Origin of the sequence: Paeniglutamicibacter psychrophenolicus (assembly GCF_017876575.1) — a bacterium.
GTDB classification, from domain to species: domain Bacteria; phylum Actinomycetota; class Actinomycetes; order Actinomycetales; family Micrococcaceae; genus Paeniglutamicibacter; species Paeniglutamicibacter psychrophenolicus.
Genome location: NZ_JAGIOE010000001.1, coordinates 4,052,985 through 4,110,655 on the forward strand (window position 1 = coordinate 4,052,985; position 57,671 = coordinate 4,110,655).

At 66.7% G+C, this 57,671-nt stretch carries 50 protein-coding genes, 3 pseudogenes and 1 riboswitch (2 of these 54 cut by a window edge); of the genes and pseudogenes, 14 read left to right on the forward strand and 39 right to left on the reverse strand.

The features are described from left to right. Positions 1-1,143: the 5' portion of a tRNA dihydrouridine synthase DusB gene (gene dusB, locus JOF46_RS18355; protein ID WP_209909839.1), read on the reverse strand. The gene continues 54 nt to the left of window position 1, outside the view; 1,143 of the gene's 1,197 nt are visible here — the first part of the coding sequence; its start codon is at positions 1,141-1,143; its stop codon lies off the left edge, out of view. Between the two features lie 129 nt (positions 1,144-1,272). Between dusB and JOF46_RS18360 the strand changes: the two genes are divergently transcribed. Then, positions 1,273-2,292, forward strand: coding sequence for an LLM class flavin-dependent oxidoreductase (locus JOF46_RS18360; RefSeq protein ID WP_209909842.1), 1,020 nt, complete (start codon positions 1,273-1,275; stop codon positions 2,290-2,292). 78 nt (positions 2,293-2,370) lie between these two features. Here JOF46_RS18360 and JOF46_RS18365 read toward each other — a convergent pair whose 3' ends face one another. Further along, positions 2,371-3,615: a hypothetical protein gene (locus tag JOF46_RS18365; RefSeq protein WP_209909845.1), complete on the reverse strand. Its 1,245-nt coding sequence runs from the start codon at positions 3,613-3,615 to the stop codon at positions 2,371-2,373. Positions 3,616-3,740: 125 nt separating this feature from the next. After that, on the reverse strand, positions 3,741-4,175 hold the full coding sequence (locus JOF46_RS18370; RefSeq protein WP_342592501.1) for a GntR family transcriptional regulator: 435 nt from the start codon (positions 4,173-4,175) through the stop codon (positions 3,741-3,743). 494 nt (positions 4,176-4,669) lie between these two features. On the opposite strand from JOF46_RS18370, the gene JOF46_RS18375 reads away from it, so the two are divergent. Next, complete coding sequence (locus tag JOF46_RS18375) at positions 4,670-8,572, forward strand: endo-alpha-N-acetylgalactosaminidase family protein (protein WP_209909848.1); 3,903 nt, start codon at positions 4,670-4,672, stop codon at positions 8,570-8,572. A gap of 259 nt (positions 8,573-8,831) precedes the next feature. Here the strand turns inward: JOF46_RS18375 and JOF46_RS22360 are convergent. From JOF46_RS22360 to JOF46_RS22610, 3 genes and pseudogenes are all read right to left on the reverse strand, one after another. After that, positions 8,832-8,981 (reverse strand): annotated as a pseudogene (locus JOF46_RS22360) (helix-turn-helix domain-containing protein); the annotation flags it as partial. Between the two features lie 15 nt (positions 8,982-8,996). Beyond that, positions 8,997-9,131, reverse strand: coding sequence for a hypothetical protein (locus tag JOF46_RS22605; RefSeq protein WP_281070211.1), 135 nt, complete (start codon positions 9,129-9,131; stop codon positions 8,997-8,999). A gap of 127 nt (positions 9,132-9,258) precedes the next feature. Beyond that, a pseudogene (locus JOF46_RS22610) lies at positions 9,259-9,450 on the reverse strand (type II toxin-antitoxin system RelE/ParE family toxin); the annotation flags it as partial. 444 nt (positions 9,451-9,894) lie between these two features. On the opposite strand from JOF46_RS22610, the gene JOF46_RS18390 reads away from it, so the two are divergent. Then, on the forward strand, positions 9,895-11,010 hold the full coding sequence (locus JOF46_RS18390) for an AAA family ATPase (protein ID WP_209909851.1): 1,116 nt from the start codon (positions 9,895-9,897) through the stop codon (positions 11,008-11,010). Then, positions 11,007-11,570 carry a GNAT family N-acetyltransferase gene (locus JOF46_RS18395; protein WP_209909853.1) on the forward strand — a complete coding sequence of 188 codons (564 nt, stop codon included), beginning with the start codon at positions 11,007-11,009 and terminating at the stop codon, positions 11,568-11,570. The genes JOF46_RS18390 and JOF46_RS18395 overlap by 4 nt, the downstream gene beginning before the upstream one ends. Positions 11,571-11,919: 349 nt before the next feature. On the opposite strand, the gene JOF46_RS18400 is transcribed toward JOF46_RS18395, so the two are convergent. The 7 genes and pseudogenes from JOF46_RS18400 to JOF46_RS18430 form a co-directional block, all read right to left on the reverse strand. Beyond that, complete coding sequence (locus JOF46_RS18400) at positions 11,920-12,837, reverse strand: GNAT family protein (RefSeq protein ID WP_209909856.1); 918 nt, start codon at positions 12,835-12,837, stop codon at positions 11,920-11,922. Between the two features lie 4 nt (positions 12,838-12,841). Continuing rightward, positions 12,842-14,227 carry a glycine--tRNA ligase gene (locus tag JOF46_RS18405; protein WP_209909859.1) on the reverse strand — a complete coding sequence of 462 codons (1,386 nt, stop codon included), beginning with the start codon at positions 14,225-14,227 and terminating at the stop codon, positions 12,842-12,844. Then, positions 14,154-15,617 (reverse strand): annotated as a pseudogene (locus tag JOF46_RS18410) (DNA/RNA non-specific endonuclease); the annotation flags it as partial. The pseudogene JOF46_RS18410 and the gene JOF46_RS18405, both read right to left, overlap by 74 nt. A 60-nt stretch (positions 15,618-15,677) precedes the next feature. After that, complete coding sequence (locus JOF46_RS18415) at positions 15,678-15,839, reverse strand: hypothetical protein (protein WP_209909862.1); 162 nt, start codon at positions 15,837-15,839, stop codon at positions 15,678-15,680. 107 nt (positions 15,840-15,946) lie between these two features. After that, a complete protein-coding gene (locus JOF46_RS18420) occupies positions 15,947-16,138 on the reverse strand; it encodes a hypothetical protein (RefSeq protein ID WP_209909865.1) in 192 nt (63 codons plus the stop codon). A gap of 274 nt (positions 16,139-16,412) precedes the next feature. Further along, positions 16,413-17,027: a hypothetical protein gene (locus JOF46_RS18425; RefSeq protein ID WP_209909868.1), complete on the reverse strand. Its 615-nt coding sequence runs from the start codon at positions 17,025-17,027 to the stop codon at positions 16,413-16,415. Between the two features lie 9 nt (positions 17,028-17,036). Further along, positions 17,037-17,612: a hypothetical protein gene (locus JOF46_RS18430; RefSeq protein ID WP_209909871.1), complete on the reverse strand. Its 576-nt coding sequence runs from the start codon at positions 17,610-17,612 to the stop codon at positions 17,037-17,039. A gap of 678 nt (positions 17,613-18,290) precedes the next feature. Here JOF46_RS18430 and JOF46_RS18435 point away from each other — a divergent pair. Then, positions 18,291-21,221: a helix-turn-helix transcriptional regulator gene (locus tag JOF46_RS18435; RefSeq protein ID WP_209909874.1), complete on the forward strand. Its 2,931-nt coding sequence runs from the start codon at positions 18,291-18,293 to the stop codon at positions 21,219-21,221. A gap of 104 nt (positions 21,222-21,325) precedes the next feature. Here the strand turns inward: JOF46_RS18435 and JOF46_RS18440 are convergent, their stop codons facing one another. Beyond that, the gene (locus JOF46_RS18440; RefSeq protein WP_209909877.1) at positions 21,326-21,580 is read right to left on the reverse strand and encodes a hypothetical protein; all 255 of its coding nucleotides are present in this window, start codon (positions 21,578-21,580) and stop codon (positions 21,326-21,328) included. A gap of 147 nt (positions 21,581-21,727) precedes the next feature. Here JOF46_RS18440 and JOF46_RS22615 point away from each other — a divergent pair, with 147 nt between their 5' ends. After that, the gene (locus JOF46_RS22615; protein WP_209909879.1) at positions 21,728-24,661 is read left to right on the forward strand and encodes a helix-turn-helix transcriptional regulator; all 2,934 of its coding nucleotides are present in this window, start codon (positions 21,728-21,730) and stop codon (positions 24,659-24,661) included. A 24-nt stretch (positions 24,662-24,685) separates the two neighbouring features. Here the strand turns inward: JOF46_RS22615 and JOF46_RS18450 are convergent, their stop codons facing one another. From JOF46_RS18450 to JOF46_RS18460, 3 genes are all read right to left on the reverse strand, one after another. Beyond that, positions 24,686-25,276 carry a carboxymuconolactone decarboxylase family protein gene (locus tag JOF46_RS18450; protein ID WP_209909882.1) on the reverse strand — a complete coding sequence of 197 codons (591 nt, stop codon included), beginning with the start codon at positions 25,274-25,276 and terminating at the stop codon, positions 24,686-24,688. Positions 25,277-25,419: 143 nt separating this feature from the next. Further along, positions 25,420-26,409 (reverse strand): DMT family transporter, encoded by a 990-nt coding sequence (locus JOF46_RS18455; protein ID WP_209909885.1) that lies wholly within the window; start codon positions 26,407-26,409, stop codon positions 25,420-25,422. Then, a complete protein-coding gene (locus JOF46_RS18460) occupies positions 26,406-27,386 on the reverse strand; it encodes a DMT family transporter (RefSeq protein WP_209909888.1) in 981 nt (326 codons plus the stop codon). The genes JOF46_RS18455 and JOF46_RS18460 overlap by 4 nt, the downstream gene beginning before the upstream one ends. A gap of 149 nt (positions 27,387-27,535) precedes the next feature. Between JOF46_RS18460 and JOF46_RS18465 the strand changes: the two genes are divergently transcribed. Further along, positions 27,536-27,763: an RNA-binding S4 domain-containing protein gene (locus JOF46_RS18465; RefSeq protein WP_245348188.1), complete on the forward strand. Its 228-nt coding sequence runs from the start codon at positions 27,536-27,538 to the stop codon at positions 27,761-27,763. Between the two features lie 306 nt (positions 27,764-28,069). On the opposite strand, the gene JOF46_RS18470 is transcribed toward JOF46_RS18465, so the two are convergent. Then, on the reverse strand, positions 28,070-28,726 hold the full coding sequence (locus tag JOF46_RS18470; protein ID WP_209909891.1) for an alpha/beta hydrolase: 657 nt from the start codon (positions 28,724-28,726) through the stop codon (positions 28,070-28,072). Positions 28,727-28,825: 99 nt separating this feature from the next. Between JOF46_RS18470 and JOF46_RS18475 the strand changes: the two genes are divergently transcribed. Both JOF46_RS18475 and JOF46_RS18480 read left to right on the forward strand, forming a co-directional pair. Then, positions 28,826-29,677 (forward strand): SGNH/GDSL hydrolase family protein, encoded by an 852-nt coding sequence (locus tag JOF46_RS18475; RefSeq protein WP_425355085.1) that lies wholly within the window; start codon positions 28,826-28,828, stop codon positions 29,675-29,677. 168 nt (positions 29,678-29,845) lie between these two features. Beyond that, positions 29,846-30,232 carry an SHOCT domain-containing protein gene (locus JOF46_RS18480; protein WP_209909896.1) on the forward strand — a complete coding sequence of 129 codons (387 nt, stop codon included), beginning with the start codon at positions 29,846-29,848 and terminating at the stop codon, positions 30,230-30,232. Positions 30,233-30,322: 90 nt separating this feature from the next. On the opposite strand, the gene metX is transcribed toward JOF46_RS18480, so the two are convergent. Together metX and JOF46_RS18490 are read right to left on the reverse strand one after the other, a co-directional pair. Further along, positions 30,323-31,471: a homoserine O-acetyltransferase MetX gene (gene metX, locus JOF46_RS18485; RefSeq protein ID WP_209909899.1), complete on the reverse strand. Its 1,149-nt coding sequence runs from the start codon at positions 31,469-31,471 to the stop codon at positions 30,323-30,325. Then, on the reverse strand, positions 31,468-32,811 hold the full coding sequence (locus tag JOF46_RS18490; protein WP_209909902.1) for a bifunctional o-acetylhomoserine/o-acetylserine sulfhydrylase: 1,344 nt from the start codon (positions 32,809-32,811) through the stop codon (positions 31,468-31,470). The genes metX and JOF46_RS18490 overlap by 4 nt, the downstream gene beginning before the upstream one ends. 73 nt (positions 32,812-32,884) lie before the next feature. Beyond that, a riboswitch (SAM riboswitch) is annotated at positions 32,885-33,000 on the reverse strand. A 168-nt stretch (positions 33,001-33,168) separates the two neighbouring features. Here JOF46_RS18490 and JOF46_RS18495 point away from each other — a divergent pair. Further along, positions 33,169-33,813 (forward strand): VOC family protein, encoded by a 645-nt coding sequence (locus JOF46_RS18495; RefSeq protein WP_209909905.1) that lies wholly within the window; start codon positions 33,169-33,171, stop codon positions 33,811-33,813. A gap of 71 nt (positions 33,814-33,884) precedes the next feature. Here JOF46_RS18495 and JOF46_RS18500 read toward each other — a convergent pair whose 3' ends face one another. From JOF46_RS18500 to JOF46_RS18510, 3 genes are all read right to left on the reverse strand, one after another. After that, positions 33,885-34,175: a hypothetical protein gene (locus JOF46_RS18500; RefSeq protein ID WP_209909908.1), complete on the reverse strand. Its 291-nt coding sequence runs from the start codon at positions 34,173-34,175 to the stop codon at positions 33,885-33,887. Positions 34,176-34,259: 84 nt separating this feature from the next. After that, complete coding sequence (locus JOF46_RS18505) at positions 34,260-34,553, reverse strand: hypothetical protein (protein WP_209909911.1); 294 nt, start codon at positions 34,551-34,553, stop codon at positions 34,260-34,262. A gap of 149 nt (positions 34,554-34,702) precedes the next feature. Next, on the reverse strand, positions 34,703-35,515 hold the full coding sequence (locus JOF46_RS18510; protein WP_245348189.1) for a CPBP family intramembrane glutamic endopeptidase: 813 nt from the start codon (positions 35,513-35,515) through the stop codon (positions 34,703-34,705). A 63-nt stretch (positions 35,516-35,578) separates the two neighbouring features. Between JOF46_RS18510 and JOF46_RS18515 the strand changes: the two genes are divergently transcribed. Continuing rightward, positions 35,579-36,418 (forward strand): phosphotransferase family protein, encoded by an 840-nt coding sequence (locus tag JOF46_RS18515; RefSeq protein ID WP_209909914.1) that lies wholly within the window; start codon positions 35,579-35,581, stop codon positions 36,416-36,418. Here the strand turns inward: JOF46_RS18515 and JOF46_RS18520 are convergent. From JOF46_RS18520 to JOF46_RS18565, 10 genes are all read right to left on the reverse strand, one after another. Then, positions 36,415-37,218, reverse strand: a complete 804-nt coding sequence (locus tag JOF46_RS18520; RefSeq protein ID WP_209909917.1) for a DeoR/GlpR family DNA-binding transcription regulator — start codon at positions 37,216-37,218, stop codon at positions 36,415-36,417. The two genes, JOF46_RS18515 and JOF46_RS18520, sit on opposite strands and share 4 nt — an antisense overlap. Before the next feature lie 153 nt (positions 37,219-37,371). After that, positions 37,372-38,229, reverse strand: a complete 858-nt coding sequence (locus tag JOF46_RS18525) for a carbohydrate ABC transporter permease (protein ID WP_209909919.1) — start codon at positions 38,227-38,229, stop codon at positions 37,372-37,374. Between the two features lie 4 nt (positions 38,230-38,233). Continuing rightward, positions 38,234-39,157 (reverse strand): carbohydrate ABC transporter permease, encoded by a 924-nt coding sequence (locus JOF46_RS18530; RefSeq protein WP_209909922.1) that lies wholly within the window; start codon positions 39,155-39,157, stop codon positions 38,234-38,236. Between the two features lie 113 nt (positions 39,158-39,270). Further along, a complete protein-coding gene (locus JOF46_RS18535) occupies positions 39,271-40,536 on the reverse strand; it encodes an extracellular solute-binding protein (protein ID WP_209909925.1) in 1,266 nt (421 codons plus the stop codon). A 262-nt stretch (positions 40,537-40,798) separates the two neighbouring features. After that, on the reverse strand, positions 40,799-41,641 hold the full coding sequence (locus JOF46_RS18540) for a class II fructose-bisphosphate aldolase (RefSeq protein WP_209909927.1): 843 nt from the start codon (positions 41,639-41,641) through the stop codon (positions 40,799-40,801). Between the two features lie 35 nt (positions 41,642-41,676). Then, a complete protein-coding gene (locus JOF46_RS18545) occupies positions 41,677-42,612 on the reverse strand; it encodes a 1-phosphofructokinase family hexose kinase (protein ID WP_209909931.1) in 936 nt (311 codons plus the stop codon). Further along, entirely contained in the window at positions 42,609-43,538 is a 930-nt protein-coding gene (locus tag JOF46_RS18550; RefSeq protein WP_209909934.1) for an ROK family protein, read from the reverse strand. The genes JOF46_RS18545 and JOF46_RS18550 overlap by 4 nt, the downstream gene beginning before the upstream one ends. Before the next feature lie 26 nt (positions 43,539-43,564). After that, positions 43,565-44,443 (reverse strand): SIS domain-containing protein, encoded by an 879-nt coding sequence (locus JOF46_RS18555; RefSeq protein ID WP_425355086.1) that lies wholly within the window; start codon positions 44,441-44,443, stop codon positions 43,565-43,567. 395 nt (positions 44,444-44,838) lie between these two features. Further along, positions 44,839-45,336 (reverse strand): thiol peroxidase, encoded by a 498-nt coding sequence (tpx, locus tag JOF46_RS18560; RefSeq protein ID WP_209909940.1) that lies wholly within the window; start codon positions 45,334-45,336, stop codon positions 44,839-44,841. Positions 45,337-45,734: 398 nt separating this feature from the next. Next, entirely contained in the window at positions 45,735-46,427 is a 693-nt protein-coding gene (locus JOF46_RS18565) for a TetR/AcrR family transcriptional regulator (RefSeq protein ID WP_209909943.1), read from the reverse strand. Between the two features lie 105 nt (positions 46,428-46,532). Between JOF46_RS18565 and JOF46_RS18570 the strand changes: the two genes are divergently transcribed. After that, positions 46,533-47,753: a glycosyltransferase gene (locus JOF46_RS18570; protein WP_209909946.1), complete on the forward strand. Its 1,221-nt coding sequence runs from the start codon at positions 46,533-46,535 to the stop codon at positions 47,751-47,753. Between the two features lie 126 nt (positions 47,754-47,879). On the opposite strand, the gene hutI is transcribed toward JOF46_RS18570, so the two are convergent. The 6 genes from hutI to JOF46_RS18600 all read right to left on the reverse strand — a co-directional run bounded on the left by hutI (position 47,880) and on the right by JOF46_RS18600 (position 55,438). After that, complete coding sequence (gene hutI, locus JOF46_RS18575) at positions 47,880-49,085, reverse strand: imidazolonepropionase (protein ID WP_209909949.1); 1,206 nt, start codon at positions 49,083-49,085, stop codon at positions 47,880-47,882. Continuing rightward, a complete protein-coding gene (locus tag JOF46_RS18580; protein ID WP_209909952.1) occupies positions 49,082-50,311 on the reverse strand; it encodes a formimidoylglutamate deiminase in 1,230 nt (409 codons plus the stop codon). Before JOF46_RS18580 ends, hutI begins: the two co-directional genes overlap by 4 nt. Continuing rightward, positions 50,308-51,585: an allantoate amidohydrolase gene (locus JOF46_RS18585; RefSeq protein ID WP_342592502.1), complete on the reverse strand. Its 1,278-nt coding sequence runs from the start codon at positions 51,583-51,585 to the stop codon at positions 50,308-50,310. Before JOF46_RS18585 ends, JOF46_RS18580 begins: the two co-directional genes overlap by 4 nt. Positions 51,586-51,596: 11 nt before the next feature. Continuing rightward, a complete protein-coding gene (locus JOF46_RS18590; protein WP_209909955.1) occupies positions 51,597-52,940 on the reverse strand; it encodes a YjiH family protein in 1,344 nt (447 codons plus the stop codon). 35 nt (positions 52,941-52,975) lie between these two features. Then, entirely contained in the window at positions 52,976-54,655 is a 1,680-nt protein-coding gene (gene hutU / locus JOF46_RS18595; protein WP_209909958.1) for a urocanate hydratase, read from the reverse strand. A gap of 96 nt (positions 54,656-54,751) precedes the next feature. Further along, positions 54,752-55,438, reverse strand: coding sequence for an IclR family transcriptional regulator (locus JOF46_RS18600; RefSeq protein ID WP_209909961.1), 687 nt, complete (start codon positions 55,436-55,438; stop codon positions 54,752-54,754). A 211-nt stretch (positions 55,439-55,649) separates the two neighbouring features. Between JOF46_RS18600 and hutH the strand changes: the two genes are divergently transcribed. Both hutH and JOF46_RS18610 read left to right on the forward strand, forming a co-directional pair. Next, positions 55,650-57,233, forward strand: a complete 1,584-nt coding sequence (gene hutH / locus JOF46_RS18605) for a histidine ammonia-lyase (protein WP_209909963.1) — start codon at positions 55,650-55,652, stop codon at positions 57,231-57,233. Then, a protein-coding gene (locus JOF46_RS18610) for a HutD/Ves family protein (RefSeq protein WP_209909966.1) crosses the window boundary here: on the forward strand, positions 57,233-57,671 show its 5' portion. 212 nt of this gene lie beyond the right edge of the window; the window shows 439 of its 651 coding nt (coding positions 1-439); it begins with the start codon at positions 57,233-57,235; its stop codon lies beyond the right edge, outside the window. The genes hutH and JOF46_RS18610 overlap by 1 nt, the downstream gene beginning before the upstream one ends.

The following is a 57,671-nucleotide window of genomic DNA, read 5'->3' on the forward strand; positions in this document are numbered from 1 at the left end:
GTTCATTTCACGGGTCGAAAGCCAGCCGTCGGGCAGGTGCGTCTTCTTCGGGGAGCCGGCGCGCCCGCGCTGGCCCTCGGCATCCTTGCCCGGGTAGGGCATGTCCAGGTCCAGCTGGGCCAGCAGTTCGCGCAAGACTTCCAGGGTGGGGACCTGGGCCAGGGCGGAGCGGATGTCCCCGCCGACCGGGTAGCCCTTGAAGTACCAGGCCATGTGCTTGCGGATATCGCGCAGGCCCTTGAATTCGTCCTCGAAGTACTCGGTGAGCAGTTCCGCGTGGCGGTAGACGGTCTCGGCGACCTTGGCCAGGCCAGGCGTGTAGCGCTTGTCGGTCCCCTCGAAGGCTGCCTGCAGGTCCCCGAAAAGCCAGGGGCGGCCCATGCAGCCGCGCCCAACGACGATGCCGTCGACACCGGTCTGCTGGACCATGGCCACGGCGTCCTCGGCGCTCCAGATGTCCCCGTTGCCCAGCACCGGCATGTCCGGCAGGGCCTCGCGCAGGCGTGCGATCGAGTCCCAGTCGGCCTTGCCGGAGTAGTACTGGCTGGCGGTGCGCCCGTGCAGGGCGACCGCCGCAACGCCGTGGTCGCGGGCGATCTTGCCCGATTCGATATAGGTGAGGTGGTCCTCGTTGATGCCCTTGCGCATCTTGATGGTCAGGGGCACCTCCCCGCGGGCGGCCTCGGTGGTGGCGGCCTTGATGATGGCGGTGAACAGGTCGGTCTTCCAGGGAAGCGCCGCTCCCCCGCCCTTGCGGGTGACTTTGGGCACCGGGCAGCCGAAGTTCAAGTCGATGTGGTCGGCACGGTCTTCCTCGACGATCAGGCGCACGGCGGCTCCGACGGTCTTGGGATCCACGCCGTAGAGCTGGATCGAGCGCAGTTCCTCGTCCGGGTCGTGGGAGATGATGCGCATCGATTCGGTGTTCCGTTCCACCAATGCCCGGGAGGTGACCATCTCGGTGACGTACACCCCGCCGCCGTATTCGCGGCACAGCCGGCGGAAGGCCTTGTTGGTGATGCCTGCCATGGGGGCAAGGATCACCGGGGTGTCAATGGTGTGCTTGCCCAGTTTCAGCGGGGGCAGCTCAAGCTTCGCCGGGGTGGGCGCGGCGTTTTCGGTTACATCGGCAATTGCAGTCACTAACCCATTCTCTCAAATAGATGCAAATCCGTGTCACCGCGGGGCAGACTTGTGGATCACATCGGGAATATTCACGGGCGTCCCACCGCTGTAGCCGAAGTACATACGTTTGCATGAAAAGGGTGAAGCGTGAAAAAGATAGGTTTCTTGACCTTTGGCCACTCGGGCGGCTCCAGCAATTCACCGGTGCCCACCGGGGCCGACGCAGTGCGCCAGATGGTGGACCTGGCCGTGGCGGCCGAGGAGTCCGGGTTCGACGGCGCCTGGATGAGGGTGCACCACTTCGGCAACTCGCTTTCCACGCCGTTCCCGCTGCTGGCGGCCATGGCGGCGAAGACCACGACGCTCGAGGTCGGCACCGGGGTGATCGACATGAGATATGAAAATCCCCTTTACATGGCGGAGCAGGCGGGCGCCGTGGATGCGATCAGCAGCGGCCGGCTGCAGCTGGGCGTCAGTCGCGGCTCGCCCGAGCCGGCCCGCGACGGGCAGCACCAGTTCGGCTACCACCTGGAACCGGGCAACAGCTGGGCCAACGAGACGCGCGAACGCACGGCCCTGTTCCGCAAGGCGATCTCCGGGGCGGGCATCGCCCACCCGGAACCCGGCGGACACCACCACCACGACCAGGACGAGCTGCTGCCGATCAACCCGATCTCCCCGGGCCTGGAAAACAGGATCTGGTGGGGAGCTGCAACCATCGGCTCGGGGCTTTGGACCGGCGAGGTGGGCATGAACCTGCTCTCCTCCACGCTGCTGCTGGAAGACGACGGGCGGCCCTTCCACGTGCTGCAGGCCGACCAGCTGCGCCGGTACAAGGCTGCGTACGCCGCCAGCGGGCACACCACCGGCGGGATGACCGCGGTGACCCGCAGCGCGTTCCCGATCACCACCGACAAGGACGATATCTACTTCGGGCGCCGCGAACGCGGGGACTCGGTGGGGATCCTGGACGGCTCGGTGGCCCGCTCGGGACCCACCTATTCGGGCTCCCCGGAGGAGGTCGCACAGCAGTTCATGGCCGACGAGGCGATCGGCGAGGCCGACTACGTGCTCTTCGCCCTGCCAAACCAACTGGGTGTGGACTACAACGCGCACGTGATGACGGAGATCGCGAACATCGCCCGCGAAATCGGCTGGAAGAACTAGCTTTCCCTCATGCCGTTGGCGCCCCGTTCCCCCCACTCTTGGGGCCCGGGCGCCAACGGAATTGCTGTTCCTGGGCTCCTACCGGAAATCCGGGCCCGAGCCCTGCCGCTCCTCGTCCAAGGCCACCGCCACGGCAAGCTTTCGCGCCGCGACCAACTCAATGGCCGCGGCAAGGGCCAGCACCAGCATCAAGATGGCCAGGCCAGTGAACAGCAACCCGGCGACGTAGCTGTAGACGCCACTGAGCATCGTTTCGTGGTAGAAGAATTCGGCGTTCTCCCCGGCCACGCGCACGTCGCCAGCGACGGTGAGCATCGCGCCGCCGGTGTGGATGGCCACCGGTGCCAGTGCCGCGAGCATGCCCGCACCGGCAACGCCAGCCACGAATTTGGCTTTCAGCGTCCGGGCCAGGTCGTCGACCCCGAGCAGGCCCGAATCCACGGGTCGCGGCGCCCGGGCCAGCGAGCGCAGCAACAGCACGGCGACCACCAGGGCAAGCAACGCCACCGCGATCATGGGCACGCCGAAAAACCAGCCGTGGATATCGACCGATTGGGTCCCGGGAGTCAGCGGCAGCGCATATCCGACCGCCGGGTCACTCGTGGCCGTGTTGCGCACGACGACAAGCCGGGTGAAGCGCCCGTAAACGTCCTTGCTCGAGGCAAGGCCCGTGGCCACCAGCCATCCGCACAGCAACAAGGCGGCGACCGCGGGAATCACCAGGGCCCAGCGCGGTCCGAAGCTCAGGAATCCCCTGGGCTTCAGCTGCGCCGAAAGCACCGCGGCACCAGACTCCGCGGGGTTTTTCCGCCGGGCAACCAACAGGGCCAGCAAACCCAGGGTCACCGCCACCGCGACCAATGGCACCAGCAGTCCCAGCAAAAGCGGCCACGCGTCGTTGGCCTGCGGCGGTGCCAAGGGCGAATCCCCCAAGGTTTGGTAGCACCTTTCCACGTCTTCCTGGGTGGCCCCCGGGCTCGACTCCGGCAGCAGCTGGCAGGCCATGAATCCCTGGAAGTGCGTGTCTGCTTCCACGTCGTACGGCGCATTCGCCGCCTGAACCACCGCACGGGCCCACCCTTCCATGGCCACGCGGAGCACTAGGTAGACGGCCACGCCGGCCGCCAGCGACCAGCTTGCAGCCGTGCCCCATCCGGCCAGCAACGTTGCCGCGGCACGCCGGGAAGGCGGATCGAGCAATGAGGTTTCAATCCTCAGTTTCCCGCGGGTGCGCGGCACCGCCCGGACCAGGACCCAGACAAGAGCCACCAGCAATATTGTTGCCGCGATCAGTAAAAGAACCGTCGTCGTTGAGAGTTCCATCGTTCAGCCCACCTCGTGCCGGGACCCGCAGGGGTCCGCCATCCGCAGTCCTCGACACGATGTCGATGCCCCCGCCACCTGGCGTGCGGACGCCGGCAGGTGGTGGCGGAGATGATGCGCGACTCTCAGGTACCCGTGCGGTCCCACCCCACGGCCAGCAATCCCTGGGCTTGTTCGAGGTTCAGGCCCGCGGCCTGGGCAGCACGGGCAAAGACCTGGGCCTCGATCAGTGCCGGTTCAGCCAGGCCCCGGCCCGGATTGACCCGGGTCCCGGCGGCCCGGCCGGTGCGGACCAGCCCCGCGGCTTCCAGTTCCCTGTAGGCCTTGGCCACCGTGCCTGCGGCCAGGCGCAGGTCCCCGGCGAGCTGGCGCACGGTGGGCAGCTTGGCATTGGCCGGCAGCACACCGCCGTGTATCAGTGCGGCGAGCTGGCTGCGGACCTGTTCGGCGGGACCCGACGGGTGCACCGGGTCCACGATGATCGATCCGGCGCCCAGGGCTTCCGGTGTCGAGTGCGCGGGTGGGCGGGGAGAACCGCCGGACGCCGTTGATGCGTTCACGAATCCCCCTTCCCCAACTTGTATCAGTGCAACAATACAAGCAGCACCGGAACCTTGTGTCAATACGTTGATACAAGTTTGCGAAGCGCAAGCCGAGGGGCCCATTGGCGCCAATTGGCCAAGGACCATGTCAACCGGGCCGAGCAAGGCGGGCGAATCCGGTCACGGTACTCACAGTCCATGCCACAGGCAGGAGGCCAAACATTCCCCGCGCCAGCGCCCGGCACCAAAACCCATCGGGCGCGCCTGCCGCCGGGCGCGAGCGCGACCCGACCCCAAACGCTTGCGCCACGAGGTCGACCTGATGATATGGATCACAATTCGATGCCGAGTCACGAAGCTGGTGAGAAACATTGATTTCCAAAAAAGCTTTACCAGCGCATGTGAATCGTGCCACACTGTGGTTGTTATCCATAACATGCCGTGCGGTTTGGCAACGCGTTGGGTGGGGACGTCGTGTGGGCTGGGGCCGCTCGCAACTGATGAGGAGCAAGATGCGAAGTTCACCACGCAAGATTCGAAGGGCCGTCGGACTCGGTGCCGTCGGCGCCATCGCGGCCGCCGCGCTGGTCCCGCTGGGGATCACCGGGGCCGCGGCAGTACCCGAGGCCACCGACACATCGGCGAGCACCATTTCCTCGCAAGCACTCAAGGTCACGGTCTCCCGCGACTTCCCGCAGGTTCTCAAGTACACCGAGGCCTCCACCTCCGCGACCCTCGACGGAGCAACCAAGCCCATCGATGCGATCACGATCAACGGCGAGATCCACAAGGTCGAGGTGACCTCGAAGCCGGCCGGCGAATCGGCCATGGACTACCGGATCACCGTTCCGGAAATCCCGGGCGCCGTGATCGAGGCCCGGATCAGCGTCGAGGACTCCGTGATGACGTTCCGTGTCACGGACATCACCGACGGCGACTCCACCAAGATCCGCACGCTGGGCATCCCCGGAAACAACTTGGTCAGCGTGTCCTCGACCAGCTCCGGCGCCCAGGTCTCCACGGCCAACCTCTCGGTGGACCGCGCCAAGAGCGGTGACACCTTCACCCGGGTCACCGACTCCACGCCCCTGGACGCCAAGCCCCAGGAATCGGCCTTCGCCCTGGCAAACACCGATAAACTCGCCGCGGCGCTGGAATCCAATTCCCTGTACGACACATCCTCCGGCTCCGGATACCGGTCCCAGGGCCGCTTCCAGCGCCAGGCAGTGAAGGACGGCGAGCATGTGCGCGTGGGCATCTCCAGCGGCGACTGGCTCTACCGCGCCAAGGAATCCAACGAAACCGAGGAACTGCCCTGGTCCAAGGTGAAGATCACCGCCGATGCCAACGCCGATGAGACCGTCGACTGGCAGGACGCCGCCATCGCGCTGCGCGACATTGCGGTGCTCCCGAACCGGGGCGGCGACGTCAAGGACAAGGTCGTCCAGCGCATCCCGTTCAACTTCGCGTCCCAGGCCACACACCCGTTCCTGCGCACGCTGGACGACACCAAGCGCATCGCGCTGGCCACCGACGGTCTCGGCCAGTCGGCCATCCTCAAGGGGTTCGGCAACGAGGGACACGACTCGGCCAACACCGACTTCGCCGACAACTACAACACCCGCGCCGGCGGACTCGAGGACCTGAACCAGCTCCTGGAAGCCGGCAAGAAATGGAACGCCTCCTACGGCGTGCACATCAACCAGACCGAGGCCTACCCGGAATCCAAGTTCTTCTCCGAGGACCTGGTCGATCCGAAGGCCAAGGGCTGGAGCTGGCTGGACCAGTCGTACTACATCAACCAGCGCAAGGACATCCTCACCGGCAACCTGGCCGAGCGCATCAAGAAGTTCCGCGAGCAGACCGACGAGAACCTGGACATGGTCTACGTCGACGTCTACTACCAGTACGGCTGGCTCGCCGAGCGCCTGCAGAAGGAACTGGTCAAGAACGGCTTCCGGGTCAGCTCCGAGTGGGCGCATTCGCTGGATAGGAACAACACCTGGTCCCACTGGGCCACCGACGAGAATTACGGCGGCTCCAACAACAAGGGTATCAACTCGGACATCATCCGCTTCGCCCTGAACTCGCAGAAGGACACCTGGAACCCGCACCCGCTGCTCGGAAACGCCAACATCGTCGAGTGGGAGGGCTGGACCGGGCAGAACGACTACAACGCCTTCTACCAGAACATCTGGAAGAAGAACCTGCCGGCGAAGTACCTGCAACAGCAGGAAATCGTCAGCTGGGAGAAGGAACGGATCGACCTCACCGGCGGCGTCTCCGTCACCGGAACCTCGGCCGAGGACCGGGTCATCACCGAGTCGGGCGCCGAGGTGCTGCGCGGGGACAGCTACCTGCTGCCCTGGGCAGCGGACGGCACCTTCGACGCCAGCGGCGAGGAGCCCACCAAGCTGTACCACTACAGCGCCAAGGGAGGCACCAGCACCTGGACGCTGCCCGAGCGCTTCCGCCAGAACGGCGAGTACAAGCTCTACAAGCTCACCGACACCGGCCGCGAACTGGTCGACCAGCCCAAGGCCAGCCAGGGCAAGATCACGCTGAGTGCCGAGGCCGGGCAGCCCTACGTGCTGGCGCACGACGCCCGTCCCGCGCTGCCGCAGCAGGCGGACTTCGGCCAGGGAACCGGCGTCACCGACCCCGGCTTCAATTCCGGCACCCTGGAATCCTGGAACCCGACCGGCTCGGCCGCCATCGAACGCAACGCCAAGGGCCACAGCTACGCGGTGCTGGGCGAAGGAACCTCCGCGATCTCGCAGAAGTTGGGCACGCTGGAACCGGGAACCTACTCGGTCAGCGCCTGGGTCGAGATGGAAAAGGGCAAGTCCCGGGAAACAACGCTGTCAGTGAAGGGCCAAGGCACCGAGTCGGCGTCCAACACCATCCACAGCTCGCGGGCCACCAACTACGTCGCCGCCGACGAGAAGCACGGCACCAACTTCCAGCGCCTGCGCGTGGTCATCGACGTGGATGAATCGGCCACCCCGACGCTGCGGATCGCCGCCGGCGAGGGCGCGGCCAAGGTCCGCATCGACGACGTGCGCGTCGTGGCCACCTCAAAGGTCCCCACCACCGGCGTCATCTCGGAGGACTTCGAGGACATCGACCAGGGGTGGGGCCCGTTCGTGAAGGGCAATGCCGGCGGATCCACCGATCCCCGCACCCATCTGGCCGAACTCAACGCGCCGTACACGCAGTCCGGCTGGAACTCCAAGGCAACCGACGACGTCATCGACGGCAAGTGGTCGCTGAAGTCGCACGCCGAGAACAAGGGCCCGGGCGGCGGCCCGGGACTGGTGTACCGGACCTCCAACTACACCGTCCCGATGACCCCGGGCCACGAGTACCGGGTCAGCTTCGACTACCAGAACGTCCTCGCGGGCGAATACAACTGGGTCGGCGGCTACGCCTCGGCCAACGGCACGGTCAAGACCCAAAGCAAGGCGCTGCCGCGCCAGCTGGATACCGCCCGCTTCACCGACACCATCGTGGCCGGCGGCTGCGGCGACACCTGGGTGGGACTCGAACGCGTCGGCGGTTCGGAGGCTGCCGACTTCTCGCTGGACAACCTGCTGATCGAGGACCTCGGCACGGCGGAAAGCATTCCCGCCTGCGGCCAGGTCTCCGTCGAGCTGGAGGGCGACGTGATCAAGCAGGAGCAGGACAACACGTTCACCACCACGTTCACCAGCGACGAGCCGGCGGACATCAAGGACCTCGAGGTCGCACTCGAGCTTCCCGAGGGCTGGAGCGCCACGGCCAAGACCGCGAACACCGCCGCCACGCTGGCGGCCGGTGCGAAGTTGGAAACCACCTGGACCGTGGTGCCCCCGGCCTCCGCCGACGGCGACTACACGGTCGGGACCACCGCGTCCTACACCACCACGGCCGATCCGGTGGGGACGCGCACGGTGTCCGACGACGTTGCCGTCTACACGCTGCCGGCTGCCCCCACCGGTAGCGTCTACGCCAGCGACCACAAGTGGGTCAGCGCGGAGAACGGCTGGGGCCCTGTGGAACGTGACCGCGCCAACGGCGAGAACGGCGAGGGCGACGGCCCGGCCATCACCCTGAACGGCGTCGTCTTTGAGAAGGGCCTGGGTGCGCATGCGCCCAGCACCGTGCGCTACTTCACGGGCGGCAAGTGCAGCTCCTTCACGGCGCAGGTCGGCATCGACGACGTCCAGAAGACCCTGGGCTCGGTCGGCTTCACAGTCCTGACCGACGGCAAGTCCGTCGCCAAGTCCCCGGTGATGCGTGCCAACAGTGAGACCTTCTCGCTGAGCGCAGACATCACCGGCGCCGAGTACGTCGACCTGGTGGTCGACGTCGCCGGGGACGGCAACGGCAACGACCACGCGGACTGGGCCGACGCCAAGTTCACCTGCAAGTAGATCATTATCTGATACACCGATGGCGCCGGTTCACCACCTTTCGCGGGGAGTGGACCGGCGTCATCCGATCAATCGGCGGGAATGCCATGCGGGAGGCAGTCAACCGGCGATAGGGTTTTCGAAAGCATCTTGCCGGAAATCATCCGGAACGTGAAAACAATGGCCCGGCACACACTCTGGATGTGAACGGGCCACTGGCTTGCGTCGACGGCTCGGCACGCTTTCGGCTTGGGATACGCCGCAACATATCGAGGGGGCACTACGCGGCAATGCGAAGCGACCCGCCGAGAGCATGCGCGATCCTCGAGAGCATGACCCCACCAGGAGCTTGTGCACCATTCTCGATGGCTGAAATCACGGATTGACGGGTTCCGGCACGGCGGGCCAGCTCCGTCTGTGACAGGCAGGCTGCATTCCTGGCGTTCTACACGAGTTCTGCCAGTTCCAGCCGGGCCTCGGCTTCGATGGCAGCAGCATCGTATTCTTCACGCTCGCCGGCAGTCATGGCCGACAGCGAATCGTCGCGCACCTGTTCCCATGGGGTTGTGCTGGTCGTCATTTTCTTTCCTGCCCTTCTTCGTAGCGTGGTGCTTGCCCGCGGCTCGTGCCCATTCAAGTGCGGACTGGGCACGTCTGGCCCGCAGAATCTCCGCCCGCTCGTTCGTCCGTTGCATGTGGAACGTCGTCAAAGTCACGGCCTGATGCTCCGGGCCAAGTACGTAAGTGATGCGACGAGCAACGTTCTCGGCAACAAACCGCAATTCGTGCAGTTCCTCAACCAACGGCTTCGAATGCGGCATCCGCAACAGATGTCCTTGAGTGGCCAAGCGATCAACGATCCGATCTGCGGCCGCCTTACCCGACTGGCTCAGTCCCACATACCATGCGCGAACATCGTCGGAAAATAGAACCGTCCACCTCGTATCGGAAACATACCAAGGACACGATATCCGGCACTAGAGATATCAGGAGCATTGCTCCATGCCCCCGCGTTTCTGGGGCCGGATATCCCGGAAATTGGCGTGGGCCATTTCTCTCTGGCACAGGTCGCAGGCTCCAAGCCCATGAGCCCTAGGATTTGGCGTTGCTGGTCGGTGACCGCCGGCTCGAACACCCCGGGCCAGCTCGCGATTGCTAGGTTCGCCGCGCGTACTGAGATCGGTCGTGGTCTGCTAAATTCCGCCATGAAACTCAAAGGCTCCTAAAGACGCGGCCGGCTAAATTCTCCTGGCGTTGGTCCGCCACAGGTCTCCTGGGCACCACAAAGAGAGATGCCATAGAATCTAAAGAGTCTAAAGAGTCTAAACAAGAAAAAGGATCCAATGGCGAACCCCTTCAAGCCTACGGCCGGCGCGGAGCCACCCCACCTCATCGGACGCGAAGACGCTCTGGACTTGTTCGAGGAAGGTCTCGAGGATGGTGCCGGAGCCCCGGGCCTATTGAGCATTATTTCCGGGCCGCGTGGGATCGGCAAGACAGCCCTGCTTCACCGCGCGGAGAACGTAGCGCTTGAACACGGGTGGGCGCCGATTTCCGACACCGCCACACCTGGACTTCTCGAACGGCTCAAACACGGGGTCGAGATTCATCTGCGCGAATTCGGCCAGGCCGAATCCAAATGGCACATCACCGCCGTACAAGCGGCTTCCTTCGCCGTGACAAGGGAAATGACTCCAGCCGCCCAGGTCGGCCTTCGCGGCCGAATGACGGAACTGACGACCATCCTGCGCAAGCACGGCACAGGGCTGCTGATCACCGTCGATGAGATCCACTCAGTGGACCGGGCCGAGCTCGTCCAGCTATCGGCCACTGTCCAGCACTTGATCCGGGAGGGCCTCCCCATCGCGTTCGTGGTGGCGGGCATCCCCCATGCGGTCTCAAGCCTGCTGAACGACAAAGTCGCTACTTTCTTGCGCCGGGCAGACCCGATTGTGCTTGACAGCGTCGCCCTTGACGCGGTCCGGGATTCGCTGCGCCAAACCTTCAAGGACAGCAATGTGTCCATCAGCGAGGAGCACTTGGCAACGGCGGCAGAAGCGACGGGCGGCTATCCGTTCCTGGTGCAACTCGTTGGGTACCATGTCTGGCGACTCTCCAAGGTTTCCGGCGTCACGGACCAGACGCTGACCCGAGGCATTGAGGCGGCGCGCAAACGACTTGGGTCGATGGTCCTGGACACCGCGTTGGCCGATTTCTCGGACGTTGACCGCACTTTCCTGGTCAAGATGGCTGTCGACGACGGCCCATCACGCATGTCCAGCATCGCCGAAAGAATGGGCGAGAGCATTAAGTACGTCGGCGTCTACCGGCACAGGCTCATTGACACTGGCATAATCCGGCCGGCAGGCCGCGGCCAGGTCGAATTTACGCTCCCCCATCTGGCCGAGCATCTCCGAAACCATGCCGTCCAGCTCCACAACCCTGGGCTGGGATCATGAACTTCGTGAAGGTACGCCCGGCCGTGCCTAGGGACCTTCCGCCAGTGCACGAGATACTCACTCAGATGCCGGGTTGGGAAAACCCCCTGCGGTATGGGTTCAGGGACGAGAATTTGGTTGCCATCGACCACCGCGGACAGGTCATTGGATGGCTCAATGGGAACCACGTTTCCGAGGCTTGGCGTGGAGTCCTCGGCTACGACATGCCAGAGAACTGGCGTTGCTCCTTCATCACTTGCTTGATCGTCGACGAAGTACACCGTTCAGCGGGGGTCGGCCGCATGCTGATGGAGACATTCGCTCGCGACTCGACCACCGCCGGAAGGGACACTATCGTCGCCTCGCCGCAGTCAGGCGACGACGAGCTGGCACTTTTGAGATTCTATTCCCGACAGGGCTACCGCCGGGCGGAATCCGGGCAGGTTCATAGGGGGCCTCATGGACCCCAGGACGATATCCCCTTGCCAATGCAGGAAGAGTGGGTGGAGGCTTCAACACCTGATCCGGAGAGCGAGGCAGCGATAAACGAGTACATGCGCAAGCTTGGATACAAGGGCTGACCGGAACCGGTTACCTCGATCGAGCGGCACACTCAATGTCGTCGACCCTGGAAAACGTGCGACCCGCAATGCGCCACTTCTTGCGAAGGCGGTGATGGTTTCCGTGGCGGAATTGACTCCTTGCATCCGATCCCTCGCCATCAAGAACCGGGCGATAGCCAAGCCAACGGGACTCGCGGCGCATTCCCGTTTCCGGCCACATGAATGCGGCCCACCTGGACCACTGAGCTTGAGGACCGGGCATAGGCCAGGTTCACCCGCTCGTGGGCAAGGCAACAAACCACGATGGCGTCGGTCCACTCCCCCGCAGGGGGAAACGGACCGACGCCATCGGCGTTGCAGGCAAGAACTACGCGGTCGCCACGATGTACGTGGTGGCGGTGACCGTGGCGTGCTTGGCCGCGACCAGCACGTCGATGAGCGAGGAGAGCACGACCATCGAGCCGTCGACCTCCAGCTTCACCGGGAACTGGTGCGCCAGCATGGCCAGCATCCCGCGGATCGGCTCGGCCGAATCGTCCTGGCCCAGTTCCGGGTTCCAGCCCAGCAGCACATCGGCGGGCGCATCGGCGCGCGCCGGGGTGTAGCTGACGGCAAAGGACAGGATCTTCCCGCCGCGGGCCTTGGGCTTGTCGCGGAACACGATCACTCCCTGGGCACCGGTGGCGTCATCGAGCAGCATCTTCTGCGCGCTGCCCAGGGTCATGTGCGCCGGATCCCACTCGTGGATCGAGTTGTAGAACTCGATGACCAGGCGGGTCAGCTCGACGCTGCCGGTTCCGATGTCCTCCAGGGTCAGCCCGTCGTCGTCGAAGAACGGCAGCGCCAGGCCGCCGGGCTCGACAACCACGTCGCGGGCCACCTGGATCTGCTGCATGCCCAGCGACGCGCAGAACCCCGCGGCCGCTGCGGCATCGGTTCCTGCTGTCACGGTGTAGCGGGCCTTCAGCTCGGTGCTTTGCCCGGCCGGCACCAACGCCCGCAGGCGCGCCACCAGCTCGGTCGCGACCCCGGTGCGGCGGTGCTCGCGTGCCACTTCCACATACAGCCAGAGCCGTTGCGGATGCAGCGTCGAGGCAAACACCACGCCCGCGGCCACCGCGATGCCCTGGTCGGTGGCCACCAGCGCGCGGCTGAAGGGCGCATCCGAATCCTTGCGGAACATCGTGCGGTCCTGGTGGGCGTGCGGGGAGGCCGGGTCGCCGAAGATCTCCAGCAACGCCAAATCGTCCCCGTCCGCCCAGGGCCGGTACTCGAGTGTCGACATGGTCCTAGGCTCCGTTGAGGCGCTCGGACAGGTAGGTGCGCACCTTGTCCAGTGCCACGCGTTCCTGGGTCATGGTGTCGCGGTCGCGGATGGTCACGGCCTGGTCCTCGAGGGTGTCGAAGTCCACGGTGATGCAGAACGGCGTGCCGATCTCATCCTGGCGGCGGTAGCGGCGGCCGATGGCCCCGGCATCGTCGAAGTCGATGTTCCAGGTCTTGCGCAGCTCGGCGGCAAGGGCCTTGGCCTTCGGGGACAGGTCCTCGTTGCGCGAAAGCGGAAGCACCGCGGCCTTGACCGGGGCCAGGCGCGGGTCGAGCTTGAGCACGGTGCGCTTGTCCACCCCGCCCTTGGCGTTCGGGGCCTCGTCCTCAACGTAGGCGTCGACCAGGAACGCCATCATCGAACGGGTCAGGCCGAAGGACGGCTCGATCACGTACGGGGTGAAACGCTCGCCGGTGGCCTGGTTGAAGTAGGACAGCTCGGTGCCCGAGGCCTTGGAGTGGGAAGACAGGTCGTAGTCGGTGCGGTTGGCGACGCCCATGAGCTCGCCCCACTCCGAACCCTGGAAGCCGAAGCGGTACTCGAAGTCGATGGTGGCCTCGGAGTAGTGGGCACGCTCGCCGTCCGGGACGTCGAAGCGGCGCAGGTTTTCCTCGTTGATGCCCAGGTCCAGGAACCAGGCCCAGCAGTCCTCGACCCACTTGTCGAAGAAGGCCGGGGCGTCCTCGGGTGCGGTGAAGAACTCGATTTCCATCTGCTCGAACTCGCGGGTGCGGAAGATGAAGTTGCCCGGCGTGATCTCGTTGCGGAAGGCCTTGCCGATCTGGCCGATACCGAACGGCGGCTTCTTGCGGGACGCGGTGAGCACGTTGTTGAAGTTCACGAAGATGCCCTGGGCGGTTTCCGGGCGCATGTAGGCCATGCCGGCGGCCGTGTCGACCGGGCCCAGGAAGGTCTTCATCAGCCCGGAGAACATCTGCGGTTCGGTGAACTGGCCCTTGGTGCCGCAGTCGGGGCAGGCGATTTCGCTCATGCCGTCGACCGGCTTGCGCTTCTTCTTGGCCTCAAAGGCCTCGAGGAGGTGGTCCGCGCGGTGGCGCTTGTGGCAGGAGGTGCACTCGACCAGCGGGTCGGTGAACGTTGCAACGTGGCCGGAGGCCTCCCAGACTGCCTTGGGCAGGATGATGGAGGAGTCGAGGCCCACCATGTCCTCGCGTCCGCGGACAAAGGTCTGCCACCATTCGCGCTTGATGTTTTCCTTGAGCTCGGTGCCCAGGGGTCCGTAGTCCCATGCCGAGCGGGAGCCACCGTAGATTTCACCGGCCTGGAAGACGAAGCCGCGCCGTTTGGCGAGGGAGATGACTTGATCGAGCTTGGACTGAGGCGCCATAACAACTCCAATGGTTCACGAGGCCGCTGGTTGCGGTCCGTTGGGCGAAAACATACTCGCCAAGCCTAACGCGTTTGCCATGTGAAGTCCGAGTTTCCGCCCCGGCCCCGGGGCATGATGCGCGGCACCCTGCATCCACGCCGCACCGGCGGCGTCCGAACCTCCAGATTGCTGCCTCGAGCAGGAGGTTTGTGCTTTGCCGGGCCCGTTTGGATTGTCGCCGGCGACGGGGAGGCCGCCGGGTTCGGACATCGATGATGTCATCGACGGTGCGGCCAATCCCGGTGACATCATCCTGGTCCAATTCATTGGCCTGGTGGCCGCCGCGGTTTCCGGAGGCATCCGCGCTTCGCCTGGTCAAGGACACCTCGACCCCGCATGGCTTGGCCGTGGCCCCGGCGGTCATGAAACTGCCCGTCGGGGCCTTGACGGCCGTCGTGGGACTGATGCTCTTGCGCGGCGGCTTCATCCCCGGGCTGACCGCGTTGGACAACTCACCGCAGATCCTGGCGTGGGCCGTGATTTTCGGGGCCGCGCAACAACTGTTCACCGGTTTGGTGGACCGGCAGGCGCGAGACGTCCTGGACACTGTCGGGGGCGAACCACACAGCGCCGCCGAACGGCCGACCTCCGACTGAGTTCCCGGACCCGCGGCCCATGCGTACTGGAAGCCGGTGCCGGCTCGGCCGTGGTCCGGGCGGGCCTGCCAGTGGATGTCGGCGGCAGTGTCCGGGGGCATCCTGTCCCCCGGGGTCCGGGTAGCCGGGATGCCCGCGGTGTGCAGGTCGCCGGGGAAGTGATTCCGCGTGCGTGCCTCGAGTTCGGCCAGGGTGGCCTGGAAGTCCCGGAATTCGTCCAGGTCCGGGAGCGCCCGGAGCTGGACGAGGTCCTGGGTGGGCAGGAATGCGCGTGCCTTCGGGGTGCCGTAGTCGGTGAAGGCCACGAGTTTCCAGTATTCACGGGGCAGCGCGGCGCCGCGGTGGATGCGGTCATCCTCGTGGACGACGGACCCGCCGAAAACGCTGACGCGCAGGCCATCGACGGCGATGTCCTCGTGGAGTGCTACCTCGAGTCGTCCCCAGGGCCCGTCCCGGCTGCTTTGGTTGAAGTCGTCCATTTGCGGGGTGGTGTTGGTGTAGTAGAACGAGTCCCAGTTGGCCTGGTTCGCCTCGGGCAGCTGGCCCCAGAGCCGACCGGCACGGCGGGCGATGTGTCCGCGGTCCAGGCGGTTGCCGGCGTAGAGCTCATTGCCCGTCTGTGCGGCCTCGGGAAGCCGGGGATCCTTGGTGAAATTCATGCCCGAGCGGCTGAGCTTCTTGATGCTGCCGCCGTCGATGTTCCACGCGACCCAGCGGGCGAACCGCCGTGTCCGGCTGAGGGCGGGCGAGAAATGGTTAGAGGGGACTGTGTCGGCCCCTCCCGCAGGACCGCGTCCTCGACGGTGGCGGCATCACCAGGCGCGCAGTTTCCGGCCGACCAGGGAGTGGATCTTGGTGGCCAGCTCGCCGCGGGACTTGCCTACCGCGTGGTCAGGAGGCCTTTGGCGAAGATACTTGTCATTCGCCAGGTCGCCCTGTGCGGCGCAGGAAGTTTGTGCCTTGCCGGTGGTCACGGTGCACCGTGGAGTCCACCGAATTCTCCCAGTCGATCAGGCCGGGCTGCTGGGCATTGGTGGCTCCAGCCGTCATGCCCGCGGAGAATCGCGTACGTCAGGAGCGTTCACAGGCGGGGATCGAAGCTCTGTCCCCGATCAATGTTGCGTCGGGCTTCACGCAGCGCCCGCGCCGTTTCGGGGTCCTTCCCCTGTACGTCATTTGCGCGCTTGTCCAGGCTCCGGGTGAGCCCGAATATTGCGGACAACAGGCAGATCAGGACGATCCCTGCGATGATCACGATGGATAGCATGTCCATGCCTAGATCATAGCCTTGTTTGCACCTTTCAGGTGGTTCGGAGCAGGAAAAAACCGGTTAAATGCAATGCCGCACCGCGCACCATCCTGCGCTGCAGGCGCGCCCGGGTGCTGTCCGGTTCCTGCCTTGGCGTTCCGGCGACAGCCGTTGATCCGCCACGGGGGGGGAACACCGCCCAGACCGTTCCACCGCAGCATGCCCTCCGGGCACGGATGGCCGTCGGCCGATATGGCACCGGGCATGGCCAATCCGCAAGGAATCCCCAGCAGCCCTTTCATCGCTCGTGCATGCCCCTGTGGGCGCGCATCTCCGAGGAAATGATGCTCAGGTCGAACTCCACGTCCGGACTCGTCCAGATCTCCACCAGGGTGGAGGTGGCGTCCTCGGTGCCCCCGCCGCCCTCGGCGGCACGGCAAGGCTCCAAATCGTAGCGGGCCACCTCGGAACCACGGACGTTCAGCGACCGGATGGTCAGCGGCGCCTCGATCTCGCAGCCGGCCAGGATCCACAGCAGCGCGCCGGATCGTTGGGCCGGCAGCACGATCCTGGCCTCGCCCTTGCCGTGGAAGTGCATCAGGACCTTTTCGCTGCCGGGCAGGGCCCCGGGCAGCGGGCTCTTGCCTTCGGCAATGAGTTCGGCATGGGTCGGGCGCCTGGTGCCCACGCCGGGTTCTTGCGGGGACGGGGTCACGGGGAAGACCCGGGTTTCGGGGATGAAGGACGGCCCGGTAACCGGCGGGCCGGGCTCGTCAGAGGGTATGGGCTCTACATTGAGCGGGGTGCACCCGGCGGCCAGGCACACCAAGCCAAGCAGGGCCGCCAGGGCCAGCGGATGAAGCCCGGCCCGGGTACGGCGGGTCGGGCCCGATGCGCGCGAGAATTCCTTCATGTCCGTTCCTCACCTCAGGAATTTTCGCGGCCAGCGGGTGCCTGCCCGGTCATCGGCGTTCGCGAGCTGGCCGGAGACCAGCGTGAAATGCATCGGGGAGCCGTTCGGGATGGTGAGGACGCCCCTGGTTTCCGTGGTGTCCAGCGGCCCGGCCACCAGGTCGGTCGCCGGGCAGTGGTCCGACGAGTACATGAGCGTGGTGCGGCCGGCGGCATCGAATGCCAGCAGCGACAGCGGAACCGGCCGTCGGCACCGCACGGCGATCCACAGGTACACGCTCTTGGCCCGGGCCGGGAGGGCGAAGGAGAAGCCGCGGCTTCGCTCGACACTGAGCAGGACCTGCTCGGAACCCGGGACGGCACCGGCCAGCGGGTGTTCGCCGGAGCGCAGCAGCTCCTCGATGCTGCGCGATGCCTGTTGTGGGTCCGGCGCAGCCGACATGGTGGGGGTGGCGACGGCCGGCGGAAGCATGGCAACGGGTGGCCGGGGCGCGGGGCGGGACGACGGCTCGGTGGTGGCCACATCCACGTCATCGACCACCGCGGTGCACCCCGAAAGGCTGGAGGCAAGTGTGATGGCGACCATGAGATCAAGCGCCCAGTGCTTCTTGTCCAAGGGGAAGAAACGTGTCGTGGTCGGCGCCAGATCGGGCCGGTCCACAAACGGGAATTCATTTGTGGGTGGGCTGGCCCGGTAGCAGGGGGGTTCACGTGGTCCGTCGAAAAGCGCTGTGCCCACGGGACCGCACGGAATGTACACCGGGCTCGGACGCCGCCACCCGGCAGATTCCCGCCCAAGGGACCGAGTCATTTCGGGGACACCAGGGTCTTTCCACCTTGGCCCGGAAGGACCGTGAAATGGGCCGGGCCCTGTTCAGGCTTACGCAGCCACGGCGGCGTACCGACCCCGTCACCGGCGGGACAGACGCAACGAACCACTTGCCCCTCAACCCCTGGCAGCACGCAAAAGTACCTCGTTGTCTCTTGGATCGTCGTCACAGTCGGTTCCGGGTCTATCGTTGCCATCGCGGATAGAGAGCCCAGACCCGTCAAAAACAGTGTGCTGGCAGCCAAGCCGATGACCCCGGACGCCTTGTGTGGGAAATACATGGTGCCTCCTTCCATATTTCCTGAATTCGATACCTCAACGCTGCTCTCGGACACCGTGTTCCGGCATCGGAACCTGACCCCCAGATCAGGAGGCCACCCCCTCAGATTCCGGGCGCTCTCGTTTGAGGGGTCCTGAGGTGCCACACTGGTCCATATGGCCCCCGATCGTGAATGGAGCGGCCCGGAACTCGTGGGTCGCTCCCTGGAACTGGATCTCATTGGCGACACGCTGCACAGCGCCGTCGCCCATACCGCGGACACCCTGGTGGTTTCCGGGGACCCGGGCGTTGGAAAGACGGCATTGGTCAGGCAGGCCTGCGCAAGGACGGATCCCGCGACATTGGTCCTGGTGGGCGAGGCCCTGCCCTTGGCGTCGGTAAACCTCCCCTTCCTCCCCCTGCGCACAGCATTCCGCGATGCCCGTCTCCAGGAAGGTTTCCCCCGGCCCGTATTCGGATCCGGCGGCCAGGCAACAAATGATTCCATTGCGGCCATCGACAACTGGCTGTCGGTGATCAGCCGGGCCCGACCGGTCGTGCTGGTGATCGATGACCTGCATTGGGCCGACGAGGCCACCCTCGACACCCTGCGGTATCTCATCGCGGGGCCCCGCGACAGGCCCCTGTCCATCCTCGCCACCGTGCGCAACGGCGCGGTCGGCGGCGAGCACCCGTTGCAGCGCTGGCTGGCGGATGTCCGAAGCATGCCACGTGTTTCCTGGCTGCCGCTGAGGCCACTGGACTACGCGGCGACGGGGGCCCAGCTGGCCCAGGCGCTGGGTGCGGAACCGCACCAGTCCTTGATCAGCGAGGTTTTTTCGCACACGGCCGGGAACCCCTACCTGAACCGGCTGATGGTTTCCGGTCTGCCGGCGGACTCGCGGCACCTGCCCCCACGCCTACCGCCGGACCTGAGAGCGGCGGTCCTGCGATCCTGGCATTCGCTTTCGCCCCAGGCGCGCGAGCTCACCGAGGTGATGGCCGTCGGCGGGCATCCGATGCGCGCCGAGGACCTGGATGAGCTGGTACAGCAACCAGCGGCACGCGACGAGGCACCGGCGCTCTTGGACGAGGCGGCGGCCGCGGGAATCACCGACCGCCAACCCGGCGGAATCCTGTGGTGGTTCCACCATCCGCTCATCGCCGAGGTCCTCGAACAGCGACTCGAGGACGGACATCGACGGCGGTTGCACGCGGCATTCGCGGCACACGAGGCCAGGCTGCTGGATCGCGGGTCCCCCGCGGATTTCGAGACCCTGGCCGCCTTGGCCCACCACCATGATGCTGCCGGGAACACTGCCGACGCCTTCGCGTGGACCCTGCGCGCCGCAGCGGCCGCCACCGAAGCCGGCGGAATGGGCGGTGAAGTGCGCCTGCTGCGCCGCGCCCTGGAGCTCCAGGGCAGCCTCGGCCACGACCCGCAGGAACGTGAAGCGCTGCTCAAGTCCTTGCGCGCCGCCGCGGCAAACGCCGGGGCCATGGAAGACGAGCTGGAAGTCATCGAGGCCTTGATCGCGGAGACCGCCGCCGCACATCGGCCGCTTGAGCTGGCCGAATTGCTGGTGCGGGATGCCGAGCTGCGCTTCACCACCGGCCGGGAGTTCCTGGCACGTGCCCGGATGCAGCGCGCCGTCGAACTGGCCGGTGCGGATGTGGACAGCCGGCAATATGCCCTGGCCCTGGCCGGGCTTGCCGCCGCCGAGTTGTGGAACAACGAACCCCGCGGCGCCGCCCATGCATCCGAGGCCCTGGCCGCCGCCCGGCGGCCGGGCAATTCCCGGGCCCTGTCGTCCGCCCTGAGCGCCAACGCCATGGCCGCCATCGCCACCGGTGACCTGGCCCGGTGCCGCGAGCTGTCGGTGACGGCGGTGGAAGCAGCGGCACACACCCGGGATTTCTGGGCCTTGTTCAGCGCCATCATGTGGCAGGCAAGCGCCACGGAGGCCTGGGACAGCCAGCCCTATATCGATTGCCTCGAGGCCGGGCGCCAGACCCTGGCCGGGTTGGGGGCCCCGCACGTGTACATCGCCACGATTTCCGGATACATGGCAAGCAGCTACATGGCCATTGGCCGGTGGAAGGAATGCGGCCTGGCGCTTCGCGTGGCCCTGGGATCGGACCCCGGGGTCATGGGAGACGCCGGGGTCCGGCTGACGGCCGCCCGGCTGGCGCTGTGGCAGGGCAGGCAACACGAGGCGGAAACACACCTGGCCCGCGCCGAGGAGATATCGGCGCAGAAGTCCGAGTTCATGAACCTTCCCTTTGATCCCGTCAGGGCCGAGGTCTTTCTGGCGGCGGGCAATCCCGGCGCGGCCTATGAGATTGCCATGCGAAACGCCAACCCCGAACGCATGGGCCGGAACATGAACGAATGGAAGCTGCCGCTGGCCGCCCGCGCACTGGCCGACCTCATCGAAAGAGCCAAGGGCGAGGGCCGGCCCACAGAGGAGCTGTTGGCGCTCGCCGACGACCTGCTGCGGCGTTTCCCCAGCCTGCCGCACGAGGCCTTCGAATCCGAGCTGTACACCCGGCAGCTGGAGGCCTTCACCCTGCTGTACCGGGCCGAGATCGGCCGTGCCCGTTCGGCCCCCGGGAACCCGGAAGAATGGGTAGTGGCCGCTGACGCATTCCGGGACACATCGCTTTGCTGGGAGGAAGCCTATGCCTGTTGGCGGGCCGTGGAGGCCCTGCTGGTGCCTTCGGGCACCGATCGCGCCAAGGCCACCGAATTCCTTCGCCGCGGACTTGGGCTGTCTCGGCAGCTCCAGGCGCTTCCGCTCCTCACCGCGCTGCAGGAAATTGCCGCCCAGGCCAGGATCGCCACGCTCGGCCCGGTCCCGGGATCCCCTGCGGGCGGCTCGGTGCAATGGCCGGGCCTGACCGTGCGCGAACGGGAGCTGCTTGGCCATGTGGTCTCCGGTGCCACCTACGCCCAGATCGCCCGGGCGTTGGACATCAGCGAGAAGACCGTCAGCACGCACGTGTCGAGCATGCTGCGCAAGACGGGCACGGCAAACCGCAAGGAACTCTCCCGGCTGGTCACGGGCCAGGCAAACGCCCGGGCCCCCGGGCACGGCGGGCCCTGAGCAGGCCACCGGCGGCAGGACACCGCGGTCCACGCGTGTCTTGGACCCGACATGGGCTTGCCGGCCGGGCCGAAGCCCGGCCGGCAAGCCGGTGTCGTTGATGCCTAACGCTCGGGGACCCAGGACGGGGCCACGACGCCGGCCCCGGTCAGGCTGTCGCAGTGGACCAGTTGCGTTCCGATCCGTGTCAGCGAACACGTGGAGGTATCCGTGGTGACGGTGCTGACCGTGGTTTGTTCATCGACGATTGGTCCTCCGGGATCCAGCTGGCCATAGGCCGGGGAGGAAGCAGCGAGGGCCACTGCCAGCGAGGCGAAGACCAGGCCGGCGAACCGTGTTGTCTTGCGTGCGGAATACATGGGACTTGCCTTTCGTGTGCAGTGATTCCGATACCTCAACCTTGCTCGCTGGACCCACTCGGGGGCATCGGGAACGGCCCCTTAAAAAACCGGCCAAAACCCTGAGATTATGGCTCCCTCGGGGCCCGATGGTGGGAAACTGGTTTTGTGGCACTGGAGCTTGGGGTGATGGGCCCGGAACTCATGGGGAGGGCGACGGAGCTGGATGACATCGGCGCGTCCTTGGAGGCGGCGATATCCGGTGCGGCCTGCACCCTGGTGGTCTCCGGGGATCCCGGTGTCGGGAAAACCGCTCTCGTGCAGCACGCCTGCGCGGCGGTCTCCTCCGAGATGTGGATCCTGGCCGGGGCCGCGCTGCCGCTGGCCTCGATGACCGTCCCGTTCCTGCCGCTGCGCTCGGCCCTCCGGCGCGGCCCGGTTCTCGAGGGGATCCCGAACCCCGGTCTCGGTCCGGGAGGCTGGGCGGCCAACGACGTGATTGTCGCAATCGATGACTGGTTGACCGAGCTGTGCCTGGTACGGCCGGTGGTCTTGGTCGTCGATGACCTGCAGTGGGCGGACCAGGGCACCCTGGATGCGCTGATGTACCTGATTGCAGGGCCCGCGGACCGGCGCCTGGCCATCCTCGCCACGCAGCGCAGCGGCGAGCTGGGGGAACTGCACCCGCTGCAGCGCTGGCTGGCCGACATCCGGCGCATGCCGCGGATCTCCTGGGTGGCACTGGAGCCGCTGGACCGCACCTCGACCGGGGCCCAGATTGCCCAGGCCATGGGGTCCGCCCCGCACCAGTCGCTGGTGCAGGAGGTTTTTTCACGCACCGCCGGAAACGCATATCTCAACCGGCTCATGGTCAGCGGCCTGCGCCCCGAGACCAGGCACCTGCCCCAGACGCTGCCCGAGGACCTCAAGTCGGCCGTGCTGCGGTCCTGGCGCGGAATGTCCGACGGCGCGCGGCAGCTGACCCAGCTCATGGCCGTGGGCGGTCGTCCCATCCGTGCCCAGGACCTGGCCGGCCTGTCGCAACAGGCCGGGACCCGGCACGACGCCGCGGCCATCCTGCGGGAGACGACGGAGGCTGGGATCACCGAATGCTGGCCGAACGGGACGCACTGGTGGTTCCATCATCCGATGATCTCCGAGGTCCTGGAACAGGGGATGGAAAGCGGGCAGCGCCGGGACTGGCACGCGCTGTTCGCCGCCTACGGGGCACGACTGCTGGCCCAGGGAACCACCCCGGACTTCGAATTCATGGCTTCCCTGGCCCAGCACCACTACGATGCCGGAAACGCCGGCGAGGCCTACCGCTGGACGCTGCGGGCAGCAGCGGCCGCTGGGTCGGCCGGCGGGTCAAACGAGATCCTGCGCTTGCTGCATCGGGCGCTGGCCCTGCACGGACAGCTGCCGCAGGTCGATGAAAGCCGCGAGGAGTTGCTGCATCGGTTGCGCACCGCTGCCGAGGCGGCCGGGGCCATGGAGGATGAACTCGATGCCCTGGAGGCCCTGTTGGCGGGGCTCGACCCGGCGCAGCGGCCCCTGGAGGTCGCCGAGCTACTGGTCCGGCGCACGCTGCTGCGTTTTTCCTCGGGGCTGGAATTCTTTTCGGTCGATGCGCTGCTCCAGGCCGTCCGACTGGCCGAGGCCTCCCCCGAGAGCTGGCAATATGCCTACGCCCTGGCCGAGCTCGCCCATGTGGGCCTGTGGAAGGACGATCCCGACGCGCACCGAACAGCCGCCACGGCGCTGGAGGTGGCCCGAAAGGCCGGAAACCCGCGGGCCCTGTCCTACGCCCTGACGGCCAATTCCATGGCCGCGCTGTTCGGGGAACGCCCCGACGAGGCACGCCTGCTGGCCGCCCAGGGAGCCGCGGCCGCCGTGCGCGCCCGGGATTTCTGGGCCCTGCTCCACGCAACGATGTGGCAGGCCAACGCGACCGAGGCCTGGTCCAGCCAGGCGTTTGCCGATCTGATGCGCTCGGGCAGGCAGCAGCTGTCGATGCTCGGGGCCCCGCACGTGTACCTGTCGAAGATGGCGGCCGACGAGGCCAGCAGCTACCTTTCGATCGGCCGCTGGCGCGAATGCGGGCAGGCGTTGCGTGTGGCCCTGGGCACGGACCCCGGCCCACTGGGCGATGTGGCCGCCCGCCTGACGGCCGCCCGGCTGGCTGCCCTGCAGGGCAGCCAGGACGAAGCCCGGGCGCACCTGGCCCGGGCCGAGGAACTGTTCGCGCACAAGTCCGGGTACAACAACCTCGACTTCGACGCGGTCCGGGCGGAGGTGTTCCTGGCCGAGGGCGACCCCGCGGCGGCCTACCTCGCGGCCATGGCCGGGGCCGGCAAGGAGGGCCAGCCCCCGACCATGTGCGAGTGGCTGGTGCCGCTGGCAGCCCGCGCCCTGGCGGACATGGTCCAGGGTGCCCGCGACGAGGGCGCCGACACGGCCGACATGCTTGCGTCCATCGACGAGTTGGTGGCACGTTTCCCCTCCGTGCTGCGGGAATCGGGCAACGACACCCCGTTCTATTCGGCGCAGGTGGAGGCCTTCGAGTTGCTCTACCGGGCGGAGACCGGACGGGCCCGATCCGATGCCGAGAACGCGGCGCAGTGGATCGCCGCCGCCGATGCCTGCCAATCGGGTTCCCTGCGCTGGGAGGAGGCCTATTGCTGCTGGCGGGCGGTGCAGGCGCTGCTGCTTCATGGCCATTCCGGCCACGGGCAGGCCGCTTCGTTCCTTCGCCGGGGACTCATCCTGGCCAACGAACTTCATGCACGTCCCCTCCAGGATTCGCTGCTGGAGATCGCCGCCCGGGCCAGGATCGCCACCTACCAGCCGAGCATCGGGCAGGCATCGGGCGGATCCATTGAATTGCCGGGGCTGACGGTGCGCGAACGGGAGATCCTTGGCTACGTCGTGGCCGGGCGCACCTATGGTGAAATCGCCAGGTCCCTGGTCATCAGCGAAAAGACCGTCAGCTCGCACATCTCAAACATGCTGCGCAAGACCGGAACCGCCAACCGCCTGGATCTCTCGCGCCTGGCAACCCGCCACGGCCCGGAGCATTTCTCCCCGGACGGACGTCGCTGAACCACCGGCACGGCCGCCTTGGCTTCAGATGGTGGCGTGCATGGATTCGATCGGATCGAGCAGTGCGCCACGCATGTCCTCACTGAGTAGCGGGGGCACATCGATGTCCACGGCCAGGGCCTGCAGGATCCTGCTGAGGTAGTTCCTGGCCGCCGCCGCGAGCGTGATGTCAACGATCTCGCGGTCGGAGAATCCGAGGTCCCGCAGGCGCCGGCTGTCCGACTCGTCCATGGCCGCCGAGTCGCCGCTGAGCTTCACGGCGTAATCCATCATTGCGACCTCGGCCTCGTCCAGGCCGGCGGAACGGTAGTCCCTGGCGATCCGAAGCAGTTCCTGCTCATCGAGGTATTTCAGGGCCTTGCTCCCGTGGGCCAGCCGGCAGTGCCGGGAGCCGATGCCCAGCGCCGCGGCCAGGGTCACCAGTTCGTAGCGGCGCATGCCCATGGATTTGGCGATCGAGGACTGCAGGGCCTTCCACGCCTCGAAGGCCTCCGGGTTCAGGGCCAGGACCCTGGTGTGGCTGGGCACGTAGCCCAGCGCGGCGCGGTCCGCGGCGTAGGCTGCGGCGGTTGCGCCGACGGCATCGGCCTCGCTGGTGGTCTGGAGAATGCCCATGGCGTCCTGCTCCTTGGTCCTTCGGATGTTCCTGTTCCATCCAAAGAGTAGAAGCGCCGGCCGCCGCGGCGCATGGGGAAGATGCCCCATCTTCGCCGCCGGGGTGCGGAGGCTGCCTCCGCGCAAGGAAGCCGGCCGCACCGCTATTTCCGCAGGCGCCGGAACGCGCTGCCGGGGATCGAGGCCAGCGACACCGCGGCCAGGGTGAGCAGCGTCCCGGCAATGGTCGCGGCATCGATGACGGTGCCGGGGGCCGGCACCAGTACATCGATCAACAGGGAACCAAGAAGCTGCCCGCAGATCATGCCCAGCCCGGTCAAAAGGACCCCGAGGTGCTTGACCAGGAACGCCGAGAGCCCGATGAACACGCAGCCCAGCGGGCCGCCAAGGTAGTACCACCACTGCTCGGGCAGCGCCGCCGGGGGGCCGCTGACCGGCATGCGCACCAGCAACAGGATCGTCAGCAGGATCCCGCCGACCACGAAGTTCACCAGTGTCGCTGCCACCGGGGTCCCGTACGCCTGGGCCTGGACCCCGTTCATGGCGGCCTGGAATCCCATGAGGAAACCCACCACCAGGGGCACGGCCATGGGCACCAGCAATGTGGCGATGGCCCCGGCCGAACCCATCCGCGGACTGACCGCCCAAATGACCCCGGCAATGGTAAGCCCGGCTCCCAGCGCACGGATGGCGCTGACGCGCCGCCGGCCCCCGGGTCCGAACCCCAGGCTGTCGACCAGCAGGGAACCCAGCGTCTGGCCCGTGACGATGGATACCGTGAACAGCGCGACACCGACCAGCGGCACGGTGAGCGTCTGGGAGATCACCACGAACGCGCCGACACAACCGGCGGCCAGGTACCAGAGCGGGAAGCGCCTTTCCCGCAGGGCCCGCGGTATGGCCAGGGCCCCGGCCCGCGGCCCCGGCAGAACCAGGGAGGCGAGCACCAACAGGATGAGCCCGGTGGTGAAGCTGACCAGCGAGGCGGCGACCGGGTCCCCGAGCTTGGCGCCCAGGGCTCCGTTGATGCGGCTCTGGATCGGCATTGCCAGCCCGGCAAACACCGCCGTCGCCAGGTACAGGGGCATCAGCGAACGCTGGTTGCCCCGGGCGGCTGCTGTTGTTGGACTCATGGTGTCTTTCGTGTCTTCCATCGTGGTCGGCCATTGGGTTGCCAGGAGGCCACCAGGACCGCCAGCAGGGTGACCAGTGTTCCAATGATTTCATTGACCCCGACCTTCTCCGGCGTCAGGATCAGGTCCATCGCCAGGGATCCGGCCAGCTGTCCGGTGACCAACCCGATTCCCAGCACCAGGGCGCCAAGCCGGGGCACCAGGGTGACCCCGGTGACCACAAACAGGATACCCAGCGGCCCGGCAAGGTACATCCACCACAGCGGCACCGAGGTGAACCCGAACGACTCGATCTTCAGCAGGGCCAAGACGGCCATGGCGATGAGCAGCCCGGCGGTGGAGGCCAGGTAGTTGATGGCCGTGGCGGTGGTCGTGGAGCCATACGCCTGTCCGGCGCGGCCGTTCATCGATTGCTGGAAGCTCACCAAGAGACCCGCCCCCATGGCCACGGCCAGGGAAGCCCAGGCCAGCGGCGACTCGGCAGAGCGGGCTCCGGTCCCCCAGGAAGCGATCACGGCGCCAACGACCAACAGCGCCGCCCCGAGGATCCGGATGCGGGTCACGGGCTGCTTTCCGGCCGGGCTGAATCCGATCACGTCGATGACGATGCTGGTCAGGGTCCGGGCGCCGACCACGGCAACGGCGAAGAGCGCCAGGCCGATGTTGCTCACGCTCATGGCCTGGGCCACCATGTAGTACGCCCCCACCAGCCCGGCCAGCAGGAACCAGCGCGGGATCTGGCGCTCGCGCCACACGGAACCGAATTTCCTCCAGCCCGCCCGGGCCCCGGGAAGCGCAATGCTTGCCACCATCAGGCAGGCCAGGGAGGTCAGGGCGCTGATCAACGCCGCGGCGAAATAGCCGCCCAGGAAGCCCGCCGCGTTGGAGGTGATCAGTGCCTGCAGGGGCATCAACATGCCCGCCGAACCTGCCAACGCCAGGGGAACTGCGTGCGAGCGGGGTTCGGGGCGTGCCACAGCTCTCCTTGGGGACGGGGGTTTTTCCTACTACTGAAACCTACTGTTAACCGTCCGCGGCCCCGGCATTGTGTCGTTCACAGCACAGTGCGGGCCCTTGGCCCCGTATTGGTGCACGGGCATGGACCCGCATGCGCCATGATGGATACATGGCAAAATCCGAAGCATTCCACCTCCAAATCCGCGACGAATCGATCCGACTGGGCCAGCTGCTGAAGCTCGCCTCGTTCGCCGAAGACGGATTCCATGCAAAGCAGATGATTGAAGACGGCCTGGTGAAGGTCAACGGTGAGATCGAAACCCGTCGCGGCGCCCAGATCCGCAACGGCGACACCGTGAGCGTCAACGGCGAATCCATCACCGTCGAGTCGGCATAGCTCCCCGCATCGTACCGGCGGTGGCCATCGGCCCTGCCGGCTGACCGCCACCGGTCCCGGTATTTCCGCTGGGTGTCCGGCTCCTGCCGGTACCGGGGCGCCCAAGGCCTTGCTCGGATTCACCCGCGCGCCGTTGGTGCGCCCTGCCTGCTCCGACCTTTCAGGGGGCAGGAGGGCACCGGGGCATCCCGGTACACGCTGCGGGTTCTTTGCCTTTTGGGCAAAAACAGCGACCTCCCGTTTGCACCGATATCCGGGGCAAGCGGGAGGTCGCTGTTTGGGTCAACGACCCGACAGCTGGGAACGCTAGATCGAGGCGCCCTTGAGCACGACGTGGCTCAGGAATTCATGGACGTGCGCCATTTCCTGCGCATTGACCGAGTGGAGCATGTTCGCATAGAGCACCTTGGTGACGTGCACGTCGGTGGTTGCCCAGGCGTGGGTGTATTCGATCTTGTCCTGGGTGATGACCGGGTCGGCCTGGTCGCGCCCCCAGAACATCGGCTTCTTCATGTCCTTGAGCAGCTCGTCCCGGAAGAAGCCCTCGCCCTCTTCCGGGACGGCGAATCCGGACAGGCCAATGACCGTGGAAATAGCCTGGGGCTGGTGGCGCAGCAGGGAGGTGGCCACGGCCATGCCCATGGAGAAGCCCAGGAGGCTCACCGAAGAGTGCTGCTTGGAGACCGGCTCCAACCACTCCCACAGGTCGGCAATGGACTTCTTGACGGCATCGAACGAGTAGTCGAGGTCCTGCATCAGCGGGAACCAGGTGTATCCGGGGCCCAAGGCCTGGGGCGCCCTCACCGATACCACGGTGAACTCCTCGGGCAGCATGGGGGCCAGGCCCATCAAGTCTTCTTCATTGGACAGGTACCCGTGCAGAAGCACCAAAAGCGGGGTGCCGGCACGTTCGGCTTCCGGGCGGGACCAAATGACAGTGGGGTTCCAACTTGTTTCACTCACCCGACCAGTCAAGCAGAAATCCGCCTCCCCTGGGAATCAGGAAGAAACCTACGCTTAGGTAACTTACGTATTCTTTGGTAGGAATAAGTTGTGAACAACATCAGCGAGACCCCTTCCGTGGAAACAGCCGCCACTGGCTCCGCCCTTCATCCCTGGCGACGCTACGTGGCCCTGGGCGATTCCTTCACGGAGGGCATCGGCGATGTCGACCCACAGAGCCCGGGCGGTTACCGCGGCTGGGCAGACCGTGTGGCCGAACAGCTCAGCCACGGCATTGACGGCTTTGCCTATGCCAACCTGGCCATCCGTGGCCGGCTCATCACCCAGATCTTTGACGAACAGGCCGGCCCGGCCCTCGAGCTTAAGCCCGATCTCATCAGCCTTTGCGCGGGCGGCAACGACGTCATCCGCCCCGGCGGGGACCCTGATGCCATTGCCGACAAGCTCGATGCCTTGATGCGCATCCTGGCGACGTCCAACGCAACCATCCTGCTCTTCACCGGACCCGACATCCGTGACACCCCGGTTCTCGGCGGCATTCGGGGCAAGGTCGCGATCTACAACGAAAACGTCCGCACCATCGCAGCCCGCTACGACGCGGTGGTCGCCGACATGTGGTCCCTGCGCGAATTGCACGAACCGCGGATGTGGGCCGACGACCGCCTTCATTTCTCGCCCCTGGGCCACCACACGATTGCGGCCATGGCCCTTGACGCGCTGAACGTGCCGCACGACCTTCAGCACCTCGGGCCCGGCGAGGTCGAGGTCAAGAACTGGCGCGAAGCCCGGCGCGACGACTTCATTTGGGCACGCACGCATCTGGCCCCCTGGGTCCTGCGCCGCATCCGGCATCAGTCCTCGGGCGATGGAATCTCGGCCAAGCGGCCGCTGGCCACGACGTTCACGGTGCAGCCACCCAACGACTCGCTGGGAAACGGCCCGGCGATTTAGTGGCCCGAAGGATCGACACCAGAACTGCAGCCAACCATCAAAGGTGAGGTCACGGTAGGAAAACGTTTCCGGGTTTGGGGTCCACGGTTCGCCGCTGCGTGATCTACTGGTGCAAGGCAAAGGATGCCCGTCGGCCCCACGGGCCGGCCCCACGAGAACGGCTGATGCATGAACCTCACCGAGGATTTCCTGGTCGAGCAGGAATCTGTCGACTTTGGCATGGTGCAACCCGACCCCTTCGGAAACCCAAACCCGTGGAACGACCTGGTGGTTGGATTCGGTGTTTTCGGCGTGCTCTTCGCGATCGCCTTTGTGGCGATGATCGGATTCATCGTCTTCGTGGTCGTCCGGAATTACAAGGCCAGCAAGAACGCGGGCCTGGATCCCTTCACGCTGCAAACCGAACTGGCGGTCCGCGCCGCAAAGTCGCAAATGCTGGCACCCCGGCAAAGCCGCGAACAACGCCTGGCCGAGCTCGAGGACCTGCTGGCCCGCCGGGTGATCACGCCCGAGGAATACCAACAGGCACGGATGAAGATCCTGACCGAGGACTGAAGGAAAGAAAGACGGCCGGGCCCGAGGAAGGTTCCACTTCCTCGGGCCCCGGCCGCTTGTCCGCACCGCGGAAGTGCGGGCGAGAATGCGTCAGCTGAAGATCTCCCGCTTGAGCGGCTCGCTGAGCTGCTCGATGTCGGTCAGGAATCCGTCGTGGCCGATCGGCGAGGTGATGTATCTGACTTCACACGGGTTCGGCAGCGTCTTGGCCAGAAGCTCGGACTGCTCGGGCCAGTACAGGCGGTCCGAGTCGACGGCACCCACCAGGAAATTCACGCCTTCGAGCCTGCCCAGGGCATCCCGGAGCGATCCGTGCCCGCGGCCCACGTCGTGGCTCATCAAGGCCTCGGTCAGCACCAGGTAGCTGTTGGCATCGAAGCGACCCACCAGTTTGTCGGCCTGGTGGTCCAGGTAGCTTTCCACCTGGTATCGGCCCCGATCCAGGCCGGCGCTGGCCACCGGCTGCTCGGACCCCTGCGGGGCGCGGCCGAACCGCACATCCAGCTCGGCAGCCGTCCGGTAGGTGATGTGCGCAATGCGCCGTGCGATGCCCAGGCCTGCCGAAGGAACGCGTTCATTGGCGTAGTAGTCGCCCCCGGCAAAGTCCGGGTCCAACCGGATGGCCGCGGACTGCGCCTGCGCAAAGGCGATCTGCTCGGCCGAGGACTCGGCGGTGGCAGCGACCACCACGCAGTTGCGCACCCGTTCGGGGAACTCCACGGCCCATTCCAGGGCACGTGCTCCGCCCATGGAACCGCCCAGCACGGTGTGCCAGGCCTTGATGCCCAGCGCATCGGCAAGCCGCGCCTCCAGGCGCACCGAATCCTTGATGGTGGTGAAGGGAAAACGGGATCCCCAGGGCACGCCCTGCGGATCAAGGCTGGCCGGACCGGTGGAACCGGAGCAGCCGCCAACCATGTTGGCCGCCACAACAAAGTAGCGGTTGGTGTCCACGGTCTTGCCCGGGCCCACGAAACCATCCCACCAACCGGGTTCGGTCGATGCACCCCGGGCCACGTGGCTGTCGCCGGTCAGCGCATGGGCGATGTAGACGGCATTGGTGGCCTCGGCGTTCAGCGTGCCCCAGGTTTCATACCCCAGCACGATCTGCGGGAGCGTCGCACCGGTTTCGAAGGTGTAGGGCCCGGTAGGCAAGTGCCGCAGGATTCCGTCCGGCGCCTGGTCCAGCGCCGCGGCGGTTTCTGCGTCGTAGAGCACCACGTTGGTCTCCACGCTCACCGAGTGGCCTGCAGTTCAACATCGCCCAGCGAGGCCACGGCTTCGAAGCCCCCACGCAGGTCGGCGATGATGTCTGCAATGTTTTCGATGCCCACGCTCAGTCGGACCAGGCCCGGGGAAACACCTGCGGCGAGCTGCTCGGCCTCGGTGAGCTGGGAGTGCGTGGTGGAGGCCGGGTGGACCACCAGCGAGCGCACATCCCCCAGGTTGGCGACGTGGGAGTGCAGCTTCAACGCGTCGACGAAGCCCTGGCCTGCCTCGCGGCCGCCGGAAATCTCGAAGGAGACGATGGCGCCGGTGCCCTTGGGTCCGTACTTGCGTCCGCGCTCGAACCACGGGCTCGAGGGGATCCCGGCGTAAATGACGCGTTCGACCTGTGGCTGGGCCTCGAGCCATTCGGCCACTGCCACGGCGTTGGAGACGTGTCGCTCGATGCGCAGCGAGAGGGTCTCGAGCCCCTGGGCGATGAGGAAGGCGTTGAAGGGAGCAACCGCCGAGCCAAGGTCGCGCAGCAGCTGCACGCGCGCCTTGAGCACGTAGGCGAGGTTCGCACCCAGGGCACCGTCGACGCCCAGGTCCCGGGCGTACACCAGGCCGTTGTAGGACTCGTCGGGGGTGTTGAAACCGGGAAACTTCTCCGGATCGGCGGCAAAGTCGAAGTTGCCCGAATCAACGATGACCCCGGCCATCGCGGTGCCGTGCCCGCCGAGGTACTTGGTCGCCGAGTGCACGACGATGTCAGCTCCCCATTCGATGGGGCGGATCAGGTACGGGGTGGACAAGGTGTTGTCGACGATCAGCGGGACGCCTGCCTCGTGGGCAATCGCCGAGACGGCTTCGATGTCGAGCACGTCCTGGCGGGGGTTGGAAACCACTTCCCCGAAGAAGGCCTTGGTGTTTGGCTTGACAGCTGCCTTCCAGCCCTCGAGGTCGTCGGGTTCCGAGACGAAGGTGACCTCGATGCCGAGCTTGCGCAGCGTGTGCTTGAACAGGTTCTGGGTTCCGCCATAGAGGCTGGGGCTTGCAACGATGTGGTCGCCGGCCTCGGCAATGTTCAGGATCGCGAAGGTGGTTGCCGCCTGGCCCGAGGCCAGCAGCAGCGCACCCACGCCGCCCTCGAGGCTGGCGATGCGCTGTTCAACGGCATCCTGGGTGGGGTTGCCGATGCGCGTGTAGATGGGCCCCAGGTCGCCCAGGGCGAAGCGTGCCGCGGCGGTCTCCGCGCTCGGGAACACAAAGGCGGTGGTCTGGTAGATCGGCAGTGCGCGCGCGCCGGTCGTGGCGTCGGGCTCCTGCCCTGCGTGGATCTGACGTGTTTCAAAGGACCAGTCGTTAGACATTTCTTCCCCTTCAAGGATTCAAGGGGTATGCCCATGGCCGGCTCCGCGATGGAGTCGTTGATGTGCTGGGGCATTCCCGCGCTTGTCCCACGTCTTTTTGACGCGGGGCCTGGTCTTCACCCGGGGCACCCCACCGCGGTGGAGGGTTGCCGTTCAGCAAGCCGGGGCCTTCTGCTGAAACTCATGACCTTGTCAATAAGTCTGGCCCACGGCCCCGCAGCTCCGCAACCACGTCTCAAAATGTGACGAAACGATTCGACGCTACACCGCCCCTGCGCGTACCCCGAACAGCCAACCCGGACGCAAGTTAGGCAAACCTAAGTCGAGAGCCAGATCACAAAGTGCCATGATAGGCACATGATGAGGTTGGACCATGTAACTTACGCTTGTGGACCCGACGGCCTCGCGGCTACTGCCGCTCGGATCGGCGAGGCCCTTGGACTCGAATCTGTAAAGGGCGGTGTACACCCACGTTTTGGTACGCGCAATGTCATCTTCCCGATGAAGAATGGCCAGTACCTGGAAGTTGTTGAAGTCTTGAACCACCCGTCGTCGGACAAGGCGCCGTTTGGCCAGGCCGTTCGCGCCCGCTCCGAACTCGGTGGCGGCTGGATGGGCTGGTGCGTCGCTGTTGACGACCTGGCTCCGGCGGAAGCGCGGCTGGGCCGGGGTTCGGTTCCGGGCAACCGGAAATTCCCGGATGGACAGGAACTGACCTGGCGCCAGATCGGCATCAATGGCTTGATCGCCGATCCGCAGGTTCCCTACCTTCTGCGCTGGGATGACGGAACCGAGGACCTGCATCCGTCAAAGGCCCTGGAACCGGTTGGCAAGATCTCCTCGATCAGCATTGCCGGTTCCAGCGAACGCGTTGCCGACTGGCTCGGACAGCCCGAGCAGCTGCCTGTCGGCGAGGTCGTTGTCGATTGGCAGGCTCCCAACGGGACACCGGGTATCCTCTCGGTGACCTTTGAAACGCCAAAGGGATCTATCACGCTGTAGCGATGCAGTCGCAGGATTCTCCGCCAAGGCGGGGGCCGACCGGTTCACCGGCCGGCCCCCGCCTTGCTTCGTTAGTGGTTGGTACCGCCACCGGGTGTGTTGCCCTCGGCGGCGTTGCGCAGTTCGTCCTTCAGGATCTCGAAGTGCCTGACCATGATCGATCCGGCGGCCAGGAACAGGCCTCCCATGAACAATGCCAGTTGGAGGCACAGGGTCAGCGAGCGGACAATCCCCGGGCCCGGCAACGTCGTGTCGTAGTACCAGCTGGCGATCGGGTCTCCCAACAAGACGTAGGCCACTCCCGCCAGGAGCATCACCAATCCCAGCCGGAACATCGTTTGGGAGCTCAGGAGCCTGGGCATGTGGTTCCCGCCTTTCCGGGGTCGGCAATGGCGCTGCCGCACGTGCCCGAATCCGCCGTCGGTGCCGGTACCCGGGGCGGGCAGTCAGTCATCGGAGGACCCGGACCGCGGGGCCCCGCCTCCACGCACCCCTGCCACGGCTTCCTCGGCGGAGCGCACCACGAAGGACCCTGCCATCAGGAACAGGCCGCCGAAGAACGTGCCTTGCTGAAGCAGCGAGAAAAGCCCTCCCAGCATCGTGATTCCGGCGTTGTAGAAGCTGAACCGGGTGATCGCCCAGCCCAGAAGCGGTGTCAGGACGACGTAGAAGATCACACCGATGATCCCCAGGAGCACTCCCATCCGGAACATCGTCTTCGAGCTCATGGCATGTGGCATGTTCAACTCCTTGATCGATGCGCCGGGGATTCCCCTGCCGCCGGATGGCCGGCAGGAAGGTGCGCCCCGCGCGCGGACGCCGGTTCCCCGAGCCTAACGGGGCCGCCCAGGAACTCAAGTGTTTGCATCAAACGTAATCAAACCGTATTTTATGTCCCCAACCCGATGGCCGGACCGAGCAGCGCGTAACCGACGAACCCGGCGATATCCAGCAAGGCGTGGGCGATCACCAGCGGCATGACCCTGCCCTTCTTCGAATACACCCAGCCAAAAATCACCCCCATGGCGACGTTGCCGATGAATGGCCCGATCCCCTGGTACAGGTGGTAGCTGCCGCGCAGCACGGCACTGGCGCAAATGATCTGCCACTTGCCCCAGCCCAGGCGCGCCAGGCGCTCAAAGAAGTACCCGACGACGATGACTTCCTCCAGGATGCCGTGGCGGATCGCGGAGAAGACCAGCACCGGAATCGTCCACCAGTAGTCGTCCAGCGCCGCCGGCACGATGATGGTGGTCAGCCCCAGGGCCCGGCCGGCCGCGTAGACGCCCAGGGTCCCGAGCCCCATGGCCAGAAACAATCCGGCTCCCCACCCCAGGTCACGAAACGGCCTGGCCAGGTCGAAGCCGAGCCGGACAAAGGGGTTGCCTCCGGGAATCCTCCAGAGCAGGTAGAAGACCAGCATCACCGGCGCCAGCGCAAAGAAGATGTCCAGCAACTGGTAGGTCAAGTCGAAGTACTGGCGCTGGTTCAGCGAGTTGTTCAACGAGGTCGTCTGCGAGCCCAGCGGCGCCCGCGTCATCTTGTCGATGAGGTTCACGATCGAGTAGATGCCAGATTGCCCCAAGGACAGCCCCAGGACGATCAGCAGCTCGATCTTCAGCCCGCGGCGGGTGCCCGGCTCGGGGCCGGTGCGCCCCAAGGCCTCGCTGGATGCGGTGTTCTCCGATGCTTTTGGGCTCATGCCTTCGATCCTACGTGCTGGGCCTGTGCACCCACATACCTGCTGACCTGCAAGGATGGAAGGATGAGTAGAGAAGCCCTGCCCCGTGAACTTCGGCTGGCCGACGCCCTTTTCCCGGGTCCGGATTGGAAGAAAGGGCATGTCGATGAGGGCGGGCAGTTCCACCTGGTGCTGGTGGCCCCCGGCGAGGCGGTGATGCGCATGAGCCGCACCCCCGGCGCAGCCCGGGACATGCAACGGTCCGTGGACCTCGTCGAGGCGCTCTCGGGCCGGTTCAGTTTCCTGCTGCCCACCGCATTGAGCGAGGTGTGGCACGGCGAGGGGTTCTCCGCCGTCATCCAGCGCTATGTCCCGGGCGCCGCGCATCCTCCGCACACCGGGGATCCGGCGGCGCTGCGCGCGGTGTTGGAGGAACTTGCCGCCGTGGACCCGCGGCCGATCGCGCACCTGCTGGCACCGCCATTTTCCTTCCGGGGACCTTGGACAGGGGCGAAGGCCGACGCGACACTGGCGGCACTGCCGGCGGATTTGGCGGGGGCCGCGGCCCTGGTGTTGGAGGCCATCAAGGCCTTTGCGTCGGCACCCGTCTCGCTGGTCCACGGCGATTTGGCGGGGCACAACATGCGCTGGAGCGGAGGCACGCTGCGCGGAATCATCGACTGGGACCTGGCCTCGGCCTGGGATCCGGCGCTGAACACCGCATACCTGTCCATGTGGCACGGCGCGGATGTCATCGATGCCATCGCCCCGAACCCGCAGGAGTCCTGGCGTGCCCGCATATGGCTGGGCGCCATGGCCCTGGAAAGCGTGTACGACGCGTCGCTGAATCCGGGTCGGGACTTGGCCCCGCTGGTGGAAAAGGTCGGGCCGCGGCTGCTGGCCGCCGCGGCCGCCGCCGGCTAGAGGACGCCGGCCCCCGGGTCGGCGACGATGACCGGGATGCCCGCCTCCACCAGTCCGCGCTTCTGCTCCTCGGTGATCCCGTCATCGGTGATCAGGGCGCTGAAGGTCGAGCGGGTCAGGGTGGCGAAGGCGCTGTGCCCGATCTTCGAGGAGTCGCAGACCAGGTAGCTGCGCCGTGCCCGGCGGATCATCAGGTCGTTGATGGAGGCCTCGAACTCGTCCGAGACCGTCGGACCGATGTGCGCTTCCAACCCGTTGATGCCCACGAAGGCCACGTCGAGGGTGACCTTCTCCAGGGTCTGCTCGGCAAAGGGGCCGACCAGCTCGTAGGACCTGGGGTTGAGCACTCCCCCGGTGACCATGACCTTCACGTGCGTGCGGACCGCCAGCATCGAGGCGATGTTCACGGCATTGGTCACCACGGTGAAGGTGGTGCGCCCGGAGTCGTCGACCAGGTCGCGGCGCATCCCCAGCTGCGTGGCGATGGCACTCGAGGTGGTGCCCCCGGACAGGCCCACCACCATGTCCCGGGTGACCAGGGAGGCGGCGAGCACCGCGATGGCGTGCTTCTGCACCGCGGCGTCTTCCTTTTGGTAGCGCACCGGCAGGTCGTAGGCCACGGTGTTGGACACCGCTCCCCCGTGGGTGCGCGAGAGCAGCGAGGAGGCAGCCAGCGAGTCAAGGTCCCGGCGTGCGGTGGCCGGGGAGACCTCGAGCCTGCGCACGATCTCCTCGACCTCGATCTTCCCGAACCGCGATAGCAGTTCGAGGATGGTGTTGAGGCGTTCTTCGCGTTTCACCCTTGCACCCCTCTGTCTTCATGTGGCTGGTTTGGGCCGGCTCCGGCCCCCTTGCGGCACCCGGGCCTTCGGTTGCCCGCGGCCCGGCTCCGCCGGGGCGGTGCAAGGCCATGTCGCCAACGAGTTGGCGGCCCGGGACGCGGGCACGGAAACCTACTTTACAGCTCCGGCGGACAGTCCGCCGATCAGCCGCTTCTCAATGAGCATGAACAGCACGATCACCGGGATGATGGCCACGATCGAGACGCCGAAGACGTACTGCCAGGCCGTGGAGTACTGGCCGACGAACTTGGTCAGCGCCACCGACAGCGGCTGGTTTTCCGCGGTGGAGAGGATCACCAGCGAGGCGGCGAATTCGTTCCAGCAGGAGACGAAGGTGAAGATCACCGCGGTGACGATGCCGGGCCAGACCAGCGGCAGGTTGATCTTGAACAGCACCCGCAGCTTTCCGGCCCCGTCGATCTGGGCCGCCTCGTCGACCTCCTTGGGCACCGAGGCGAAGAAGGAGTGCATGATCCACACCGCGAAGGCCAGGTTGAAGGCCGCATTGATCAGGATCATGGCCAGCCAGGTGTCGTACAGGTTCATCGCGAGCATCTGCTTGAACAGGCCCGCGGTCAGCACCGCCGGCTGCAGCATCTGGGTGACGATCACCAGGAACATGAAGACCATCTTGCCCGGGAACTTGAAGCGCGCGGTGTAGTAGGCCGCCGGGGTGGCCACCAGCAGCACCAGCAAGGTGGCGCAGAGCGAAATCACGATGGTGGAGATGAGGTTGTAGGCCACCGGTGTTTCGGGGGTGTCCCACATGGTCAGGTAGTTGGACCACTGGGCGCCCTCGCGGGGCATGTAGCTGGGCGGGATCGAAAGGATCTCGGAGCGGGTCTTGAGCGAGCCGATGAGCATGACCGCGTACGGGACCAGGAACAGGGCGGCGACGCCGAGTCCGGCGACCATGCGCCAGATGACGGTCTTTTGGGAGGCGCGGTCTTCGGTAACCAGGAACGACATTTTCCTAGACCTCCTTCATGGGCTTGACGGTCTTGACGTAGATCGCGACGATGACCAGCACGATCGCGAAGTTGACCACCGAGAGCGCGGAGGAGATGTCCAGCCGGCGGTCGAATTGCAGGACCTTGAAGATGTAGGTCATCAGCGTGTCGGCGCTGTAGCCGGGGATGGCCCCGGTGATGATCTTCAGGATCGGCAGGTTGTTGAAGACGTTGATGATGTTGATCAGCACCGCGACGGCCAGGGCCCCGCGCAGCTGCGGCAGGATCACGAAGAGGTAGGTTCCCCAGCGGTTGGCGCCGTCCATGCGGGCGGCTTCCAGGGTCTCGTTGGGGATGGCCTGCAGCCCGGCGAGGATCGTGTAGGTGGTGAACGGGATGGAGACGAAGATGGCCACCACGATGGCCACGGCCATGGCCGGGACCGCGTTCTTGGTGAAGCCGAAGCCCTCGTCCAGGATGCCGATGTCGGTGAGGAACTTGTTGAAGATCCCGTAGTTGGGGTCCGCCGCGTAGTAGAACACGGTGGTGGTCATGACGACCGAGGCGGCCCAGGGGACGATGACTGCCATGCGGATCAGGGTCCGGCCGGGGAAGGGCTTGTTCAGGAACTGGGCCAGGGCCAGGGAGATCAGCACCGTGAACGCCACCACGACCACGACCCAGACCACGGTGTTCAGCAGGATGCGCGGCAGCGCGGGGTCGGCAAAGACCTTGGCGAAGTTGTCCAGGCCCACGCCCTTGAGGTCGGTGCCGACCTGCGAGATCTTCCGGGTGGAGTTGTAGATCATGTACCCGGCCGGGAACACCACGATCGCCAGGATCAGCAAGAGAGCAGGGCCGATCCACGGCAACGCGGCAAGGAACGATCCCCCTTCCCGGGCGGATGCGCGCTTGGCGGTGCGCTTCGGTGCGGTGGCGACGCTCATGGGGGTTCTCCTGCGTAACGGGGGTGAAAATTCTGTTGCCCGGCCATGCGACGGGGCCCACCCGTTGGTTCAGGTGGGCCCCGTTGCGTGGTTGGGCGGCAAGGCCGGTGCGGCTACTTGGCCGCGTCGGCCTTGGCCTGGATTTCCTTCAGGACATCCGGGGCGGACTTGCCGGTGGCGATCTGGCCCATCAGCGACTTGAAGGCACCGTCGGTGGCGTTCCAGGCCGGGTTGGTGGTCGGGTAGAACACCGCGTTGGGCAGCATGTCCAGGAACGGCTTGAGGGTTTCGTCGCCGGCCATCTTTTCCGATCCCGACTTGGTGGTCGGCAGGAAGCCCTCGGTGGAGACCCATTCGGAGTAGACATCGGCGGAGAAGAAGTAGTCCATGAACTTCTTGACCGCGCCGGCCTTGGAACCATCGTTCTTGAAGGACATCAGGCGGTCTGCAACGCCCAGGGTTGCCGGCTCGCCGGACTTGGTGGCAACCGGTGCGATGCCATATTCAAGCTTCGGGTTCTCGGTCTTGATCTGTCCCACGGTCTGCGGCAGGCCGTAGGCGAAGCCGAGCTTGCCCTGGATGAAGGTGTTGAGCATCGGGGTGCGCTGGGTGGCGCCCGGATCCTTCTGGGTGACGCCGTCCTTGACCATCTTCTGCATGAACTCGGCGGCCTCGACGTTGGCCGGGGTGTCGACGGCGATGTTGGTGGCGTCGCCGAAGTTCCCGCCGTTGCCGGCGAACCAGATCAGCGATTCGCCCTGGGCCTCTTCGTTGCCCAGCGGCATGCCGTAGCCGTCAGACTTGGTCTTGTCGCTGATGGCCTTGGCCGCGTCGTGCAGCTCGTCCCAGGTCTTGGGGACCTCGGTGACACCCGCCTCTTCCATCAGGGTCTTGTTGTAGAACAGGGCGCGGGCCGAGGCGATCAGCGGCAGGCCGTACTGGGTGCCGTCGACCTTCTCGTTCTCCGCGAAGGACGGCTGGAAGTCGGCCACTGTTGCCTCGGAGGCAATGTCGGTGGCCGGTGCGAGCAGGCCCTCGGCGGCGAACTCGGCGAAGGCTCCGCCGTTGTAGATGTCCGGTGCCTTGTTGCCCTGGATCTTGGTCTTGAGCACGCCTTCGATGTTTTCCCACGACTGCATTTCAAGGTTGACCTTGACGTCCGTGTTGGCTGCCTCGAAGTCCTTGATGACCTTTTCCCAGAGGGCCTTGGTGCCGTCGGAGTAGCTCGGGACCATCATGTCCAGGGTGGTGACGGCGCCGGGTGAGCCGGCATCGTCGTTTCCGCCGGTGTTTCCCCCGCCAAAGCCGCAAGAGGTCAGCAGCAGTGCGGCGGCGGCAGCACCGGCAACGACCACTCCTCGGAGATTGCGCTTTTTCATTGATCCTCGTTCCATGTGGTCGTTGTGATCGTTTGACATTTCACAACGACAAGAATGATGTTATGTGCTTTATTTACGATCAGAACGATCAATAAAGTACATGCACTCTTGATTATGGTGTGACGACGGACACGGGTCAAGCCGATTGGGTCACAAAGCAGATACATTTCGCACGGATCATGGTTTTGCCCCGAACCGCCCTCGTTTTCGGGCTCGCCGGACTCCCCCGACGCCCGAAAGGGGGCCGGCAAGCGGGGTCGGACTAGTTCGATTCCCCGGCAAAGAGGCGCAGCAAGCGGGCGCTCTCCCCCGCCATGGCCTCGCGGCCACGGGACAGGTACTTGCGCGAATCCACGACGCTCGGGTTCTCCTCGAGGTATTCGCGGATGGCCCGTGTGAAGAAGCCGTTCAGGTGCGTGGAGACGTTGATCTTGGTCATGCCCGCCGCGATCGCGGCCACGATGTTCTCGTCGCTGACGCCCGAGGAGCCGTGAAGCACCAGCGGAACGCCCAGGGCAGCCCGGATGCGGGCGATCAGCTCGATGTCCAGGGCGGCTGAGCGGTCCAGCATGGCGTGGGAGGAACCCACGGCCACGGCCAGGGCGTCGACTCCGGTGGCCTGGACAAACGCGCGGGCCTCGTCGGGGTCGGTGCGCACCCCCGGTGCGTGGGCTCCGTCCTTGCCGCCGACCTTCCCCAGCTCGGCCTCGACGTAGACGCCTGCCGCGTGGGCATACTCGGCCACCCGCCGGGTGGCCGCGACGTTCTGCTCGTAGTCCAGGTGCGCGCCGTCGAACATGATCGATCCAAAGCCCAAATCGACCGCGGCCTTGGCCAGGTCCTCGGATTCGGCGTGGTCAAGGTGAACGGCGACCGGGACGCTCGCATGGCGGGCGGCGGCCAAGGATGCCAGGGCAACGGGCTCCAGGGAGCCGTGGTAGCCCACGCAGTTTTCGGAGATCTGCAGGATCACCGGGGTTTGGGCGAGCTCGGCGCCGCGGATGAGCGCCTCGGCGCTTTCCAGGTGGATGACGTTGAAGGCGCCCTGGCCGATGTTGGCGGCGCGCGCGGCGTTCATGATTTCAGCGGTGTTGACCAGGGGCACGTTGGGTGCGTCCTTTCAAGGAGGGTGGGTGCGCCCTAGGGCGCCATGGAGGAGGAAAGCACCAGGGTCGTGGCCAGTTCGGGGTGGGAAGCGTGCAGTTCCCCGGCCGTGGGCATGAGCACCGCGGAGGCCGACCAGGCCGCGGCCCGCGGCAGGATCGCCGTCGCGTGGTCCGCCCCCAGGTGCAGGCCCGCCGCGATGGCCGCGACCACCGCGTCCCCGGCCCCGGTGGGATTGCCCACCAGCGGTTCGCGCAGCCGGGCGCCGTTCCAGTGTGCCGGGGCGTCGGCCCCGAAGTGGAAGAGGCCCTCTTCCCCGGCGCTGGCATAGACGTGCTTGGCGCCGGCGGCCAACAGGGTCGCGGCACCGGCCTGGAGCGAATCGGTGCCGGTGATCTCGGCCAGCTCGTGGTGGTTGGGCTTGAGCACCGTGGCACCGGCGCGCGCGGCGGCCAGCAGCGCGGGGCCGGAGGTGTCGATGATGCTGGGGATTCCCCGGCGTGCGGCCTCGCGCACGCACCACGGATAGAAGTCCTCATCCGCGCCCTCGGGCAGCGAGCCGGAGGCGGCCAGCACGGTGGCGCCCTGGTCCAGCAGGGCAATGACCTGTGCGCGCAGGGAGTCCCATTCGTGCCCGTCCAGGGCGCCGCCGCGTTCGTTCAGGACCGTGGTGCGCCCGGTGCCGTGTTCGACCACGGCCATGCTGCGCCGGGTTTCGGGGGCGACGTGGACCAGCGAGTGGGCTACGCCGGCGGCCTCGAGCTCCTTGGCGAACACCCGCCCGTTGGCGCCACCCACCGGGGCCAGCGCGATGACGGGCAAGCCCTGGGAGTGCAGCACCCGGGCCACATTCAGGCCCTTGCCGCCGGCCCGGCGGTGCGGGGCATCGACGCGGTTGGAACCGCCGACATCCAGCGCCTGGAGGCCGTAGGTTTCATCCACGGCGGGGTTCGGGGTGAGGGTCAGGATCACGGGTGCACTTCCCTGGCTTCGGCTGCCTTCAGGTACGCGCCGCGCAGGCCTGCGTCCTGGCCCAGCCGGGCCGGGACGATCAGCGGTTCGCGGTGGTAGGAGAGCTTGTTGCGCAGCGAGCGGCGCAGCGGTTCCAGCAGGGCCTCGCCGGCCTGGGCCAGCCCGCCGCCGATGATCACTGCCTCGGGTGCGATCGAGGAGCACAGCTGGGCGATGGAGAAGGCGATGGCCTCCACGGCCTCGTTCCAAATCCGGGCCGCCACGGGGTCACCGGTCTCCATGGCCTCGAGCACCTCGCGGGCGCCGTCGACGCTCCGGCCGCTGGCCTGGGTGTAGCGCTTGGCGATGGCACCGGCCGAGCCGATGGTTTCGAGGCAACCGTGGGCGCCGCACGGGCAGTCGAACCCGACGGGAACCGCGGCGTGGCCCAGTTCCCCGGCGTAGCCGCCGGCCGAGACCGCGTGTCCGTCAACGAAGAGGGCAGCGGCGATCCCGGTGCCGATCACCAGCACCACCGCGTTGCGCACCTTGGTGCCCAGGGCGGCGCCGGCACCGAAGCGCAGCTCTGCCGCCCCGGCCGTTGACACGTCATGGCCGAAGCCCACCGGCAGGGCGAAGGCCTTGGAGGCCATCTCCCGCAACGGCGCATCGCGCCAGCCGAGGTTTGCGGAGAAGACCCCGAGCCCCGCGTCCTCGTCGACGATTCCACAGACCAGCAGGCCCACGGCCTGCGGAACGAGAAGGGGCGATTGGGCCATCAGGTCGCTTCCCAGGCCGTGGAGCTGGTCGATCAGCGAGGCCGCCGGATCGGGAGTGCCGCGCCGGGTGGGGACCCGGCGGATGCCCAACAGGTTTCCCGCTTCGTCGGACAGCGCCGATTTGATGTCGGTGCCTCCCACGTCAAAGAGCAGGTATGGAGGATTCATGGTGTGCGGCACTCCCGATCGGATCCCTAGGCGTCTTCGGACAGGATGACCGAGCGCGAGAGGTTGCGCGGGGTATCCGGGTTCATGCCGCGGGCGCGGGCACGGTCCAGGGTGACGCGGTGGATGCGCGCCAGCTCGGCCAGGGGATGCACGTCGTTGTTGATGTACAGGGCGCCGGTGCGCACCATGTCCCCGGCCAGTCCCTCGGGTTCTTCGCCCAGCATCCAGGTCACGCGGTTCGGTGCGGCGATGGAGATCGGGCCGTGGCGGTAGTCCATGGCCGGGTAGGACTCGGTCCAGCCCTGCACGGCCTCGCGCATCTTCAGCGCCGCCTCGTGGGCCAGGCCGATGGTCCAGCCGCGGCCCAGGAAGGTGAACTGCTCGGCATCGATCAGTTCCTTCGGGGTTTCGGCGGTGACTGCGGTGCGGGCATCGGCCACGGCCGCGGTCAAGTCGAACCCGACGCTGGTCAGCAGGTAGGCCAGAGCGGTGGTGGCAAAGCGGGTCTGCACGACCGACTCCTCGTCGGCGTAGGGCAGCTCGACCACGGCATCGACCTTGGAGACGATCGGGGAGGTGGTGTCTCCGATGACCGCGACGGTCCGGATCGAACCGTCAAGTTGGCCCAGCAGTTCCAGGACCTCGGAGGTGGTGCCCGAGCGGGTGATGGCCACCAGCACGTCGTAGCCGCGCGTGGCGATGAAGGCCTCGGAGGCGGCGAATGCGTCGGTGACGCCCTTGCCTGCGGATTCGCGGGCGGCGGCGTAGGCCTGGGCCATGAACCAGGAGGTTCCGCAACCGACAACCGCTACGCGCAGGCCGTCCGCGGGAAGCAGGGACTCGGTCTTGGACTGGGCGATGGCGCGTTCCCACATCTGGGGCTGCGAGGTGAGTTCGATGTCCATGTGGTGGCCAAGCTGGCTGATGTCGCTCAAGGCTGTCTCCTTCTGTGACCCGGGGCCCACGAATGTGCCCGGGAATGGCAAGTTCTTCCCTACTATGATTGCTTATGATCGTTTGACTTGTCTACCGATCACAAAAAATCTTCAATGGTGCATCTTAATTTGGGCCATGCAGCGGCTTTACCCGAGCCAGCGGCCCATGGATCTTGCACATCCCAGAGGGCCCCTGCTTCCCCTGGTCCCGGACCCGATCGAGGGCCCGACTGGTTATCCGCAAAATGCCCGACCGCCTTAAACAGTGAAGCCCCGGCACCAAGAATCTGAAGAGATTCCGGGTGCCGGGGCCCACCCCCAGGCTGCGGCCCGGCTGCGAGGCAGCCAAGCCGAAGTAAGGATGCTTAGGACAGCGCGGCGATTGCTGCGTCGTAGTTCGGCTCGGTGGTGATTTCCGGAACCACCTCGTGGTGCAGGACCACGCCGTTCTCGTCGAGGACCACAACGGCGCGGGCCAGCAGGCCGCGCAGCGGTCCGTCGGCCTGGGTCAGGCCGAATTCTGCACCGAAGTCGGAGCGGAAGCTCGACGCCGGAACAACGTTTTCGATGCCTTCGGCACCGCAGAAGCGGCCCAGGGCGAACGGCAGGTCGGCCGAAGCACACACCACGGCGGTGTTCTCCAGGCCGGCGGCCAGTTCGTTGAACTTGCGGACCGAGGAGGCGCAGACGCCGGTGTCGATCGACGGGAAGACGTTGAGCACGACGCGTTTGCCGCGAAGCTCGCCGCTGTTTACCTCGCCGAGGTCGGCGCCGGTGAAAGCGAAGTCGGGAGCGGTTGCGCCTACGGCGGGCAGTTCGCCAACGGTTTGGACAGGGGTACCTTTGAGTGCAGTAATAGCCATGCTCCTTGTTTATCACGAGCGCGACCGGCATCACTAAAAAATTCGCTGGCGGCGTCCGACATCACGTCAGGAGCGTAATATCCGCTTCGGCGGGGAAGCTCCAGTCGCAGGTTGCAGAACGGCGATCAGGCGTTCAAGGATGATTCCCGCTTCCCGGCGCACCCAATCTCTGGCCGATTCGGCCCATGTCCCCACGGGATGATCTTCACACCCCAAGAACGATCCCTCGAGACCTTCATTCGCGAGTCATGCACAACTCATGCGTTTCCGGCAGGCCTGCTTCCCGAACTGCCGACCCCGAGTCCTTGCCCACCGCCAAGGCATCGGCTCGGAACACCGCCAACATACTCCGGCCGCCGGGCGAGCTTGCACGTCACTGATCCCGGGCGGTTTCGGGACTATCGAAGGCCCGCCCCAGCCAGGTAGTCAACGATGATGCCAGCGAACATGTCATCCGGCGCCTCGGGTTCGTGCCCTCCAGCGAGCGCGCCGGCGAGCCTCGGGTAATTGCCTGACCGAACCGCCTCTGAGAGATACTCCAGTCGATCGTTCGCTGCACCGTTGTCCGACCCGGAAGTTCCGGGCTGGGACAGCTCATTTTGCACGAAAGCGGAGGTTAGCGCCGTCAACATGGCCACGGTCTGAAGTTTGGAGGTGCCTGGCATGTCAGTCGACTCCATGGCGGACAGGGCGCGTTCCAGGTAGCGGAGGGCACCGGGTCCCATTGACGGCCTGGTCGGCAGCAGCGCGGCCAGCCACGGGTGCCGGTGCATGATGCTCCGGCCTTGCCGGGCCAGGGCAAGCAGTTGGTCCCTCGGTGTTTCGCCGGAAGGACCAAGGTCGTATTCACCGCTCACGGTGTCGACCATGAGTTCGATGAGCTCGTCGTGGGATCGCAGGTACCTGTAGAGGGACGCAGGGCCGGTCCCCATGTCCCGGGCCACTCGCCGTATAGACACCGCCGCCAATCCGTCCCGGTCGGCGATGTCGATCGCCGCGGCGGCAATCTGCCCACGGGAGTGTTGCGGTTTCGGCCCGACGCCGGAACGCTCCGGCCTTCGCCAAATATCAATGGGGTCGCGAGCAGTCATTCTTGGTCCGCCTTTCCTTCGGTCACCGGCGTTGGGTCCTGCAACCATTTCACTATATCCTTGATTGCGAACACCGTTCGCAATCAATAGGAATGAGGATCCCCCATGCGCGTACTCATGGTTACCCCCGGCACCCGGGGCGATGTCGCCCCGATGGCAGGACTAGGCAGCAGGCTCCAGTCCGCCGGGTTCGACGTCGCAATCGCGGCCAACGCCGCCCATGCCCCGTTGATCACCGCGGTCGGGTGCGAGCATCGCGAACTGCCCGGAGACATGGGCAGCCTGGTCAATCCTGCGGCCCCCGGAAAAAGGGCGTCGGCAACGGACCTGTTCCGGTACATGCGCGAACTCGGTGAATACATGGAGCTGGCCGCGACAGGTACGGCGGCCGCGGCAGAGCGCGGTGCCGACGTGATACTGGCCAATTCGGTCGCGCCCTATGCCTACGACGTAGCCGAGGCCCTGGGCATCCCCGCCATTGGCGCACACCTGCAGCCGATCGAACCCAGCTCCGCCTACCCGCCCGTGGCACTGGGGACCGCCCGCAGCCTGGGCCCGGTCGGAAACAAGCTGCTTGGCTCCCTGGTGTCCGCCGGCAGGGCGCCCTACGACCTCCCGAGCGCACGCATCCGCCAGGCCCTCGGGCTGGCGAAAAAATCACGGGCCGGCAGCGAACGGCTCCGCCGAAAAACCAACCGTCCCGTACTCCACGGATTCAGTCCCACCGTGTTTCCAGCACCGTTGGACTGGCGATCAGGACTAGTGGTGACCGGCTACTGGTGGCCGGAAACCGATCCGGCTTGGCGCCCGTCCACCGAGCTGCTCGAATTCCTCGCCGACGGACCGCCCCCGGTCTTCATCGGTTTTGGCAGCAGCGAGGCCATGGACGCCGAATTCATGCTCGACACGATTCGCCGCGCCGGCGTCCGAGCGGTGTTGCAGGGTGCGGAAGGCATCACCGGTCCCGATGTTCTTGGCATTGGAGCCGTTCCCCACGAATGGCTGTTCCCGCAGATGGCGGCGGTGGTCCACCACGCCGGAGCGGGGACCACTGCGGCCGGGTTGCGCGCCGGGGTCCCAACCGTCAGCGTCCCGATCTACACCGACCAGCCATTCTGGGCCGCCCGGATCACGTCCCTCGGTGCGGGCCCCCAACCGGTCCCCTACAAACACCTCACCACCGAACGGCTGGCCACCGCCATCAAGCAGGCCACCACAACGCCGGCCTATGCCGCCAAGGCACGCCAAGTCGCCGCGGCGCTCGCCACGGAAGACGGAACTGCTCCGGTGGTTTCCGCGCTTCACGATGCCGCTCGGCGGATGTAGTCCATGCGGAAAGCGACCGCGCCGCTGGATTCCGTCGGCACCTGTTCCAACCACGACCAAGGATACTGTTGGTGATCCTCCGCCCTGTCGGCGACCAAATACGGGGGTTCCCCCGACAATGCGCACCTATCCCGGGAGTTTGCCCGCGACCAGCTTCCCTGCCCGGAACACCGGGCCCGAAAGGTTCATCCCCGGCCGGTAGGCCAGGTGCGCCACCGAGGGTGCGTTGAGCAACTGGATGTCCGCGCGCTTGCCCACTACCAGGGTGCCGATCTTATCCTGCACGCCCAGGGCGAGCGCCCCGCCGTAGGTCGCGGCGATGACCGCTTCCTCGATGCTTAGCTTCATCTGCAGCACGGCCGTGGCCACGCAGAAAGACATAGAGGAGGTGTAGGAGGTGCCCGGGTTGCAGTTCGAGGCCAGCGCGATCTGCACGCCCGCATCGATCAGTTCCCGCCCCGGGGCCAACGGCTGCCGGGTGGAAAGGTCACAGGCCGGCAGGCAGGTCGCCACCGTCCCGGCGACACCGCTGCGGGTGGCCGGATCCCAGCCCTGCCAGGAGCCGGCCAGCGCCGCCACGTCCTGCTCGTCCAGATAATTCACGTGGTCCACGCTGGAAGCGCCAAACTCCACGGCCAGCCGGGTTCCGGGACCGGGGCCCAGCTGGTTCCCGTGCACGCGCAGACCCAGCCCGGCGTCCCGCGCCGCGGTGAGCACCTGGCGGGACTGGGCCTCGTTGAAGGCCCCGCGTTCGCAGAAGACGTCGGCAAACTGGACGTAGGGGCGGACCCGCTCGAGCATTTCGCCGCAGACCAGGTCCGTGTATTCCTGCGCGTCCATCCCCGCGGGCACCAGGTGGGCGCCCAGGAACGTTACCTGGTCCACCACGGTGGAGGCGATGCGGGCGTGCCGCGTTTCCTCCTCCACGGACAGCCCGTAGCCGGTCTTGGTCTCGAGGTAGGTGGTTCCCCCGGCCAGGGCCTCGGCGGCCCGGCCCATGACCAGCCGGGTGAGGTCGTAGTCGCTGGCCGCCCGCGTGGCCGCGGTGGTCACGGCGATGCCGCCGGCGGCGTAGTCCTGCCCGGCCATGCGGGCGACGAATTCGCGGCTGCGGTCCCCGGCGAAGACCAGGTGGCTGTGCGAGTCGACCCAGCCCGGCAGCGCCGCCCGGTATCCGGCGTCGATGACGGTGTCGGCCTCCGGGGCGTCGACTGCCTTCCCGATCCAGGCGATCTTCTCCCCGTCGATGAGGATCGCCGCGTCGGTGACAAGCGTGGCGGCGGCATCGGAGGTGAAGGCCTCGGACAGGTTGGTGATCAAGGTGGTGGTCATGAAAACTCCGGGTATCTCTCGAAGAAGGCTTGATAGAGGTCGGCCGGGTCGCCCAGCCTGGTGTGGATGCCGTTGCGGGCCACCAGTTGGCCGTTGATGTGGACCTCGACCACATCCGCGGCGGTGGCGGTGAGCGGGAGTTGGACGGCGCGCGATCCGGAGGTCCGCAGGCTGTCGGTGCGCACTTCCAGGTGGTCGTCGTTCTCCGCCAGGCCCAGCGAGCGCAGGCCCCCGGCCCGGGCCGCTGCGGAGATCTCCGCCGGCGAGAAGCGCCCGCGCTGACCGCTGCGCAGCCGCTCGCCGTGTTCCAGGGCGCGCTGCTCCAGGTAGGGGTCCAGCACCGCGTGCTGGTCGCTGCCCAGGGCGATGACCGCCCCGGCGTCGGCCAGTTCACGGGCCGGGCCGATGCCGTCGCCCAAATCCGCCTCGGTGCTCGGGCACATCACGATGCCCGCGCGCGCCGCACCGAGCGCGGCGATGTCCGCCTCGGACAGGTGCGTGGCATGCACCGCGGAAAGCCGTTGCGCCAGCAGGCCGGAGCGTTCCAGCAGCCCGGTGGGGCTCAGCCCATAGGCCGCCTGGCAGGATTCGTTCTCCGCCGGCTGCTCGCTCAGGTGCACATGCAGCGGCAGTGCCGGATCCAGTCCGGCGGCGATCTGTTCCAGGGCCGTGGGCGGGACGGCACGCACCGAGTGGATGGCCGCACCCAGGGACACCAGCCCCTCCCCCGCGTCGACGTCGGCCAGCGCCGCGGCCAGCGATCCGTGGCGTTCCAGCCAGCCGGCGACATCGCCGTCGGAGAAACGCCGTTGGGTTTCGTTGAGTTCCAGCACGGTGCCTGAGGCATCCAACCCGCCCTGCAGGTAGCAGGTGTCCAGCAGCACCAGGCGGATCCCCGCGGCCTTCGCCGCACGGGCCAGCGCAAGCTCCATCCCGTGCTCATGTTCCCCCGCATAGCGGGCGCCGTCCACGTCGTGGTGCAGGTAATGGAATTCGCCCACGGCGCTCCACCCGGAAACCACCATCTCGGCGAACACGGCGGTGGCCAGCTGCTGGTATCCGGCAGGGTCCAGTCCGGCCGCGGCCTCGTACATCTGCTCGCGCCAGGTCCAGAAGTTCCCGGCCCCGCCGTCCGCTCCCTGGTGGGTGCGCCCGCGCAGGATCCGGTGGAAGGCGTGCGAGTGAGCGTTGACCGGGGCCGGAACCCGGGTGGTGGACCGGCTCACAGCAGGTCCTCCAAGGCGTCGGCCAGCGCCAGCACGCCGGCGGCGGCGTCGTCGTCCTCGACGTATTCCTCCGGCGAGTGGCTGATGCCGGAGGGGTTGCGCACATAGAGCATGCCCGAGGGCACCAAAGCGGCGAGCACCCCGGCGTCGTGGCCGGCGCCGGTGGGCAGCAGCGGGGCGTCGGGCACCAGGCGGCGCACCGAGTTGGACAGCGAGCGGGTCAGCCCGGCGTCGAAGTGCACGGTGTTGGAGAAGGATTCCTCGGTCAGCAGCACGCTGCAGCCCTCGAAGGCGGCGAGCTTCTGCGCCTGCCCGTGGATCTTTTCCACCAGCATCGCGGTGATCGCATCGTCCGGGTGGCGCACATCCAGCCACACGTCCACGCGGGAGGCGATGACGTTGGTGCCCCCGGGCACCGGCTCGAGCCGGCCCACGGTGGCCCGGGCGTTGTCCTGCGCGGCGGCGATCTGGCGCACCGCCACGATGGTCTGCGCCGCGGCGATCATCGGGTCGGAGCGGTCGGCCATGAGCGTGGTGCCGGCGTGGTTGCCCTGGCCGGAGAAGGACAGGCGCCAACGGCCGTGGCCCAGGATGGAGTCGCCCACCGCGATGGCCGGGCCGCGCCCGGCGGCATCGGTGTGCTCCTCGGAGTTCAGGCCCTTGCCCTGCTCCACGTGCAGTTCGATGAAGTCCCCGATCCGGGCCAATGCCGCGTCGTCGCGGCCCATGCGCGCCGGGTCCAGTCCGTGGGCGGCCGCGACGTCGGCGAAGGTGTTGCCGGCTTCATCGCGCAGGTTCAGCGCGCGCACCGGGTCGATGGCGCCGGTGAGCAGGCGCGAGCCCAGGCAGGCCACGCCGAAGCGCGAGCCCTCCTCCTCGGGGAACACCGTCAGGGCCAGGGCGCGGTTGCGCACCAGCGAGCCGGCGGTCTCCCGTGCGGCCAGCTCGTCGTAGGCGGCCAGCGCACTGGCCACGCCCAGCGGGCCGTCGAACGCGCCGCCGCCGGGCACCGAGTCCAGGTGGGACCCGGTGACCAGGGCGCCGCGGCGCGAGGCCTCGTCCCTGGCCGACCCGGGCATATCCCACCAGGCCCAGATGATGCCGTTGGCATCGGTGGAGACCTCCAGGGACCGGGCTGTGGCCTCGGCGATGAACCATTCGCGCAGCGTGTTTTCGGCGGCCGAATACACGGGACGCGAATAGCCGCCGCGCTTGGCGTCGCGGCCGATGTCTTCGATGGCCCCCAGCAGGGAGTTGACGGTTTGGGTGTGCACGTTCGTATTTCCTATCTGCCGACCATCAGGAAGGCAATCGGGCTGGCGAGGAGGATGGTCAGGGCCACGCGTTGGGCCCAGATGACGACCAGGTGCCAGACCTTCAACGGTATCCGGGTCGCCAGGATGCAGGGCACCACGGCGGAGAAGAAGATGATGGCCGAGACGCAGACCACGCCGATGACCAGGCGCAGGTACTCGGATTCGTGCCCGGCGACCACGGTGGCCGGCAGGAACATCTCGGCGATGCCCACTGCGGAGGCCTTGGCGGCCAGCAGCGGATCGGGCAGGCCCACGACCCAGGTGAACGGGAGGAAGATGTAGCCGAGCCAGTCGAAGATCGGGGTGAAGCGGGCCAGCAGCAGCCCGATCAGCCCCACCGAGAGGATCGAGGGCAGGATGGCCATGGCCATCAGCAGCCCGTCGCGGAAGTTGACCCAGATATTGCGTCCCAGGGAGGGTGCGGAATCGAGCATTTCCATGGCCTCGTTCCACGCGGTGGCCAGGCGGCGGGTGGTGACCGTCTCCTCCGGGGAGGCGACGGCTTCCGGGTAGTACTCGTCCTTGATGCGGCTGAGCGGGGGGATCCGCACGCAAATGGCCGTGACCAGGAAGGTGACGCCGAAGGAGAGGAAGAAGTACGGCAGCCACAGGTGCATGATGTCCAGCGTCTTGGCCACGATCACCATGAACGTGACCGAGACGGTGGAGAAGCCCGTGGCGATGATCGCCGACTCCCGGGCGGTGTAGCGCCCGGACTGGTACATCCGGTCGGTGATCAGCAGGCCCAGCGAGTAGCTGCCCACGAAGGAGGCGACGGCGTCGACGGCCGATCGTCCCGGGGTGCGCCAGATCGGCCGCATGACCCGCTGGACCAGCACGCCGACGAACTCCATCAACCCGTATCCCACCAGCAGGGCCAGGAAGATGGCCCCGACCGGAACGATCATGCCCACGGGAACCACGAGCTTGTTGAAGAGGAAGGGCCCCAGGTCCGGTTCGAACAACAGTGCCGGGCCCGCCTTGAACACCAGCATGGTGCCGACCACCAGGCCGATGATGTTCAAGAATGCGAACACCTTCTTGACACCCGACTCGCGCCAGCGTCCGGAGGCGAAGGGGTAGATGGTGCCGGCGATGATCAGCCCCAGCGCCACAAAGCGCACGGACTCCCCGAGCCCGGCGATGATCCAGCCGACCAGGTGGTCAAGCGGGATCGTCTCCTTGCCGCCAATGTTGATCGGTATGAAAAACATGAAGACGCCGATGAGGCTGTAGACGAAGAATCGCCATTTGCCTCGCGGCTGCGCGGAGGTGCGTTGGACATCGAGCTCGGTGTTGTTCGTTCCAGACATGGGAGTTGTCCTATTTCGAGTGGGTTGTCAGGGGTCTATTGCGCCATCGGGATGCGCACGCCGCGGTCGCGGGCGACCTCGATGGCGCGCTCGTAGCCGGCATCCACGTGGCGGATCACGCCCATGCCCGGGTCGTTGGTCAGCAGCGCCTCGAGCTTGGCCGCGGCCAGCTCGGTGCCATCGGCCAGCGAAACCTGTCCGGCGTGGATGGAACGGCCGATGCCGACGCCGCCGCCGTGGTGGATCGAGACCCAGGTGGCACCGGAGGCGGTGGCGGTCAGGGCGTTGAGCAGCGGCCAGTCGGCAATGGCGTCCGAGCCGTCCTTCATGGATTCGGTCTCGCGGTAGGGGGAGGCAACGGAGCCGGAGTCCAGGTGGTCGCGGCCGATGACGATCGGCGCGGAGACCTTGCCCTCGGCCACCAGCTGGTTGAACAGCAGGCCGGCCTTCTGGCGTTCGCCGTAGCCCAGCCAGCAGATGCGGGCCGGCAGGCCCTCGAATTCGACGTGCTCGGCCGCGGCATCGAGCCAGCGGTGCAGGTGCTCGTTTTCCGGGAAGAGTTCCTTCAGTGCCTCGTCGGTGACGCGGATGTCCTCCGGGTCGCCGGAGAGTGCCACCCAGCGGAACGGTCCCAGGCCCTCGCAGAAGAGCGGGCGGATGTAGGCCGGGACGAAGCCCGGGAATTCGAAGGCACGGTCGTAGCCGCCCTGGCGTGCCTCGTCGCGGATGGAGTTTCCGTAGTCGAAGACCTCGGCCCCGATGTCCTGGAAACCGACCATCGCCTCAACGTGGCGGGCCATGGAGACCTGGGCCTTCTTGGTGAAGCCCTCCGGATCGGCCTGTGCCTCGGCATCCCACTGCTCCAGGGTGTACTCGACCGGCAGGTAGGAAAGCGGGTCGTGTGCGGAGGTCTGGTCGGTGACGATGTCGATGGCCACTTCGCCGGCCTTCTGGCGGCGCAGCAATTCCGGGAAGACCTCGGCGGCGTTGCCGACATAGCCGACGGACAGCCCGCGGCCCTCGTTCTTCGCGGCGGTGACCTTGGCGATGGCCGCATCCAGGTCCAGCTCGACGTCGTCGAGGTAGCGCTTGCCCAGGCGGCGGCGCAGGCGGTCCTCGGAAACATCCACGATCAGGCAGGCACCGCCGTTGAGGGTGACGGCCAGCGGCTGGGCGCCGCCCATGCCGCCGCAGCCGCCGGTCAGGGTCAGGGTGTTGGCCAGGGTGCCGTTGAAGCGCTTGGCGCCGATGGCGGCGAAGGTCTCGTAGGTGCCCTGCAGGATGCCCTGGGTGCCGATGTAGATCCAGGACCCGGCGGTCATTTGGCCGTACATCATCAGGCCCTCGGCCTCGAGCTTGCGGAACTCGGGCCAGGTGGCCCAGTCGCCGACCAGGTTGGAGTTGGCGATCAGCACGCGCGGGGCCCACTTGTTGGTGCGGAACACGCCGACAGGCTTGCCGGACTGGACCAGCAGGGTCTCATCCTCTTCCAAATCGGTCAGGGTCTTGATAATTGCGTCGTAGGCTTCCCAGGAGCGGGCCGCGCGTCCGGTGCCGCCGTAGACGACCAGATCCTCGGGGCGCTCGGCGACCTCCGGGTCGAGGTTGTTCATCAGCATGCGCAGCGGGGCCTCGGTCTGCCAGCTCTTGGCCGTCAGCTTGGTGCCGCGGGGGGCGCGGATGACGCGGGAGGGATCATGTCGGGTGAAGCTCATGGGTTTGTTCTCCTTGCCGGTGATACTGAAATGTGGTGTTGTTTGAGGAAATTCTTATGGGCGGTTGGTGGTTGTGCTGCCGGATTCGCCCCGGGTTCAGCTGCCGACGGCGGCACCCAGGAGAGCCCGGGCCTCGGCGGCGACCAGTTGTCCGATGCGCTCGATCTCCGCCGGATTCATCCGGTAGCTGGGTGCGACCACGGATATCGCGGCCACCGGCCCGTCCAGCTCTGCAGCTCCGGTTGCCCCGAATTGCCGCAGCGGAGCGGCGATGGCGGTCACATCGGCTTCAACTCCCTTGTCGGAGACCGCATAGCCGGATTCCGGGGTTTTTCCGGCGAAGACGAGGCCCAGGCTGGAGCCCTTCAACGGCACGCTGCGGCCCACCCAGGAGGCGTGGCGCACCGAGTGGGTGCCCTCGGCGATGGCCAGGTACACGGCGTGATCGCTACCGGTGCCGTGGTGGCCGCGCACCGAAAGGTAGGCTGATTCACCCGTCGCATCGACCAGGCGCTGCAGGGCCGGGGCGGCCAGGTGGATCAGCGATTCGTGGCTCAGCGCCTGGGCGCCAAGCTGGACCAGGCGCAGTCCCGGCCGATACTCGCCCACCTCGTCCTTGCGAACGAAGCCGCTGTTTTCCAGGGTGCGCAGCAGGCGCAGTGCGGTGGACGCGGAGAGCTCGGTGCCCCTGGCAACCTCAGCCAGCGTTACCGCCCCGGCATCGCAGACGGCGCCCAGCAACTGCAGTGCCCGCTCCACGGTGCGTGTAGACGGTTCCGCCACGGTTATCCTCCATCTGGGTGGTTCTTGCTTGAAAGTGTTGGCTTGAGAGGCCATCTGGCACCCCTGGACAAAATTCAAACGTCCGGGGGCTTGCCCCAAAGCCAGTGATGCGTTTCACTTATTGAAACGCTAATTTCATCCTTTGGCAAGTGTTCGCGAGATTTGGCTCACACGAAACCACGGAAACCGACCCCTGTGAGAAGGAAACACCATGAACGCCAGCATCACCCTGTCAAGCGACAGCATCACCATTTCAACCGGCGCACTGCGCCCGCAGGACGTCGTGGCCGTTGCACGCCACGACGCGAAGGTGGAACTGGGCGCCGAGGCCCTGGCTGCCATCGAGTCTTCCCGCGCCGTCATCGAGGATCTGGTCAGCGACACCGTCCCGCACTACGGCGTGTCCACCGGCTTCGGTGCGCTGGCCACCAAGCAGATCCCGATTGAATTGCGCGCCCAATTGCAGCGCTCGTTGATCCGTTCGCACGCTGCCTCGTCCGGCGCCGAGGTGCCGCGCGAAGTGGTCCGCGCACTGATGCTCAACCGCATCTCCACCCTGGCCACCGGCCGCACCGGAGTCCGCCCGGTCGTGGCCTCCACCTACGTGGATATCCTCAATGCCGGAATCACCCCGGTCATCGGCGAATATGGGTCACTGGGCTGCTCCGGGGACCTGGCTCCGCTCTCGCACGCCGCGCTGCTGCTGATGGGCGAAGGCCCGGTCCGCAACGCCGAAGGCGTGGCCATGGACGCCTCCGAGGCCTTGGCGGCCGCAGGGATCGAACCGGTGGTGCTGGCCGAGAAGGAGGGCCTGGCCCTGGTCAACGGCACCGACGGAATGCTCGGCATGCTGCTGATAGCCGCCGCCGATCTGCACGCATTGGTGAGCATCGCCGATATTTCCGCCGCCATGAGCGTCGAGGGCCTGCTGGGCACCGATGCCGTCTTCGCACAGGACCTGCACGCCCTGCGCCCACACCCGGGCCAGCGCGACTCGGCCGCCAACATGCGCAACGTACTGGCCGGCTCGACGCTGATTGAGGAGCAGAAGGCCGGTGCCCACAAGTTCACCCGCGTACAGGATGCCTATTCGCTGCGCTGCGCCCCACAGGTGCACGGAGCGGTGCGCGCCACGCTGGCCCACGCCGAATCGGTGGCCGCGATCGAGCTGGCTTCGGCCATCGACAACCCCGTGGTCACCCACGACGGCCGGGTGGAATCCAACGGCAACTTCCACGGCGCCCCCGTCGGCTACGTGCTGGACTTCCTGGCCATCGCGGTCGCCGATTTGGCCTCGATCTCCGAACGCCGCACCGACCGTTTCCTGGACAAGGCCCGCAACCACGGCCTGAACGCCTTCCTGGCCGACGACCCGGGCGTCGACTCCGGCCACATGATCGCCCAGTACACCGCTGCCGGCATCGTCTCGGAGCTCAAGCGCCTGGCCGTTCCGGCCTCGGTGGACTCGATCCCCTCCTCCGCCATGCAGGAAGACCACGTGTCCATGGGCTGGCACGCGGGGCTGAAGCTGCGCAAGGGCATCGACGGACTGGCCCGCGTGCTGGCCATCGAGCTGCTCACCAGCGCCCGCGCGCTGGACATGCGCGACGGCGGGTTGGAGTCCTCCAAGTCCTCCCCCGTGATCACCGCGGTGCGCGAAGCCATCCGCACCAAGGTCGAAGGCCCGGGCACCGACCGCTTCCTCTCCCCCGAGATCGAGTCCGTGTTCCAGCTGGTGGTTGACGGTTCGCTGCTCGCTGCAGCCAACTCGGCGCTCGACGCCCCGCTGGCCTAATGCCCGCGTCCCCATCCACCCCGGACCGGGGCACGGGCACCAAAGGGACCCGCGCCCTGGCTCCCGGGACTGTCATCGCCTATTCCGGGCTCCGGCCCGTCCCGTGGCGCAACGGCGGCGGGGTCACCCGGCAGATCGCGGCCGGCCGACTGGATTCCTCCGGCAACCCGGAGGAATCCACCGGGGATGACTGGAGCTGGCGACTGAGCATTGCCGATGTCCGCGAGTCGGGGGATTTCTCCGTCTTCACCGGGATGGCGCGGATCTTGACCGTCATCGAGGGCGCGGGCATGGTGCTGTGCACCGACGGGATCGAGCGGCGGCTGGAACGCTACGCTCCGTATGGCTTCGACGGAGCGGCCACCACCAGTGCGACATTGCCCGGGGGACCGATTCGGGACTTCAACCTGATCACCCGCAACGGATCGGTGCATGGGC

Coding starts and splice junctions, on each gene's coding strand:
- JOF46_RS18365 (WP_209909845.1), bottom strand. CDS start 3,615: ATGGAACTCTCAACGACGACGGTTCTTTTACTGATCGCGGCAACAATA.
- JOF46_RS18375 (WP_209909848.1), top strand. CDS start 4,670: ATGCGAAGTTCACCACGCAAGATTCGAAGGGCCGTCGGACTCGGTGCC.
- JOF46_RS22605 (WP_281070211.1), bottom strand. CDS start 9,131: ATGACGACCAGCACAACCCCATGGGAACAGGTGCGCGACGATTCGCTG.
- JOF46_RS18390 (WP_209909851.1), top strand. CDS start 9,895: ATGGCGAACCCCTTCAAGCCTACGGCCGGCGCGGAGCCACCCCACCTC.
- JOF46_RS18395 (WP_209909853.1), top strand. CDS start 11,007: ATGAACTTCGTGAAGGTACGCCCGGCCGTGCCTAGGGACCTTCCGCCA.
- JOF46_RS18400 (WP_209909856.1), bottom strand. CDS start 12,837: ATGTCGACACTCGAGTACCGGCCCTGGGCGGACGGGGACGATTTGGCG.
- JOF46_RS18405 (WP_209909859.1), bottom strand. CDS start 14,227: ATGGCGCCTCAGTCCAAGCTCGATCAAGTCATCTCCCTCGCCAAACGG.
- JOF46_RS18420 (WP_209909865.1), bottom strand. CDS start 16,138: ATGGACATGCTATCCATCGTGATCATCGCAGGGATCGTCCTGATCTGC.
- JOF46_RS18425 (WP_209909868.1), bottom strand. CDS start 17,027: ATGAAGGAATTCTCGCGCGCATCGGGCCCGACCCGCCGTACCCGGGCC.
- JOF46_RS18430 (WP_209909871.1), bottom strand. CDS start 17,612: ATGGTCGCCATCACACTTGCCTCCAGCCTTTCGGGGTGCACCGCGGTG.
- JOF46_RS18435 (WP_209909874.1), top strand. CDS start 18,291: ATGGCCCCCGATCGTGAATGGAGCGGCCCGGAACTCGTGGGTCGCTCC.
- JOF46_RS18440 (WP_209909877.1), bottom strand. CDS start 21,580: ATGTATTCCGCACGCAAGACAACACGGTTCGCCGGCCTGGTCTTCGCC.
- JOF46_RS18450 (WP_209909882.1), bottom strand. CDS start 25,276: ATGGGCATTCTCCAGACCACCAGCGAGGCCGATGCCGTCGGCGCAACC.
- JOF46_RS18455 (WP_209909885.1), bottom strand. CDS start 26,409: ATGAGTCCAACAACAGCAGCCGCCCGGGGCAACCAGCGTTCGCTGATG.
- JOF46_RS18465 (WP_245348188.1), top strand. CDS start 27,536: ATGGCAAAATCCGAAGCATTCCACCTCCAAATCCGCGACGAATCGATC.
- JOF46_RS18480 (WP_209909896.1), top strand. CDS start 29,846: ATGAACCTCACCGAGGATTTCCTGGTCGAGCAGGAATCTGTCGACTTT.
- JOF46_RS18490 (WP_209909902.1), bottom strand. CDS start 32,811: ATGTCTAACGACTGGTCCTTTGAAACACGTCAGATCCACGCAGGGCAG.
- JOF46_RS18495 (WP_209909905.1), top strand. CDS start 33,169: ATGATGAGGTTGGACCATGTAACTTACGCTTGTGGACCCGACGGCCTC.
- JOF46_RS18500 (WP_209909908.1), bottom strand. CDS start 34,175: ATGCCCAGGCTCCTGAGCTCCCAAACGATGTTCCGGCTGGGATTGGTG.
- JOF46_RS18505 (WP_209909911.1), bottom strand. CDS start 34,553: ATGCCACATGCCATGAGCTCGAAGACGATGTTCCGGATGGGAGTGCTC.
- JOF46_RS18510 (WP_245348189.1), bottom strand. CDS start 35,515: ATGAGCCCAAAAGCATCGGAGAACACCGCATCCAGCGAGGCCTTGGGG.
- JOF46_RS18515 (WP_209909914.1), top strand. CDS start 35,579: ATGAGTAGAGAAGCCCTGCCCCGTGAACTTCGGCTGGCCGACGCCCTT.
- JOF46_RS18525 (WP_209909919.1), bottom strand. CDS start 38,229: ATGTCGTTCCTGGTTACCGAAGACCGCGCCTCCCAAAAGACCGTCATC.
- JOF46_RS18530 (WP_209909922.1), bottom strand. CDS start 39,157: ATGAGCGTCGCCACCGCACCGAAGCGCACCGCCAAGCGCGCATCCGCC.
- JOF46_RS18535 (WP_209909925.1), bottom strand. CDS start 40,536: ATGAAAAAGCGCAATCTCCGAGGAGTGGTCGTTGCCGGTGCTGCCGCC.
- JOF46_RS18550 (WP_209909934.1), bottom strand. CDS start 43,538: ATGAATCCTCCATACCTGCTCTTTGACGTGGGAGGCACCGACATCAAA.
- JOF46_RS18555 (WP_425355086.1), bottom strand. CDS start 44,443: ATGGACATCGAACTCACCTCGCAGCCCCAGATGTGGGAACGCGCCATC.
- tpx (WP_209909940.1), bottom strand. CDS start 45,336: ATGGCTATTACTGCACTCAAAGGTACCCCTGTCCAAACCGTTGGCGAA.
- JOF46_RS18565 (WP_209909943.1), bottom strand. CDS start 46,427: ATGACTGCTCGCGACCCCATTGATATTTGGCGAAGGCCGGAGCGTTCC.
- JOF46_RS18570 (WP_209909946.1), top strand. CDS start 46,533: ATGCGCGTACTCATGGTTACCCCCGGCACCCGGGGCGATGTCGCCCCG.
- hutI (WP_209909949.1), bottom strand. CDS start 49,085: ATGACCACCACCTTGATCACCAACCTGTCCGAGGCCTTCACCTCCGAT.
- JOF46_RS18590 (WP_209909955.1), bottom strand. CDS start 52,940: ATGTCTGGAACGAACAACACCGAGCTCGATGTCCAACGCACCTCCGCG.
- hutU (WP_209909958.1), bottom strand. CDS start 54,655: ATGAGCTTCACCCGACATGATCCCTCCCGCGTCATCCGCGCCCCCCGC.
- hutH (WP_209909963.1), top strand. CDS start 55,650: ATGAACGCCAGCATCACCCTGTCAAGCGACAGCATCACCATTTCAACC.